General features: G+C 71.2%; 47 protein-coding genes (1 of these 47 only partly in view). 26 read left to right on the forward strand and 21 right to left on the reverse strand.

Annotation, left to right across the window (positions count from 1 at the left end; genetic code table 11):
• From WME83_RS36385 to WME83_RS36395, 3 genes are all read right to left on the reverse strand, one after another.
• Positions 1 to 770 carry the 5' portion of a deoxyhypusine synthase family protein gene (locus WME83_RS36385; RefSeq protein WP_437314299.1) on the reverse strand. 334 nt of this gene lie to the left of the window's left edge, so the window shows 770 of its 1,104 coding nt (coding positions 1–770); it begins with the start codon at positions 768 to 770; the stop codon falls past the left edge of the window.
• Positions 771 to 838: 68 nt separating this feature from the next.
• A complete protein-coding gene (locus WME83_RS36390; RefSeq protein WP_437314300.1) occupies positions 839 to 4,111 on the reverse strand; it encodes a hypothetical protein in 3,273 nt (1,090 codons plus the stop codon).
• A 114-nt stretch (positions 4,112 to 4,225) separates the two neighbouring features.
• Positions 4,226 to 5,299 carry a DUF72 domain-containing protein gene (locus tag WME83_RS36395; RefSeq protein WP_437314301.1) on the reverse strand — a complete coding sequence of 358 codons (1,074 nt, stop codon included), beginning with the start codon at positions 5,297 to 5,299 and terminating at the stop codon, positions 4,226 to 4,228.
• Positions 5,300 to 5,703: 404 nt separating this feature from the next.
• Between WME83_RS36395 and WME83_RS36400 the strand changes: the two genes are divergently transcribed.
• Together WME83_RS36400 and WME83_RS36405 are read left to right on the forward strand one after the other, a co-directional pair.
• The gene (locus tag WME83_RS36400; protein ID WP_148314159.1) at positions 5,704 to 6,108 is read left to right on the forward strand and encodes a hypothetical protein; all 405 of its coding nucleotides are present in this window, start codon (positions 5,704 to 5,706) and stop codon (positions 6,106 to 6,108) included.
• Between the two features lie 598 nt (positions 6,109 to 6,706).
• The gene (locus WME83_RS36405; RefSeq protein ID WP_437314302.1) at positions 6,707 to 7,072 is read left to right on the forward strand and encodes a DUF416 family protein; all 366 of its coding nucleotides are present in this window, start codon (positions 6,707 to 6,709) and stop codon (positions 7,070 to 7,072) included.
• 694 nt (positions 7,073 to 7,766) lie between these two features.
• Here WME83_RS36405 and WME83_RS36410 read toward each other — a convergent pair.
• The 3 genes from WME83_RS36410 to WME83_RS36420 all read right to left on the reverse strand — a co-directional run bounded on the left by WME83_RS36410 (position 7,767) and on the right by WME83_RS36420 (position 8,806).
• A complete protein-coding gene (locus tag WME83_RS36410) occupies positions 7,767 to 8,129 on the reverse strand; it encodes a hypothetical protein (RefSeq protein WP_437314303.1) in 363 nt (120 codons plus the stop codon).
• A complete protein-coding gene (locus tag WME83_RS36415; protein ID WP_020739006.1) occupies positions 8,126 to 8,308 on the reverse strand; it encodes a hypothetical protein in 183 nt (60 codons plus the stop codon). Before WME83_RS36415 ends, WME83_RS36410 begins: the two co-directional genes overlap by 4 nt.
• Before the next feature lie 108 nt (positions 8,309 to 8,416).
• Positions 8,417 to 8,806, reverse strand: coding sequence for an RNA recognition motif domain-containing protein (locus tag WME83_RS36420; RefSeq protein ID WP_437314304.1), 390 nt, complete (start codon positions 8,804 to 8,806; stop codon positions 8,417 to 8,419).
• Between the two features lie 519 nt (positions 8,807 to 9,325).
• On the opposite strand from WME83_RS36420, the gene WME83_RS36425 reads away from it, so the two are divergent.
• Positions 9,326 to 9,610, forward strand: coding sequence for a cupin domain-containing protein (locus tag WME83_RS36425; protein ID WP_437314305.1), 285 nt, complete (start codon positions 9,326 to 9,328; stop codon positions 9,608 to 9,610).
• Here WME83_RS36425 and WME83_RS36430 read toward each other — a convergent pair.
• The 4 genes from WME83_RS36430 to WME83_RS36445 form a co-directional block, all read right to left on the reverse strand.
• Positions 9,592 to 10,521 (reverse strand): undecaprenyl-diphosphate phosphatase, encoded by a 930-nt coding sequence (locus WME83_RS36430; RefSeq protein ID WP_437314306.1) that lies wholly within the window; start codon positions 10,519 to 10,521, stop codon positions 9,592 to 9,594. The genes WME83_RS36425 and WME83_RS36430 overlap by 19 nt on opposite strands.
• 51 nt (positions 10,522 to 10,572) lie before the next feature.
• Entirely contained in the window at positions 10,573 to 11,895 is a 1,323-nt protein-coding gene (locus tag WME83_RS36435) for an esterase/lipase family protein (protein ID WP_437314307.1), read from the reverse strand.
• A 218-nt stretch (positions 11,896 to 12,113) separates the two neighbouring features.
• Positions 12,114 to 12,869, reverse strand: coding sequence for a ferritin-like domain-containing protein (locus WME83_RS36440; protein WP_437314308.1), 756 nt, complete (start codon positions 12,867 to 12,869; stop codon positions 12,114 to 12,116).
• Entirely contained in the window at positions 12,866 to 14,089 is a 1,224-nt protein-coding gene (locus WME83_RS36445; RefSeq protein WP_437314309.1) for a hypothetical protein, read from the reverse strand. Before WME83_RS36445 ends, WME83_RS36440 begins: the two co-directional genes overlap by 4 nt.
• A gap of 798 nt (positions 14,090 to 14,887) precedes the next feature.
• On the opposite strand from WME83_RS36445, the gene WME83_RS36450 reads away from it, so the two are divergent.
• A complete protein-coding gene (locus WME83_RS36450; protein ID WP_437314310.1) occupies positions 14,888 to 15,439 on the forward strand; it encodes a response regulator in 552 nt (183 codons plus the stop codon).
• A 131-nt stretch (positions 15,440 to 15,570) separates the two neighbouring features.
• Here WME83_RS36450 and WME83_RS36455 read toward each other — a convergent pair whose 3' ends face one another.
• Entirely contained in the window at positions 15,571 to 16,038 is a 468-nt protein-coding gene (locus WME83_RS36455; RefSeq protein ID WP_437314311.1) for a VOC family protein, read from the reverse strand.
• A 91-nt stretch (positions 16,039 to 16,129) separates the two neighbouring features.
• Positions 16,130 to 17,005: a helix-turn-helix domain-containing protein gene (locus WME83_RS36460; protein WP_437314312.1), complete on the reverse strand. Its 876-nt coding sequence runs from the start codon at positions 17,003 to 17,005 to the stop codon at positions 16,130 to 16,132.
• Between the two features lie 542 nt (positions 17,006 to 17,547).
• Here WME83_RS36460 and WME83_RS36465 point away from each other — a divergent pair.
• The 4 genes from WME83_RS36465 (at position 17,548) to WME83_RS36480 (ending at position 25,781) form a co-directional block, all read left to right on the forward strand.
• Positions 17,548 to 19,185 carry a DUF1592 domain-containing protein gene (locus WME83_RS36465; protein ID WP_437314313.1) on the forward strand — a complete coding sequence of 546 codons (1,638 nt, stop codon included), beginning with the start codon at positions 17,548 to 17,550 and terminating at the stop codon, positions 19,183 to 19,185.
• Positions 19,186 to 19,190: 5 nt separating this feature from the next.
• Positions 19,191 to 20,612 (forward strand): DUF1552 domain-containing protein, encoded by a 1,422-nt coding sequence (locus WME83_RS36470; protein ID WP_437314314.1) that lies wholly within the window; start codon positions 19,191 to 19,193, stop codon positions 20,610 to 20,612.
• A 289-nt stretch (positions 20,613 to 20,901) separates the two neighbouring features.
• Positions 20,902 to 21,480, forward strand: a complete 579-nt coding sequence (locus WME83_RS36475; RefSeq protein ID WP_437314315.1) for a superoxide dismutase — start codon at positions 20,902 to 20,904, stop codon at positions 21,478 to 21,480.
• 233 nt (positions 21,481 to 21,713) lie between these two features.
• Positions 21,714 to 25,781 carry a protein kinase domain-containing protein gene (locus WME83_RS36480; protein WP_437314316.1) on the forward strand — a complete coding sequence of 1,356 codons (4,068 nt, stop codon included), beginning with the start codon at positions 21,714 to 21,716 and terminating at the stop codon, positions 25,779 to 25,781.
• Positions 25,782 to 25,899: 118 nt separating this feature from the next.
• Here the strand turns inward: WME83_RS36480 and WME83_RS36485 are convergent, their stop codons facing one another.
• The gene (locus WME83_RS36485; protein ID WP_437314317.1) at positions 25,900 to 26,850 is read right to left on the reverse strand and encodes a TauD/TfdA dioxygenase family protein; all 951 of its coding nucleotides are present in this window, start codon (positions 26,848 to 26,850) and stop codon (positions 25,900 to 25,902) included.
• Positions 26,851 to 27,285: 435 nt separating this feature from the next.
• Between WME83_RS36485 and WME83_RS36490 the strand changes: the two genes are divergently transcribed.
• Genes WME83_RS36490 through WME83_RS36500 form a run of 3 tightly spaced genes read left to right on the forward strand, consistent with a single transcriptional unit; the run spans position 27,286 to position 28,617 of the window.
• The gene (locus tag WME83_RS36490) at positions 27,286 to 27,765 is read left to right on the forward strand and encodes a nucleoside deaminase (RefSeq protein WP_437314318.1); all 480 of its coding nucleotides are present in this window, start codon (positions 27,286 to 27,288) and stop codon (positions 27,763 to 27,765) included.
• Between the two features lie 28 nt (positions 27,766 to 27,793).
• Positions 27,794 to 27,943: a hypothetical protein gene (locus WME83_RS36495; RefSeq protein WP_437314319.1), complete on the forward strand. Its 150-nt coding sequence runs from the start codon at positions 27,794 to 27,796 to the stop codon at positions 27,941 to 27,943.
• A complete protein-coding gene (locus WME83_RS36500; RefSeq protein ID WP_437314320.1) occupies positions 27,931 to 28,617 on the forward strand; it encodes a pectate lyase family protein in 687 nt (228 codons plus the stop codon). Before WME83_RS36495 ends, WME83_RS36500 begins: the two co-directional genes overlap by 13 nt.
• A gap of 168 nt (positions 28,618 to 28,785) precedes the next feature.
• Here WME83_RS36500 and WME83_RS36505 read toward each other — a convergent pair whose 3' ends face one another.
• A complete protein-coding gene (locus tag WME83_RS36505; protein ID WP_437314321.1) occupies positions 28,786 to 29,403 on the reverse strand; it encodes an isochorismatase family protein in 618 nt (205 codons plus the stop codon).
• Positions 29,404 to 29,560: 157 nt separating this feature from the next.
• Between WME83_RS36505 and WME83_RS36510 the strand changes: the two genes are divergently transcribed.
• From WME83_RS36510 to WME83_RS36520, 3 genes are all read left to right on the forward strand, one after another.
• Positions 29,561 to 30,472, forward strand: coding sequence for a LysR substrate-binding domain-containing protein (locus tag WME83_RS36510; protein WP_437314322.1), 912 nt, complete (start codon positions 29,561 to 29,563; stop codon positions 30,470 to 30,472).
• Positions 30,473 to 30,578: 106 nt separating this feature from the next.
• Complete coding sequence (locus WME83_RS36515) at positions 30,579 to 31,502, forward strand: alpha/beta hydrolase (RefSeq protein ID WP_437314323.1); 924 nt, start codon at positions 30,579 to 30,581, stop codon at positions 31,500 to 31,502.
• A gap of 30 nt (positions 31,503 to 31,532) precedes the next feature.
• Entirely contained in the window at positions 31,533 to 33,044 is a 1,512-nt protein-coding gene (locus WME83_RS36520) for a GMC family oxidoreductase (RefSeq protein ID WP_437314324.1), read from the forward strand.
• Positions 33,045 to 33,110: 66 nt separating this feature from the next.
• Here the strand turns inward: WME83_RS36520 and WME83_RS36525 are convergent, their stop codons facing one another.
• From WME83_RS36525 to WME83_RS36540, 4 genes are all read right to left on the reverse strand, one after another.
• Positions 33,111 to 34,226 (reverse strand): ADP-ribosylglycohydrolase family protein, encoded by a 1,116-nt coding sequence (locus WME83_RS36525; RefSeq protein WP_437314325.1) that lies wholly within the window; start codon positions 34,224 to 34,226, stop codon positions 33,111 to 33,113.
• Between the two features lie 222 nt (positions 34,227 to 34,448).
• The gene (locus WME83_RS36530; RefSeq protein ID WP_437314326.1) at positions 34,449 to 35,417 is read right to left on the reverse strand and encodes a VWA domain-containing protein; all 969 of its coding nucleotides are present in this window, start codon (positions 35,415 to 35,417) and stop codon (positions 34,449 to 34,451) included.
• Between the two features lie 116 nt (positions 35,418 to 35,533).
• On the reverse strand, positions 35,534 to 38,017 hold the full coding sequence (locus tag WME83_RS36535) for a hypothetical protein (protein ID WP_437322085.1): 2,484 nt from the start codon (positions 38,015 to 38,017) through the stop codon (positions 35,534 to 35,536).
• Between the two features lie 223 nt (positions 38,018 to 38,240).
• Positions 38,241 to 38,486, reverse strand: coding sequence for a hypothetical protein (locus WME83_RS36540; protein WP_437314327.1), 246 nt, complete (start codon positions 38,484 to 38,486; stop codon positions 38,241 to 38,243).
• 183 nt (positions 38,487 to 38,669) lie between these two features.
• Here WME83_RS36540 and WME83_RS36545 point away from each other — a divergent pair, with 183 nt between their 5' ends.
• Together WME83_RS36545 and WME83_RS36550 are read left to right on the forward strand one after the other, a co-directional pair.
• Complete coding sequence (locus tag WME83_RS36545) at positions 38,670 to 38,921, forward strand: hypothetical protein (protein ID WP_437314328.1); 252 nt, start codon at positions 38,670 to 38,672, stop codon at positions 38,919 to 38,921.
• Positions 38,922 to 39,010: 89 nt separating this feature from the next.
• Positions 39,011 to 40,051 carry a DUF1986 domain-containing protein gene (locus tag WME83_RS36550; RefSeq protein WP_437314329.1) on the forward strand — a complete coding sequence of 347 codons (1,041 nt, stop codon included), beginning with the start codon at positions 39,011 to 39,013 and terminating at the stop codon, positions 40,049 to 40,051.
• A 16-nt stretch (positions 40,052 to 40,067) separates the two neighbouring features.
• Here WME83_RS36550 and WME83_RS36555 read toward each other — a convergent pair whose 3' ends face one another.
• Entirely contained in the window at positions 40,068 to 41,186 is a 1,119-nt protein-coding gene (locus WME83_RS36555) for a sterol desaturase family protein (RefSeq protein WP_437314330.1), read from the reverse strand.
• Positions 41,187 to 41,665: 479 nt separating this feature from the next.
• On the opposite strand from WME83_RS36555, the gene WME83_RS36560 reads away from it, so the two are divergent.
• From WME83_RS36560 to WME83_RS36605, 10 genes are all read left to right on the forward strand, one after another.
• Entirely contained in the window at positions 41,666 to 43,333 is a 1,668-nt protein-coding gene (locus tag WME83_RS36560) for a glycoside hydrolase 5 family protein (protein ID WP_437314331.1), read from the forward strand.
• Between the two features lie 81 nt (positions 43,334 to 43,414).
• Positions 43,415 to 44,503 (forward strand): D-xylose ABC transporter substrate-binding protein, encoded by a 1,089-nt coding sequence (gene xylF / locus WME83_RS36565; RefSeq protein WP_437322086.1) that lies wholly within the window; start codon positions 43,415 to 43,417, stop codon positions 44,501 to 44,503.
• A 304-nt stretch (positions 44,504 to 44,807) separates the two neighbouring features.
• The gene (locus tag WME83_RS36570; RefSeq protein WP_437314332.1) at positions 44,808 to 46,751 is read left to right on the forward strand and encodes a multicopper oxidase family protein; all 1,944 of its coding nucleotides are present in this window, start codon (positions 44,808 to 44,810) and stop codon (positions 46,749 to 46,751) included.
• Between the two features lie 294 nt (positions 46,752 to 47,045).
• Positions 47,046 to 49,031 (forward strand): multicopper oxidase family protein, encoded by a 1,986-nt coding sequence (locus tag WME83_RS36575; protein ID WP_437314333.1) that lies wholly within the window; start codon positions 47,046 to 47,048, stop codon positions 49,029 to 49,031.
• A 241-nt stretch (positions 49,032 to 49,272) separates the two neighbouring features.
• Complete coding sequence (locus tag WME83_RS36580) at positions 49,273 to 50,391, forward strand: phosphotransferase (protein WP_437314334.1); 1,119 nt, start codon at positions 49,273 to 49,275, stop codon at positions 50,389 to 50,391.
• Positions 50,388 to 50,921, forward strand: a complete 534-nt coding sequence (locus tag WME83_RS36585; protein ID WP_437314335.1) for an adenylyl-sulfate kinase — start codon at positions 50,388 to 50,390, stop codon at positions 50,919 to 50,921. The genes WME83_RS36580 and WME83_RS36585 overlap by 4 nt, the downstream gene beginning before the upstream one ends.
• 11 nt (positions 50,922 to 50,932) lie before the next feature.
• Positions 50,933 to 52,534, forward strand: coding sequence for a protoglobin domain-containing protein (locus WME83_RS36590; RefSeq protein WP_437314336.1), 1,602 nt, complete (start codon positions 50,933 to 50,935; stop codon positions 52,532 to 52,534).
• Positions 52,535 to 52,602: 68 nt separating this feature from the next.
• The gene (locus WME83_RS36595; RefSeq protein ID WP_437314337.1) at positions 52,603 to 53,058 is read left to right on the forward strand and encodes a response regulator; all 456 of its coding nucleotides are present in this window, start codon (positions 52,603 to 52,605) and stop codon (positions 53,056 to 53,058) included.
• 260 nt (positions 53,059 to 53,318) lie between these two features.
• Positions 53,319 to 53,717: a CBS domain-containing protein gene (locus WME83_RS36600; RefSeq protein WP_437314338.1), complete on the forward strand. Its 399-nt coding sequence runs from the start codon at positions 53,319 to 53,321 to the stop codon at positions 53,715 to 53,717.
• A gap of 190 nt (positions 53,718 to 53,907) precedes the next feature.
• Complete coding sequence (locus tag WME83_RS36605) at positions 53,908 to 55,302, forward strand: sigma-54-dependent transcriptional regulator (RefSeq protein ID WP_437314339.1); 1,395 nt, start codon at positions 53,908 to 53,910, stop codon at positions 55,300 to 55,302.
• An 80-nt stretch (positions 55,303 to 55,382) separates the two neighbouring features.
• Here the strand turns inward: WME83_RS36605 and WME83_RS36610 are convergent, their stop codons facing one another.
• Both WME83_RS36610 and WME83_RS36615 read right to left on the reverse strand, forming a co-directional pair.
• Positions 55,383 to 56,504, reverse strand: a complete 1,122-nt coding sequence (locus WME83_RS36610) for a branched-chain amino acid aminotransferase (RefSeq protein WP_437314340.1) — start codon at positions 56,502 to 56,504, stop codon at positions 55,383 to 55,385.
• Between the two features lie 250 nt (positions 56,505 to 56,754).
• Positions 56,755 to 57,408 carry an MBL fold metallo-hydrolase gene (locus tag WME83_RS36615; RefSeq protein WP_437314341.1) on the reverse strand — a complete coding sequence of 218 codons (654 nt, stop codon included), beginning with the start codon at positions 57,406 to 57,408 and terminating at the stop codon, positions 56,755 to 56,757.
• Between the last annotated feature and the right edge of the window lie 33 nt (positions 57,409 to 57,441).

Consider the following 57,441-nt stretch of genomic DNA (forward strand, 5'->3'; position numbering starts at 1 on the left):
AGGCGGGCGTAGCTCAAAAGGTCGAGGAACGGGTTGTACGGCGGCGGCACCGCCTCGCGCCACACGTCGAAGCCCGGCTTGTCGCCGTGCTGCGCCTTCACCTTGCGCAGCATCCACGTCGCCACGTCGAGGCCCATCTCGCTGTCGGTGAAGGCCGGCACGTAGACGGGGACGTTGCGGAGGTACGCGCTCCGGAGCACGCCGGGCGAGTCGCCCATCTCGGCCAGCGCCTTGCCGAGCTGGCGGCAGATGATCTCGCTCGACCAGGGCGACCCGCTGTCCAGCTTGTCGAGCTCCTTCCGGACGAAGACCTCGATGGCGTTGAGGTTCTTCTCCATCTCGAGCGTGTCGTAGACGCGGTTGTACCCCTTCTCGAAGTACGTCTCGTCCGAGATGGCCGGGTTCGCCTTGTAGTGCGTCAGGCCGACCGCCTCGCTCAGCCCGTGCGCCATGAGCGCCCCGGTGCTGATGATGCAGTCGATCATCCCCGCCTCGATCATCCGGACGATGACGACGCCCATCTTGGCCACCGTCATGGCGCCGGAGAACGTCGCCACGACGAGGCAGTCCTCGTCGCGCACCATCGCCTCGAGCACGTCGGACGCCTCGCCGAGCGCGCGGCCGCTGAAGGCGGTCCGGCTCATCGCGCGGAGCAGGTCGTCGAACGACCCGATCTTCAGCGGGTCGAGCGCCTCGAGCGGGACGAGCTTGTCTTCAACTCCATCACCGAGATGGCGGTGCGAGGAGCGCGGGTGTTTCGAAGAGGACATAGCGCGCGAACATATAGCCGCGCGGGGGGTGGGGCGTCGAGCACGAAGCTCCCCGCGGCAGCGGCGCTTCAGGGCCGGACGGGCAGGGAGCACGCGAGGCGGCGCGTGGTTCCACGTACGGTTCCACGCGCCGTTCCTCCGAGCCTGCCAGCGCCTTCGCCGATCCCACGCTCGCCACCTTCGGCGCGCTGGGCCGCGAGATCGGCGCGCACGAACGCGATCTCGCCCGCGCCGGGGCGGGCGCTCGGCGGGGCTTCGGCCCGGCGATCGGGATCAATCAGCGCGGCGATCTTCGCCACGCAGGCGTCACGCCCCGACACACGAACGTCATAGACAGCCGTGCTCGCGGTCGCGCCGCGGCCGTCGAGGGTCGTGGCGGCGCTCGCGCGGTCCAGCACGAAGCGCGCGCCGCGCGGGCGCGCGGGGCACGCCGGAAGGCGGGTGAGCTCGGCGCGGACGTTCGGGGCGATCTCCCAGCCGTCGAGCGGCAGGAGCGGCGGCGCCTTCGCGGGCGCGCCCGGCGCGGGCGCTCCCGGCGCGGCCGTCTCCGGAGGTGCGCCCGGCGCAGCCGTCTCCGGAGGTGCGCCCGGCGCAGCCTTCTCCGCGGGCGGGATCGGCACCGTGCGGCCGAGGGTCAGGTCGCGGAAGCCGAGCAGCAGCGGCACGCCGGCGGCCGTCGGCTGCCCGAGCGCGCGCGCGCCGCGGCTCGCGAGCGAGGCGATCGGCCGCGGGGCCTCGCCGGATCGCCACGCGATGAGCGACGTGCCGCGGAGCCACGCGATCGGCCCGTCCGGCGCCTCGCCGAAGGCGATCTCCGCCTCGGGCATCAGCTCCTGCGGCGCCTCGACGACCTCGGGGCCGCGGCCGGGCCTCGCCCGGACGAGCAGGTCGCGGCCCGAGGCGCGCACCCCGAAGACGATCCGGTCGCCGGACGCCGCGAACCGCGTGAGGATCGCGTCCCGGCCGACGCCCTCCGGCGCGGGGCCCGTCCACGAGCGAACCCGGGCCCCCAGCTCGGTGGGATCGAGCCAGCGCAGCGTCCACGAGACGCGCGGCGCCGCGGCGCGCCGCCCCGGGCCGGCGCGCCCGGCCGCGCCGTCGGGCGCGGTCGCCTCGAGCACGGCGACGGTGGAGAGCGGGCCCCAGCGCCGGTCGCTCACCGACGAGGCGCGCCGCTGCCCCGCGGGCCCGGGCGTCGCGCCGCCCGCGAGCAGCGCGAGCGCCTCCTGCGCGCTGCTCGGCGGCGGCACGCCCGGCGGCGCGGGCGGCGGCCCCGGCTGCGTCGCGCAGGCGAGCGCGCGCTCCGGGAGCGCCGGCGGCGGGCGGTGCGGCAGGAGCGGCGCGGCGTCGAGCGCCGGCCCGGCGGCGGGCGCCCCGGGCGCGGGCAGCGCCGGGCCCCAGCCGACGCGGAGGTAGGCGTCGATCTTGAGGCCGACCTCGTTGACGGCCATCACCCCGGGCTCCGCGAGCAGATCGCCGAGCTGGGCGGCGGCCTCCAGGGCGCGGGGCGGGGCCTCGATCGGCGCCCACGAGCGGCCGGCGTCGGTCGACGCGAGCACCTTCCCCTCCCCGACCGCGACGCCGCGACCGCCGTGGATCAGCGCGTGCGCGGCGCCGGCCAGACGGACCCGCGACGCCTCGCCGCCGCGGGGCACGACCGCGGCGGTGAGCTCGCCGGCCTCGTCGGCCACCACGAACGACAGGGCGCCGTCGTGCCCCTCCTCGATCGGGCTGACCACGTGGACGTCGCCGCCCGCGCCGCGCAGCCAGCCGAGCGGGATCAGCGGCTCCTCCCGGCCGCGGGCGTCGATGACCGCGACGTGGGCGCCGGCCGCGGCGCCCTCGCGGCCCTGCGCGCCCTCGCGGCCCTGTCCGCCGCGGGGCGCGGGCTCGGCCGCGGGCTCCTCGCGGGGCGCCACGTCGCTGTCCCAGAGGCCGCGCACGATCGCGATCCGGCCGTCGGCGAGCGGGCCCGCGCCGCGCCAGTGGATGTCGGTGCCGGGGCGGACCGTGATCCACGCCCCGCTCGGCTGGCGCACGCACGCGCTGCCCTCCTCGTCCGCGTCGCACGGCGCGAGCAGCATGGCGCCCCCGCTCGGCGACACCCGGAGCTCCGCCTCGCCGCTCCGCAGCAGGACCGGGGGCTCGCGGCCGAGGGGGCCGCCGGCGGCCGCGACGTGGAGCACGCCGAACGGATCGTGGCGCCGGTCCGCCCCCTCCTCGCCGAGCGCGCAGGCCACCCACGCCGAGCGCCCCGCGCGGCCGACGCCGCAGGCGCTCAGCCACCCGTCGCCGCGGGCGAAGCTGGCGATCTCCTGCAGCGCGCCCGAGGCGAGGTCCACGCGGGCGAGGAGGCCGTGGCTCGCCGTGATCGCGGCGCTCCCCCACGTCGCGCCGCTCGCGATCGCGGCCTCGAGCGGGTGGCGCCCGGTCGCGCGGATCCAGCGGAGCAGCGGGGCGTCCGCGCCGGGCTCGGGCGCGTCGCCGGCCGGCGCGAGCCGCGCCTCGGCGACCAGGATCCGCGCCTCGCGCTGCCCCGGCGGCGCGGCCGCGCCCTGCGCGACCGCGAGCAGCTCGTCGCCGCGCAGGCGCAGGGCGGAGACGTGGAGCAGGGCGGCGGCGGGGTCGGTCCCCTGGCCGTCGCCGGGCGGCGCCGGGGCGACGGGGCGCCACGACGCGCCGCCGTCGGCCGTGACCGCGAGCCCGGCCGCCTCGAAGAGCCCGGCGCCTTGCCGGAGGTCCCGGAACGCGACGGCGCGGAGCGGCAGGGCGGGCAGGCCCGGCAGCGCGCGCGGCTGCCCGGTCTCGACGTCGAGGAAGCTCGGGAGATCCGAGGCGGCGTCCCACACCACGACGACGGCGGGCCCGCCGCCGATGCGAAGGAGCTCGGTCTCGGACCGGGCGAGGACGGCGGGCGCGCCGAGCGGATCCTCGAACCGGTAGACGCCGTGGATCCCGCGCCCGACGAGCCGCGGGCCGGCGGCGGAGGGCACGAGCGCGAGCTCGATCAGGGGCTCGGGGCAGGGGGCGGTCTCCGGCCGGGCTGCGCCGTCGCTCCCGACGAGGACGCGCCGGCCGCCGAGCAGGGCCATGGTGCCGCCGGCGACCCGGGGGCCCACCGCGGTCGCGCCGCTCGCGTCGACCCAGCGGGCGCGCAGGAGCTCCGGCGCCGGCGGCGGGGGGTGCGCCGGCGCGGGCGCGCGGCCCTCCTGCGGCGCGGGTCGGGGCGGCGCGCCCCCGCAGCGGGCGAGCGCGAGCGCCGCGAGGAGCGCGGCCGCGCGCCGCGACCAGCGCGGAGGCGCTGCGAGGCGGGGGGCGCCCGCCGCTCTGGACTGCATCATCGCGGCGGAGCCTACCGTGATCCGCGGCCGCGGCGACGCCGGGAGCGCCGGCGCCGGCGCCGCAGGAGGCGCCGGACGCGGGGTGTCCGCGGACGCCGCGAGGGCGACGGGGGCTCAATGGACGGTCGAGGCTGCCTGTTCCGGGGCCGGCTCGCGATCCAGCGACTCGGCCCTTTGGGCGAGCAGGGCCATGAGCCCCTTGGCCCCGATCACGGCGTAATCGGACACGCAGTTGTTGAAGATCGCGTGGACCCGCTCCGCCTCCTGGGAGAGCCGCGCGACGGTCTCGGCCCAGGGGTCGAGCTCCGCGGGATCGTAAACGTACCTGAACTTCTCGTTCACGCTGACCGAGGCGCCCCAGGTCTCCGCGCGGCGGCCGTGAAAGCGCACCACGGCGAGGCGCGGGTCGGCGACGAGCGGGGTGGGAGGCATGCTGTTCTCCTTGCCCTGCGGCTCGTCGACGATGACGTAGAAGGCCTCGAGATCCCGCAGGAAGTCCACGACGCGCTCGATGCGGTCGGGCTCGCCCCAGGACGCGTGACGGAGCTCGACGGCGAGCGGGATCCCCTCCATGCGGACGCGGCAGTCCTCGATGACCCTCACGTTGCCGCGCGTCGCCGTGAACCACGGCGGGAACTGGAACAGCACGTACCCGAGCTTGCGCGCCTGCCGCAGCGGCTCGACGGCTTGCCGGAAGCGGTCCCAGAGCACGTCTCTCGTCTCGGCCGGCAGGTCGCCGGGATAGAGGCGGCGCCTGTCGAGGAGCGCCGGCGGCAGGGCGCGCTGGACGTCCGCGGGGAGGCGGGCGGGCTCCACCGGATGCTGGGTGAGCGGCGCGAACGCCTTCATGTTGAACACGAAGTCGGGCGCCGTCCGCTGGACCCACTGCGCCACCATCGCCGTGGCGGGGAGGGCGTAATAGGTCGAGTTGACCTCGACCACGGGGAACTGGGACGCGTAGAACTTGAGCCGTTGCTCCGGGCTCGACGCGCCCTTCGGATAGAATCGCTGGCTCTTCACCAGGGTGGGGTCGGTCCAGCCGGCGGTGCCGGCGAGGACGTTGCCCCAGCGGGCGGGCACAGGCGCGCACCCCGCGAGAGCGCTGGCGCGCGCGAGCCGATCGTCGTGCTGGTGCGGAGTCTCCTCTGAGGGCGACCGCGGCGGGTCGCGCAGGGCTGCTTCGTGCATATCGAGGGCAACGTAAGGCCTTTTCGCGGCGACGGAAGCGCTCTCCAGGAGATTCGGCCAGAGGCGCTCATCGTATCTCCTGGAGAGCTGCGCTGCTGTCGAGCACGTGTTGCGCACGTACGCTCACGCCCGCTCGCCGCGTTCGGCACATTCCGCTCGACATTGGAATTTTCTCACGCGCTCTGGGGCGCTCCGGGCGTCGCGAGCAGCGGATGTCGATCCGGCGCAGGCGGTCCACCATCACCCCCTCGTCGGGGCCTCCGCCGCGCCTCCTCCAGGTCGCTTCTATCTGCGAGATCGCCGGGTTCCTGGAGAGCCCAGATTGTGCATGCGCCGCCCCGCTGCCTGCGCTATACTGAATAACGGCAGGGGCTTGGTGCATTCCTGCGTGACAGAGGTGGTCGATGTACTCAGCGAACCGTCGCAGGAATATCGAGCGGGAGGAGCGCATGCTGCTCCGCGGGAAGCGGGAGCAGGCAGCTGGCAAGCTCCTTCACAGGGTCCCGGATCTGACGAGCTTGAACCTGGAGATCCGCGAGGCCCGGCCCGACGCGGCCAAGAATGACACGCAGTACATCCGCCGCGTCGTCGTCGAGCACGCGGCAGCGCTGTTCGAGATGCCGTGCTCGTACTCTTCCTGCGACAACGGCGGCTACGACGTGACGCAGGAGGTGCTGAGCGCCCTCGCTTCGCGCACGGCGCGCTTCGAGGGCGAATGCGTGTGTCGGGGGAGCTGTGGCAGCGCGTTCTGCTCCAGGGTCCTCCGGTACGTCGCCACGGCCACGTACCGGTCGAGCCCCCAGGCGTAAGAACCGGGGACGGCGGTCCTCGCCTGAGGCCGCCTCGGACGGCGCGAGCGGATCGAGCCACCGCCAATCATCGAGCAAGCTCGACCGGACGTCGGTCCGCGCGCGACGAGCGCGGCCCGACCGCAAGCACAGCAGCGAGCGAAGCAGGGGCCGCATCCAGGGCGATGGCGGGCGCCGATGTTGATGCACCTCCGATCCGGCTCGCCTGCTGCGCCTCCAGCGCGGACGGCCGAAAGCGTCGTCGACGCAGCGCAGCCCCTGCTGCTGCATGGATGCCAGCCGGCACGGACACGCTGATGAATGTCCTGAGCTCCGCATAGGGAAGGATTATCACTCCCAGATCGGCGCTTGACCCGGGCCGCCGCGCCGCGGCCTCCTCGGTGCGAGGGAGGCAGCAATGGCGCTCGCTCCGACTCGAGACCGTCTTCGGTGACGGGACGGTCCTCCTCGGCGAGGGCGCCGGGGTTGGACAGCGAGGCAGGCGTACACGCCGAGATCAACGGCGTGAACCCGTCCAGAGGTGCCGGTCTCACGCCAGCGGGGGTCGCTCCGAGTCGTCCTGCCTGTCGGGCATGCAGGCAAGCATTGGAGGAGATGGGTGTACCGGTTGTCGATCCGTGATGGCGCCACGGAAGTGTCCGATGAAGAGAGACTGGGAAGGTCGCTGCAGAAGTTGGCACCGTGGAAGCGGATTGCGGTCATGGCGCAGGTCGGGGAGCGAACGCTCCCTAACCACCAGCGCTTCTCCGCGGAGACCGGATTCGGAATTGTCTTGGTTCTCAGGAACGTCCTTGATGCTGCATGGACCTGGATCGAATCTGGGCGGCTGCTTGGCAATTCGAGCAAGCCGACCAGCTCCAGGTCGGAGGCCAGCCTGGCCTACGACGAGCTCGGTGATGTGCCGCAGCCCGTCGACACGGTGCCGGAGCCTACGGGCGCCAGCTCCGTGGTTGGCCAGGGCTAGCTCGGCGCCGCCGAAGGGACGGACGACCTGGCAGCGGGGGTCGCGCGGTCGCTGGCGCTGAACGCGCTGACGCTCGGGATGGGCTCGCCCTCGCGATCGGGGGCAGCGCCGAGCAGGACACGACCGGCTGCGACCTGCACCGACTGGAATTACGGACCACGACCGGCACCGGCAATGGATTTTTCCGGGCCGCGGCGACACGCCCCGCCCGCGCTGGCGGGCGCCGGAGGCCTCGAGGTTTGCCGGACGGGTCGATCACCCGTTCCGGGAGGCCTCCCGGCCTCTCCAGCAGGTCGACGACCTCCGGAGAGAGCCCAATCGGCCTGCACAAGCACGACGGCGACCCGTTCCGGGAAGCCCCGGGGCATCTCCGAGCGTGCCGGCGACCCGTTCCGGGAAGCCCCGGGGCATCTCCGAGCGTGCCGGCGACCCGTCGAGCGACCCCCGGGGCATCTCCCCGCCTCCCGGCGACCCGTCGAGCGACCCGCGGGCTATCTCCCCGCCTGCCGGCGACCCTCCGAGCAATCCCCGGAGCGGGGGCCCACGCCCCGAAGCGCGGTGCTCTGGGAAGCGCAAAGGCGCCAAGGGCGCAAAGAAATCTCAACAATCTGGCGCCCATGGCGGTTCGATCCGCTGCGGCGCTGCCTGCGGTAAGTACCGCGCCACCCCGTGTCGAGCGCGGGAGACCGCCGCTCTACGGCGCCTCGGGCTCGAGATGTCTGCGCCACTCGTCCCGCGCGCTCGCGTACGCGGTCCGGGCGGCGAGCTCGCGCTCCACGCCGGTGATGGCGGGCATCTTGCGGCGCAGCAGCTCGCCCGGGAGGGCGATCTCCACCTGAGTCCGCGCCTCGCGCAGCGTGCCGGGCCATCCGCCCGCGGTGGGGCGGCCTTCGCGATGTAGGTCTTGACGCCACCGCTCGGCCCACGCCTGGCCCACGGCGGTCGCGCTCTGCTCGATGAACTGCTGCCGTTCGGTCGGCTGCGCAGCGCTGTCCCGATCGGTCGCCGGCTCGGGCAGGGCGCCCTCGGCGCCCCGGCTGGGCGCGGCGCGTTTCACTCCACGACCGGAGGCTGAGGCCCCGGGATGATCCCCGCGATGTCCGGATCCTCTCCCGGTGCGCCGTCGCTGCCGGGGCCCTTTTCTTTGCGGCGCGCGAGGCGGTTCGCGTCTTTCTCGCGCTGCTTCTCTTGCCGTGCGCGTTCCTTTTGCCGCTTCAATGCTCCCTGCTTCTGCATGCGGAACCAGGCCTTTCGGCGCCCTCCGGCGCGTTCTTCAGCGCCCTCGGGCGCGCTCTGAAAGCGCAAGCGCGGCGGAGCGTGAGCTCCGCCGCGCCGCGCCGGTGATCAGTACCGGTCCCGACCGCCGCCGCGGCCACCGCGGCCGCCGCCACCGCCGCCGCCGTAGCCGCCACCGCCGCCGCCGTAGCCACCACCGCCGCCGTAGCCACCACCGCCGCCGCCGCCGAAGCCGCCGCCGCCGCGCGCCGGGCGCTCCTGCGCCTCGTTCACCTTGAGCGGGCGGCCGTCCAGGAGGGCGCCGTTCAGCTGCGAGATCGCGCTGTTCGCGGCCTGGACAGAGCCCATGGTCACGAACGCGAAGCCGCGCGGCTGCCCGGTCTCACGATCGGTCGGCATCGCGATCTCGCGGACCTCGCCGGCGGCGGCAAACGCGGACTCGAGCGTCTCGCGGGTGGTGCTGAACGAAAGATTTCCTACGTAGAGACGATTTCCCATGTCATCCTGCTTTTACGGCTTTCTGATGCGCCATGAGGCGCTCTCGGCCTGCCATCCGACGAAGCCGTAACGGATCGAACGGAGACGTGCCGCGCGGAACTCCCGCGCGGTCACACGGTGCGTCGTCCAGTCGTCCGAGCGAGCTGCAGTCTCCCTCGCGAGAGGGAAGAGGGAAAGCGTCGTGTCGAGGGCCAGGGACGTTCGTGAGGAGGAGCATCCTAGCCCGACGTGACCTCGTCCGCAAGCAGGCCGTTCCGTCTTCCGTCGCTCTTCCGTCGCCTCCACCGTCGAGGCTGTCTCCGCTGTTTATTGAAGAGGTCGCGCGTCCAGCCGCGCAGGCGCGTCGGCACAGGCGCCGACGCGCTCGCAGGCGCCGTCGCTCGTCCAGGGCGCTCGCAGGGGCAGGGGCGCTCGCAGGGGCGCTCGAAGGCAGGGGCGCTCGACCGACGTCCGTCCCGACGGGGATCCGACGTCGAAGAAGCGGGCAGAGTCCCCTGCGCCTCGGGCAAACTAGCGCGCATGGACACGGCGACTCGCGATGAGGTGTTGAAGCGCTGGCGCGCGCGCGGCTTCCACGGCGGGCTCTGGACCGATCCGCCCGGCCGGGTGTGGGAGGACTTCGTTCACGACGACGACGAGCTCTTGATGGTGCTCGAAGGCGAGCTCGAGCTCACGCTCGCGGGAACGACGCTCGTGCCCCGCATCGGAGAGGAAATCGAGATCCCGGCCGGCGTGGTGCACACCGTGCGCAACCGGGGGGCGACGACGGCCCGCTGGTTGTACGCCTACGGGCGGCTCGGGTGATCGCCGGCGCGGGCGAGGGCGTCCGCTGACGCCGCGACGTCCCCGCGCGGCGCGGGCTCGGCCGCGGCGCCGGCGTCGACCGGCGCGGCCGGGGCGGTGCGGCTCGCGAACCACAGCCACAGGACGACGGCGCCGAGCGCGATGCGGTACCAGCCGAACGGCGCGAGGCCGTAGCGCTTGAGGTAGCGCAGGAAGACCGCGATCACGAGCAGGGCGACCACGAACGAGACGGCGAGGCCGACGGCGAGCGCGGCGGCGCCGCCGGGCGCGTCGAGGAGGGCGCGGCCGTTCTTGGCGAGGTCGAAGACGGTCGCGGCGCCGAGCGTCGGGATGGCGAGCAGGAACGAGAACTCGGCGGCGGCGGCGGTGCTGAGGCCCGAGAGCTGCCCGCCGACGATGGTGGCCATCGAGCGCGACGCGCCGGGCCAGAGCGAGAAGCACTGGGCGACGCCGATCGCGAGCGCGCGCTGCAGCGTCACGTCCTCGACGCGGGGCGCGCCCTGGTCCGGCCGGCGCCGGCGGGCGGACTCGACGCCGATCATCAGGAAGCCGCCGGCGATGAGCGCGACCGCGACGGGGCCGGGGCCGAAGAGGTACGCCTTGATGACCTTGTGGAAGAGCAGGCCGACGAGGGCGGCCGGGAAGAAGGCGAACGCGAGGGCGAGCGCGAGGCGGAGGCTGTCCGGATCGCGCCGGAAGATGCCGCGCACGGTGACGGCGAGCCGCTCGCGGAAGTAGACGACGACGGCGAGCACCGCGCCGAGCTGGATCACGATGTCGAGCGTCTTCGCCGCCTCGCTCTCATGGCCGAGCCACGCGCCGAGCAGGATGAGATGACCGGTGGACGAGACGGGGAGGAACTCGGTCAGGCCCTCGAGGACCCCGAGCAGGACGGCATCGAACCAGAACATTGCGCGGAGTCTAGCCGCACGCGGGCCGCGGGTGGTGATCGAGAGAGCGGCTCAGCCCTCCGGCGGCGGCGGGGCGCTCGGCGCGGCCGGCCGCGCGCGGTCCGCGCGGTCCGCTGGAGGCGCGCTCGACCGCGCGGCGCCCGCCGTCATCGCGGGGAGGAGCTCGTCGGCGATGGCCGCGTACAGCTCGAAGAACTGCTCGTCCCGGAACCGCGAGCCGCTGCGGAAGAGACCCCGCTTGAACCGCGACCAGCGGACCTCGTCGCCCGGGCGCGCGGCGCGCAGCTCCCAGCGGTCGTAATGCCCGATGACGTCGGCGTGATCGGCGACCACGATCGCCGCGAGCTCGTCCGGCGACCCCGGATCCACGAGCTGATGGGCGGTGTTGACGACACCATCGTTGCTCGACGGAGCGATGGGCCCAGCGGGGCTGTCCGGGAACTTGATGACGCGGCACGGCCGCGGCGCCCCCCCTTGCGCGTGCAGCCGCAGCTCGTCATCGAGGCGCCGGATGGCCTCGGCCGCGACCCGGCTCGGCGCGCCGGACGCCGTGTTCGCGGCCCGCTTGTGGAGGTCGATGAAGAAAGGATCGGAGTCGTCGCTCGCGTTCGCCACGGTCACGAAGCTCCGCAGGCGGGCCGGATGCCGCGGCCCGGCGCTCCTGTCCCTGTCCCGCACCTCGGCCATGCTCTCCGGCGTGAGGGCGTCGATGAGCTTCCGGTTGTTGCCCACGTCGAGGAAGAACCCCCACAGCTCCGTGACCGTCGCGAAGGTGAGATCGAACGCCGAGAGCGCCGATTCGACCACCGTCAGGCGAAGCAGGTTGAAGAGCGGCGGAATGGCCGTCACCGACCCCGGCTCGACGCCGGAGCCGACCAGCCGTGCCAGATCGGAGTGGGCGAGGTACGTCCCCCAGTGCGGCGCGCAGAGGGAGATGACCGACCGGATCCTCGGACGCCACCCGCTCACCGGATCGAGGTCCTCCGCGTCCCAGCGGTCCTTGCCCTGAGGTAGGGCGCTGGTGAGCAGCTGGGCGTGCACGCCGCCGGTGCTGTGGCCGACCAGGTGGAGATTGGCGCTCGGGAACTGCTGGACGACCTTTTTGAGAAAGACGATCAACGAAGCCTGGCACTCGGCGAGGGACGCCGTGGGCCGCGACGTGACAGGGATCACCGGGACGAGGCCGGGGCGGCCGAGCTTCACCTCGAGCGCGCCGCGCAGCGCGCCGCAGACGCGGTCGGCGAAGTAGAAGAAGCCGCCGAAGTGGTCGAAGCCGAGGAATCCGGGGACGAGGACCACGACGTCCCTCACCTCGGGAGCCAGCTTGGGCTCCTCGTGTCGACCGCCGAGCTGCAAACGAAGCTGTTCCAGCATGAAGAGCACCCCCAGAGCGCCGTCGCGCGCGGCCCCATCGCGGGCCGGCGCACGCCATCCTAGCGGATCGGGCGCGCTCTGGTCGAGCCGGTGCGTCGGTCGCAGGGCCGCGGCTCGCCCACGAAACGCGCGCGGGCGAAGGTCCAGCCGGCTCCTCCAAGGACCGGCCGTCCCCTCGCCCGCGGGCCTTCGTCAGGCGTCTGCTCTCGCGGCGCGGCTCAGCTCGCCGTCCTGCTGCTCGGCGCGTCGTCCCCCTGGGCCCGGGCGAGCACCGACGCCTTGACCCAGGAGCGCACCATCGTGAGGTGCCGCGCCTCGGCGGCGCGCGCCGCCTGGAACTGCGACAGGACCTCATCGCTCATGCCCTGGCACATGTCGATGAGCACGTCCCACGCGTCGTTGTCCGTGAGCTCGGCGATCAACATCGCCTCCAGCGCGTCGGCCAGGTTGGTCCTCGGATCCGTGACGACCTTGATCAGGCCGCACGAGGCGACCCCGTGGACGTCGGCCAGCGGCGTCTCGGCCGTGGGATCGGCGCCCAGCGTCCGGATCACGGAGGCGACCAGGAGGAAGTGCTCGGCCTCCTCCCTGTAGATCTGCTCGATCTCCGCGCGCGTCGGCCCGCCCTCGAACGACCCGAGCGCGTCGAACTTCGCGAGCACCCCTTTCCATAGCCGGCTCCCCGCCCGCTCGAAGGCGAGGCGCTCGCCGAGCTTGTCGAGCAGGACGAGCGGCGCCTCGCCCTTCAGCAGCTGAAGGGCCGACTTCACGGCGCCCTTGAGCGTGCCGGGAGGAGGCATGGTGCCGACCCGCTCCTCCCGCCGCGCGTAGTGGGCGACGACGTTGGCGATGGCCGAATCGTCGCCCACGCTGCTCGGCGGCATGATCCTCGCCCCGACGATGACCTCCTTCGAGTCCATCGGAGACATGTCCATCCCGGTGCGGTTCATCCCCGCGGTCGTCTCGGTCTTCATGCGGACCTCACTTGGTACACCCTGGCGCCGTTGCCGTTCGCTTCCTTGCCGTGGACCGCCTGCGCCGCGAGCTCCGTCCCGGGGACCCACACGTACCCCGCGGCCACCGCCTCGGACGGCGATCCGCTCATGTTGATCCGCTCGCGGTAGGCGAGCGTCTGCGGGGACTCCGGGATCTGCGTGGGATCCACGATGTTCTTGCCGACCGCGCGCAGGTGCACCTCGCCCTGCAGGACGCGGCGCACGAACTCGCGGTGGCTCCGGAACTCGATGGGATCGGGCAGCTTGGCCGGCAGGAGCTCCGCCGAGTCTCTGCCCTCGATCTGCTCGAAGAGGCGGCGCACGTGGTGCAGCTGCCCGAGCTCGTAGTCGACGAACCGCTCCCAGATGGCCTTGATCCGCGGGTTCGACTCGGACTTCGCACAGCTGTAGTAGTTGTAGACCTCGGTCGCCTCGTGCAGCAGCCACTTCTCGAGCCAGCTCTCGTTGGGATCGATGATCGACTCGTACTGCGTGACGTGCTGCTCCTCGATGGAGGCGATCTCCGCGTAGAGCTGCCGGGCCATGGGGTCGGCGAACGTCGGGCCGACGTTCATGTAGTAGTCGTGCGTCTGGTGCTCGGACGCCATGATCGTGAGCGCGTGCAGCTTGGAGAGCGGCGCCGCGGTCCTCCGATCGTACGGGGCCCGCAGGTCGTCGTCGGGGTGACGGTGCTCGACGCTCGTGGGCCTGCCGGGGCAGATGTCCGTGTAGCACTGCAGGATGTTGTTCGCGTCCTTGCCGTGCACCCGGTCCATCAGCGCCGAGTAGCGGTACAGGTGATCGAAGTCCTCGAGCATCCCGAACCGATAGACCTGGGCCAGGTACTCGTCGGGCTCGTTCATCGCGACCGACGCGGTGACCTCGATGGCCACCTGCTCGAACCCGATGGTGGTCTCGAGCACCGACAGGTCCCCCGGGAGGAGCCAGTTCACCATCGTCTGCTGGTGATGCTCGACCCGACGGATGCGGGCGAGCTCCTGCTGGAGCGCGCCGTTCATGCGAGCGCAGGCGTGCGAGAAGCGCACGGCCTCCGACTCGATGCCGTTCATCAAGATGATCCGGACGCGGGTGAACGCGTCATCGTTCAGCTTGCTGGACGGGATGCTGACCAGCTCCCGCCAATCGAACTGCTGTTTGTCGAGCGGTGTTCCCGGCTCGTTCAACAAATCAAGTGCCACCTTGACCTCCAGTCCCCGGTGTGTGTGCAAGAGGCGCTCCACGCGGGCGCCTGCTCTGTCGACGACAGCCGGGAGCCGCGATGGGGCGCTTGGTCACAGCTGTCGCAAAATCGCCCGCGCGCGGCTCGCCTCCGGCGCTCATGACGCGCGCGTAGCATGTATTGATGAGGTCGGAGATCGCCGCGGCTCCTAGCAGGAACGAGGCCGCCCGCCCGACGCGCGGAGACAGCGCGACTGGCAGGCTCAGCGGAGCCCCGCCGGAGCGCGCGACTGGCAGGCTCAGCGGGGTCCCTGGCGTGCGCCAGTGTGAAGATTCGAACATCACACCCTCGTTCATCATCATGCACCCGTGTGAAGATTCGAACATCGCGCATTGTTAATTATCATGCATCGCGCCCGCAGCAGCGATGCTCCGGTTCGTTCACGTCACACCCTCGACGTCCGGACCACCTGAAATACGCCAATCACGCAGGTCGAACGGATCTCGAGATCTGCTGTTCGACCCGCCGAGAGGGCGTTTTGCGGCGTTGACTCCGACAAACGTGGTCGTGTAGCTTCCAAGGAAGAGGCCGTCGGCGCGGGGGGCGCCGGGCAGGCGCTCGAACACAGGCAAGCGCGCTCGCGCACCTCCGCGGCAACGCGGCACGGGGCGCGGACCCGCGATCGTCGCAGGAGGCAGCCACCGTGTCATCGACCGTAAGAGCCCATCGCACCTCTTCGCAGGGTCAACACAGAGGCGCCGTCAGCTCATCGTGCCGGCGAAGGTACTGCGTCCTCGTGGTCGAGGATGACGAGCAGATGCTGAGCAGCATCTCAGCGGTCCTCTCCACGGAGGTCGACGTCGTGGAGTGTACGTCGGCGGAGCACGCGCTCGCACTGCTCGAAACGAGGGAGTTCCACCTGGTCTGTTCGGATCTGATCATGCCTGGCATGAGGGGTGACGAGCTCCTCCGGAAGGTCTCGAGCATGCCCGTTTACACGAGCTGTCTCTTGATCACCGGGGCCGAGGAGTACGCGCGCTCGAAGGAGGCGGCGTATCACCACGTCTTGCTCAAGCCGTTCCATCCGGATCGGCTGGTGGCGATCGTCCTGCAGCTGACGCGCCTCACCGAGATGAAGCGCTCGGTCCACTCGATGGCGGACTCGCTCACGCCCACGGACCCCGGGGGCGAGCTCGTGTCCTGCGACTGGACCGAGCCTTCGGCGCTGCCGGAGTCGTCGCGGGCGCCGAGATCCACGAGGTTCGCGGCCTGCGTGACGTGCGGCCCCGCGCCGCTCGAGCTGCAGGAGCTGCAGCCGGCGAGCTCCGTCGCGCCCTCGCCCCGCGCACGCAGGCGGCGGGCGCGGTGAGCCTCGGGCCGCGGCGCGCGAGCGCGCGGGCGGCGCCCGGCGAGACGGCGGCGGAGCGACGCTGGCAGACGGCGGCGGAGCGACGCCGGCAGACGGCGCGCGGCTCGGGCGCCGCGCGGGCCCTTCTCTCCCTACCCTCTCGCCATGCGCGCCTGCATCTCCTCGACGGAGACGTCCTCGATGACGGCCGACAGCTTCCACTGGTGCCCGAACGGGTCCTCGATCCTGCCCTCGCGCCGGCCGTAGAGCTGGTCGTCGATGGGATAGATGATCTTGGCCCCTGCCTCGATGGCGCGCGCGGCGACGGCGTCGGGGTCCTCGACGTTCAGCGTGATGACGATGGGCGAGCCGCCGAGCGCCTTCGGGCCGCGGGCGTTCCACCGCGGGGCTTCGTCCGCGATGGTGATCACGGAGTCGCCGATGACGAGCTCGGCGGAGACGATGGCGCCGCCCCGCTTCGGGTCGGCGACGCGCAGCTTCTCGGTCGCGCCGAACGCCTTCTTGTAGAACGCGATGGCGTCCGAGGCGCCGGCCACGACGAGGTGCGGCACGACGGTGTGGTACGGGGGCGGGGCGATGGGGTGAGGTCGCGTGGTCATGGGCGGAGCATGTCCGCGCGGCCGGACCGGGTATTGTAAAAACGTGCCCGCGGGGTCGGCCGGCGACGGCGGCCGAGCCGCGGGCGATCGCTCAGCCGCCCTGCGGGACGTGGTTCCGCTCGCGCCGCCGCGCGACGTACTCGGTCGGGGTGAGGCCGGCGAACGCGCGGAAGTCGTGGATGAAGTGCGCCTGGTCGTAGTAGCCGCACGCGGCGGCGACGCCCGCCCACGAGACGCGCTCGCCGCGCTCGATCTCCGCGATCGCCTGCTGGAAGCGCTGGACGCGGCAGTAGCGCTTGGGGGTGAGGCCGACCTGCTCGGTGAAGGTGCGGATGAAGCGCTTCGAGCTCATCCCGAGCTGCCCGGTCACGTCGGCCACGGTGTACGCGCGGGAGGGGTCGGCGAACGCGGCGAGCGCGAAGTCGACCGCGGGGTCGCGCGCGAGCGGCGCGCGCGGTCGGGCGAGCCGCGCGGCGAGCGCGGCCTCGAGCGCGCGGAGCTTCTCGTCGGGGGTCCGCGCCTCGAGGACGCGCTCGCGGACGAGGGCGGCCTCGCGGCCCCAGAGCGCGTCGAGCGAGACGTGGGTGCCGCTGAGCGCCTCGGTGGCCGGGCCGAAGAACGGGAGGGCGCCGCCGGGGGTGAACTCGGCGCCCACGATCGCGCGCTGCTCGGCCGTGTCGATCGCGAAGTGCTCGGCGTGGGCGCCGCAGACGGCGATGCCGGAGAGGCGGTGGCAGCGGGCGGGGGCGGCGGCGGGAGGGGCGGCAGCGGGCGCGGCAGCGGCGGCCGCGGCGGGGACGGGGTCGTACCAGCGCAGCTCGTCCTCGGCGAGGTTGATGAGGAGGCTCATGGCGCCGCTGGGGAGCACGCGCTCGAGCAGGTCGGGGAGCTCGGGGGCGGCGTAGTACCAGAGCTGGCCGACGAAGCGGCCGAGGGGCGGAGGCGGGGCGTACGTGACGAAGCGCATGGGGGCGGCCCGTGCGCGACAGCATGCCACGAGATGAGCGGCGAACGGGCGGCGAGGACGGCGCTCCGGGCGGATTCCCTCGGAGAGCGCCGCCGGCCGCCGGTTCCACCCGCAGGAATCCGGCCAGAGATCCGGAGAGAGAGCGCGCGACGAAGGCGCAAAGGCGCAAAAAGAACAATGTTTAATGTACTTAATTATAAGTCTTTACACTCCAAAGCTCGCCGTTCGTCGCGCGTGTGCCCGAGCGCCGCGGGACCGCGAGTATGCCACTCCTGGATTTCTTTACTGATTTGGTGCGCAAATCTATTTGATCGTGTTAACCGGTTCAGTTAACCTTCCTTTTGCAACGACCGCGCGGCGAACCGCAGCCATCCCGACGTCGCCCCCGACGACGCGTCGCGATGGACGGCGCGGGCTTGCGCGTGGCATCAATGTCTTATGCCGCACAAGGAGTTGACATGAACTTGTGGGTAAGCCGACCGAAACAGAGACCATGGGGCGGAATCGCGGGCCTATGCGGTGCGATGCTGCTCCCTGGATGTATGGGACAGATTGGCGGCGGGGACGACGTCGGCAGCCAGGAGTCCGAAGTCCCGACGCTCCCGAACGACCCCTCCGCGATCGACGCCGCCTGCGAGGCGAACGACGGTGTTCTTCACGTGGGCCTGACCCGGCTCCGCCGCCTCACGCGCGACCAGCTGAACAACGCCATACGCGATCTGCTCGGCGCCCGGGGGCGCCCCGCCGACGCGCTCGCGCCGGACGAGCGCATGGGGCCGTTCCACAGCAACGCCATCGCTCCGATCACGGAGCTCCTCGTCCTGCAGGCGGCGGAGCTCGCGGCGCGGGTGGCCTCGGAGGCCGAGGGGCGCATGGAGCTGATCGCGCCGTGCAGCCTCGCGGACGACGAGGGGACCTCGTGCGCGACCGAGCTCGTCGAGCGGCTCGGGCGGCGCGCGTACCGCCGCCCCCTGGAAGCGGACGAGCTCCAGGGGCTCGTCTCGCTGTACGAGCTCGGCCGGCGATCGGGCGGGGCGTCGCGCGGCTTTCGCCTGATGATCGAGGGGCTGCTGCAGTCGCCGTCGTTCCTGTACCACGCCGATGTCGGCGAGTCCGGCGTCCCCTCCGCGAGCCCCGAGCCGATGGATGGCTACGGCCTCGCCTCGCGGCTCTCGTTCTTCTTGTGGAACTCGATCCCGGACGCCGAGCTGGTCGATCTCGCCGAAGGCGGCAGCCTGCTCGAGCGCGACGTGCTCGAAGGTCAGGTCGACCGCATGCTGCAGGACCCGAGGGCGGGCGCCACGATCGCGCTGTTCCACGAGCAGTGGCTCGGGCTCTCGGAGCTGCCCAAGGCGCAGAAGGACCAGGAGCTGTTCCCGGCGTATGGCGAGGAGATGGCGAACGCCATGCTGAACGAGAGCGCCCGCTTCACGGATCACGTCGTGCGGCAGGGCGACGGCCTGCTCCGCACGCTGCTCAGCGCGGACTACACGTTCCCGGAGGGCCCCCTGTTCGACCTTTACGAGATCGAGCCACCGGACGGGTTCGAACCGGGGGACCCGGTGCCGCTCGATCCGAGCCGCCGCGCCGGGATCCTGACGCAGGCGGCGTTCCTCGCGCGCTGGTCTCACCACAACCAGACCTCCCCCATCCACCGCGGCATCGTCGTCCGTGAGAACCTCATGTGCCAGCCGCTCAGCCCCCCGCCGGCGAACGTCAACAACGTCCCCCCGCCGGTGGACGACGTGACCTCCACGCGCGAGCGCTTCGCCCAGCACGTGGCGGACCCCGGCTGCGCGGGCTGCCACCAGTTCATCGATCCGATCGGCCTCGGCTTCGAGCATTACGACGCCATCGGCAAGTACCGCGCGACGGACGGCCTCGGCGAGGTGAACGCGGCGGGCGAGATCACGAGCGCGCGCGAGGACCTCGCCGGTCCGTACTACGGCGGCGTGGAGCTCGCGAAGAAGCTCGCGGGGAGCTCGGAGGTGGCCGACTGCGTCGCGAACCAGTGGTTTCGCTTCGCCCTGGGCCGGATCGAGAGCACGGACGACGCTTGCTCGATCCAGACCATCCACGAGGGGTTCAAGGCGTCGGGCGGGAACATTCGGACCCTTTTGTCTCAGGTGGCGCTGAGCGACGCCTTCCGCCACGTGCGGCTCACCGCCAGCGAGGAGTGACCGTGATGAACCGACGAACGCAACTCGGAGTTTCACGCCGCCGCATGCTCCAGGCCCTCGGCCTCGGCGCCGGGGCGGCGGCGATGGGATCGCTGCTTCCGCTGATGAACGCCTCCGGGCAGGAGAAGGTACGCCCGAAGCGCCTCCTGCTCATCTTCCAGCCCGACGGCGCGCCGGCGCGGGACTGGAACAACGTGATCGACTGGAGGCCGCAGGGCTCGGAGCACAGCTTCTCGCTCCACGCCATTCACGCGCCGCTCGATCCCTGGAAGTCGAAGCTGGTGATCCCGTGGGGGCTCAAGATGACGGCCGGCGGGGCCGGCGAGGCCCACGCCTTCGGCATGGCGGGGCTCTGGACGGCATCGACGCTGAACGGCCCGTCCTCCGGCGCGAACTTCGATGGCGGCAACGGAAACCGCACGGGCTGGGGGAGCGGCGCGTCCATCGACCAGATCATCGCCCGCGCCCACGGCAGCGGCATGCCGTACGAGCGCGCTCCCGACGACCCCGTGCAGGAGACGCCGTATCGCACGGTCGAGCTCGGTGTCCAGTGCCTGAATCCGAACAGCCTGAACCGGATGATCTACGCCGGCGAGAACTCCCCGATTCACCCCGAGACGAACCCCAGGGCCGCGTTCAACCGGCTGTTCGCCGGGGTGACGTCGGCCGGCGAGGCGCCCGCGAGCGATCCGGGGGCGGAGCAGGAGCGGGCGGAGCGCAAGGCGATCGTCGACTTGCTCAAGAACGATCTCAGCAGGATCCGCAGGCGGGTGGGCAAGGAGGACTACCACAAGCTCGACGCGCACCTCGAGGGGCTGCTGGCCATGGAGCGCAGGCTGAGCCAGGCGGCGGAGCCTGCCGACCCGGCGCTGAGCTGCACGGTCCCGGAGGCGCCGGAGCAGACCAGCGGCCGCGGCTCGGAGTATCCGACGGAGATCAGGGACATGATGGACATCGCGGTGGCCGCGTTCTCCTGCGACATCACGCGCGTCATGAGCCTCCAGCTCAGCTACGCCTTCAGCCATATCCTGCACTCGTGGCTCGGGCACACCAGCGATCACCACACGATGTCCCACGACGGGCAGGATCGACGCCGGGAGCTCCAGGAGATCGACGCCTGGTACTCGGAGCAGATCGCCTACCTGCTCGGGAGGCTCGACGCCGTGAGCGAGGGTGACGGCACGCTGCTCGACAACACGCTCGTCGTGGTGGGCAGGGAGCTCGGCAGCACGGCGCACCGCATGGAGCGTGTTCCCTTCGTGATGGCGGGAGGCGCGCGCGGGGCCCTGAAGACCGGGCGAACCCTCGATGTCGACGGGCAGGACCACGCCAAGCTCCTGGTCTCCATCGCCCAGCTCATGGGCCTCGAGACCAGCAGCATCGGGAACCGCAAGCCCGATTCCGGCCCGCTCTCCGGCCTCGTCTGATCCGCCGGACGCCGAGGGCCCGCCGAGCTCCGCCGCTGGCTTGCCCGCTGGTCGGGAGGCCGTCCCTCCAAATGGATGGAAAACTGCCAACTCGTTGGCAAGGCGCCACGGGAACCCGCCGGGGGCTGCTACGTTGTCGCCGGACCCGGCGACGTGGAGCGGCTTGTTCGGCCGCGAAGCGTGGACGTTCGATCCGTGGCCGGAGCGCCACCCGAAGGTCTTCGCCGAGCTACTCACAACGGACTGCGACGAGCGCTAGCCGTCGACACGCAAGACGAGGAACAGAACCATGGCCTTCACCCTTCCCGAGCTCCCCTACTCCAGAGACGCGCTGGTCCCCCACATCTCGGCCGAGACGCTCGATTTCCACCACGGCAAGCACCACAACGCCTACGTGACGAAGCTGAACGAGCTCGTGGCAGCGGACCCGGCGCTCGCGGGCAAGAGCCTCGAGGATCTGGTCCGCACGACGTCCGGCGCGGTCTTCAACCAGGCAGCTCAGGTGTGGAACCACACGTTCTACTGGCACAGCATGAAGCCGCAGGGCGGCGGCGAGCCTCCCGCCGCGCTCCGCGCGGCGATCGAGGCGGCGTTCGGAAGCGTGTCGTCGTTCAAGGAGAAGTTCAGCGCCGCGGCCGTCGGTCAGTTCGGCTCGGGCTGGGCTTGGCTGGTGAAGAACGGCTCCGGCAAGCTGGAGATCGTGCAGACGGGCAACGCCGGGAACCCGCTCACGGAGGGCAAGACGCCGCTGCTCACGTGCGACGTGTGGGAGCACGCGTATTACATCGACTACCGCAATGCCCGGCCGAAGTACGTCGAGGCATGGTGGAACCTGGTGAACTGGGACCACGCCGCCTCGAAGCTGTGACCCACGCGCTCCCCCGGTCCGTGCCTCACGCGCCCAGCTTGCGACCGCGGCGTGCTGCCGACGCTCCGAGGGTTCGAGTCCACGTCGGCTGAACGAAGATCACGGGCGGCGGGTCGCCGCCTATCTCGTTCTGCGGATCGCCCAGGCTGAAGAGAGCGCCTCCGGCCGAGGTCGTGAATGGGCGAATGAAAGCGTCGCGATCGTAGCGCAAGAGCCGCTAGGATCCGCGCGATATGACCGCTCCGATCGACGAAGGCATGACCGGCGACGCGTCGGCGGTCGATTCGTCCCCGCGCGAGGTCCCCCGCGTCGACGACGCTCCCCTGCCCTGCGCTGCGGCCGACCAGGCCGGGCCTTTCCGCCTGGGTGCCCGCATCGGCGAGGGGGGGATGGGCGTCGTGTACGCGGCGCACGATCCCGGCCGCGGCAGCAAGGTCGCCGTGAAGATCCTCCCGGCGGCGCTCGGGCGCGATCCGGCGCGGGTGCGCCGCTTCGAGGCCGAGGCGGAGGTGCTCGCCGCCCTCGATCACCCCGCGATCGTGCGGTACCTCGCGCACGGGACCACGCCCGCCGGAGAGCCCTTCCTCGCCATGGAATGGCTCGACGGAGAAGACCTCGCCCAGAGGCTGCGGCGAGGGCGGCTGAGCGCGGCCGAGAGCGTGGCGCTGGCGCGCCGCGTGGCCGAAGCGCTCGCCGAGGCGCACGCCCGCGGCGTCGTGCACCGCGACATCAAGCCGAGCAACATCTTCCTGGTCGGCGGCGAGGTCGAGAAGAGCAAGGTGATCGACTTCGGGGTCGCGCGCGTCGCCCACGGCGCGCGGCCCCGCACGGCCTCCGGCCTCGTGATCGGGACCCCCGGCTACATGGCTCCGGAGCAGGCGCGCGGCGCCCCGAACGTCGACGCGCGCGCCGACGTGTTCGCCCTCGGCGCGGTCCTGTTCGAGTGCCTGACCGGCGCGCCGGCGTTCCACGGCGAGAACCTGATGGCGATCCTGACGAAGATCTTGTTCGCCGAGGTGCCCCGGGTGACCGAGCTCCGCCCCCACCTCTCCCGGGAGCTCGCCGAGCTCACGGCGCGCATGCTCGCGAAGGCGCCGGAGGAGCGCCCCCGCGACGGGGCGGCGGTGGCCGCGGCGCTCGATGCGCTCGCGGCCCTCGAGGCGACGGTCGTGACCCTCCAGGCGCCCGTCGCGCTCGAGACCGTCGGCTCGATCCCCGCCCTCCCGCCGAGCGGCGCGTCCCCCGCGGCGCTGACCGGCGGGGAGCGGCGGCTCTTGTCGGTGATCTTGATCGGCGAGGAGCGGGCCGATCCCGCGGCGCGGACCGTCGCGCGCACCGAGGCCGAGGACGGCCTCGCGGTCCTGCGGAGCGCGGCCGCGGCGAACGGGGGCCGCGCCGAGCGCCTGGTCGACGGCTCGATCGTCGTGAGCATCGAGGGCGCGGGGAGCGCCACCGACCGAGCGGCGCTGGCCGCCCGCTGCGCCCTTTCGCTGCGGCCGCTCGCCGGGCGGCGGCCGATGGCGCTCGCGCTCGGGCGAGCGGAGCGCACCGGGCGGCTCGGCATGGGGGACGCGATCGACACGGCCGCGCGGCTGATCGTGAGCAGCGGCGCCCCGCCCTCGCGGCCCGAGGGCGACGAGGAGGCGCAGGCGGTCGCGATCGACGAGGTGACGGCGCGCCTGCTCGACGCCCGGTTCGTCGTGAAGGAGAGCGCGCCGGGGCTCGCCCTGCTGGGCGAGCGCGCGCTCGCCGGAGAGGCGCGGACGCTGCTCGGCAGGGCGACGCCGTGCGTGGGCCGAGACCGCGAGCTCGCCGCGCTGGAAGGCCTCTTTCGCGCGTGCGTCGAGGAGCGGACGGCGCAGGCCGCGATCGTCCTGGCGCCGCCCGGGATCGGCAAGTCGCGCGTCGCCCACGAGCTCCTGCGAGCGCTGCGCGGCGGCGCCGAGCCGCCGTCGATCTGGATCGGCCACGGCGATCCCCTCCGGGCGGGCTCGGCGTACGGCCTGCTCGGACAGGCGCTCCGCGGCGCGCTCGATCTCCACGAGGGCGAGCCGCTCGACGCCCGGCGGCAGAAGCTGAGGGCCGCGGCGGCGACGCGCGCGTCGCTCGACGCCGCGGCGGCAACGTGCGCGTCGCTCGACGCCGCGGCGCGCATGGCCGCTTTCCTCGGTGAGCTCGTGGGGACGCCGTTCCCCGACGACGAGAGCGCGCCTCTGCGAGCTGCGCGCCAGGACCCGCGCCTCATGAGCGAGCACGTGCAGCGGGCCTGGGTCGACTTCCTCCGGGCCGAGGCCAGGGCGCGCCCGGTCCTCCTGGTGCTGGAGGATCTGCACTGGGGCGACCTGCCCACGGTGCGCGCCGTCGACAGGGCGCTGCGCGATGTGAAGGAGGAGCCCTGGATGGTGCTGGCGCTGGCGCGGCCCGAGGTGCGCGATGTCTTCCCGAGGCTCTGGCAGGAGCGAGCCGTCCAGGAGATCCGCCTCCGGGAGCTCTCGAAGAAGGCGAGCGAGCGGCTGGCGCGGCTCTCGCTCGGCGACGAGGTGGACAGCGCCACGGTCGATCGCCTGGTGAGCCAGGCCGACGGCAACGCATTCTATCTGGAGGAGCTGATCCGGGCGGTGGCCGAGGGCAAGGGCGCCGCGCTGCCGGAGACCGTGCTGGCGATGGTGCAGTCGCGGCTCGAGGGGCTCGGCGCCGGCGAGCGGCGGGTGTTGCGGGCGGCGAGCGTGTTCGGCGAGGTGTGCTGGGAAGGGGGCGTCGCGGCGCTGTCCGGCGACGCGACGCAGGCCGCCGAGGTGCGCGAGCGGCTCGCCGCGCTGGTCGAGCGCGAGATCCTGGTCCGGCGTCAGGAGAGCCGGCTCCCGGGCGAGCCGGAGCTCGCGTTCCGGCATGCCCTGCTCCGCGACGGCGCCTACGCGATGCTGACCGACGCCGACCGGACGCTCGGCCACCGGCTGGCAGGCGAGTGGCTGGAGCGGCACGGTGAGGGCGACGCGCTGGTGCTCGCGGAGCACTTCGAACGCGGAGGGGAGCGCCCGCGCGCGGCGCTCCACTACCGCGCCGCCGCCCGCCAGGCGCAGCTCGGCAGCGATCTCCGCGCGGCGATCGCCCACGCCGAGCGGGGCCTCTCGTGCGACGTGACCGGGGAGCACCGGCTCGCGTTCCTCGAGATCTTTGTGTATCTGCGATGGCTCACCGGAGATATGGCGAGCGCGGAGACCTGCGCGGAGGAGCTGTTGCTTCGCGCGCCCAAGAGCAGCCCAGCCTTCTCCTCCGCGCTCCTCATCATGGCGGTGATGACGCTCCAACGGGGCCAGATCGACGCCTTGCTCCGCATCGTCGAGATGCTCACCGATGTCCCTCCGTCGGCCGATAACGCCAATCAACTGCTCACTGCCTACTACATCGCCCTCCTCTTCTTTATGGTCGCGGGCTTGCCCGATCTCTGGCGGAGCCACATCGATCGCGTGGAGGTGATCGCCCAGGCGGCGTCGCCGCACGACCTCCAGGCGCAGGGAGCAATCGCCTCGATACGAGGCCATACGGCGCTGTATCTTCAGGGTGAGCTCCAGCATAGCGCCGAGCTCCAGAGCCGGGCGAGCGCCTGCTTCGAAGCCACCGACAACGCCGATTGGACCACGATGGCGCATGCCACCGCCGCCATGATCTACGAGGTGCTCGGCGCATATCATCAGGCGGAGGAAGAGGCCCGGCGCGCGCTCTCGTCAACCAACGCCGGGGTGTTCTGTCGATCGGTGGCGCGGATTACGCTGGCGTGGACGCTCGCAAACCGGGGCGAGCTCGACGACGCGACAGCCGAGTCGGAGCTCGCCCTTCGCGAGGGCGTGAGCCACGGCGACCGCGCGATAGAAGGCTGGGCCCGCGCGACGTATGCCCTCGTGCTCCGGCTCCGCGGGGACCTCGACGCGGCCGCGCGCGAGGCGGAGGCTTCGCTTGCCCTGCCCGCGTTCCTGCCCCTTCAGCGCGCAGAGACGCTGGCTTCCTTCGCGGCTGTCCGCCTCGCGCAGGGCCGCGCCGCCGAGGCGCTCGACCACGCGCGCGATGCGATGGATCTCCTGCGGTCGAGCCCCACACGCCCTCCTCGCGAGCCGTTCATTCGATTCATCCATATCGAGACGTTGATCGCCGCGGGCGAGCACGACGCCGCCCGCGAGGCGCTGGCGGTCGCCCGCGAGCGCTTGCTCGCGACGGCCGCGAAGGTCAGCGATCCGGAGCTCCGAAGGAGCTTCCTCGAGGACGTGGCTTACAACGCGCGCACGCTCGCGCTGGCCTGCCCTTGAGAATCGAGCCCGATCGCCTTGAGGTGCGGCATCGTCATGCTCGGGGCCACGCTTCCGGGACGTCGGGGCGAGGTGACCCGTCCATCGAGGGATCCCGAGGCGCCGCAGGGCCGCGGCGTCAGCCGATCACGCCGAACAGCTCGCCCTCCAGCGGCCGCGAGCGGAAGCCGTCTGGCCCCTCCGGCAGCTCCCCGGCGACGGTGATGCGGCGGACCACGCGCGGCAGATCGAAGTGGGCGTAGTCGATCGGGCCGGCGTGGGCGGTGGCCTGGTTGTCCCACACGGCGATCGCGTTGGGCGTCCAGTGAAAGCGCACCGTGTACTCGGGCCGCGTCACCTCGTCGGCGAGCAGATCGAGCAACGCCTGGCTCTCGCGCTCTCGCAGGCCGACGATATGGCTCGTCGTCCCCGGATTGACGAACAGCGATCTACGTCCGGTCCGCGGGTGCACGCGCACGAGCGGATGGAGCGCGGCGAACGGGCCGGCGGCCCTGCGGCCCGGCCTGGGATCTCCGCTGTCGTAGCTGCTCGTGCGATGAACGGCCTTGAGCCCTTCACAGAGCGCCTTGATGGTCGGCGACAGGTCGTCGTAGGCGCACTCGAGGTTGCTCCACAACGTGTCGCCGCCGTACGGCGGGATCCGGACGCCGCGCAGGATGGAGTACTTGTTCGGATTGGCCACGAACGTGATGTCGATGTGCCAGCCCTTGTAGTCGCGCGGCGGCTTGGCGGTGGGGATAGACAGGTCCTGCCGGTGGTTCTGACGGTACTCGCCGGCTTCGCGCTCCCAGATCTCCGGGTGGTCGGGGAGCCCCAGCGCGATCGGGTGGGCCGGCGTCAGCGGGCCGAAAGCGCGGCCGAAGGCGAGCAGCTGCTCGTTGCTGAGGTCCTGATCGCGGAAGAAGATCACCTTCCACTGCACCAGCGCTTGCTCGATCGCCTGCGCCGCGGCGGCGTCCAAGGGCTTGCGCAGATCGACGCCGCGGATCTCCGCCCCGATCACGGGCGTCAGCGGTCGTATCTCCAGCCGCACAGGGCTGGTCTGTCGTTCGATGATGAGGTCGGACATGGCACTCTCCCGGCAGTCCTGAGCGCGCCCGGACGGCGGCCCGATCGCCGCACCAAGCACGCCCCGTTCCAGCCATTGCCGAGGCCATCGTGGTCCACGAGCACCGCGGGCCAAGGCCCCTGACGGGATGCGGGACGGAAGACGGAGGCTTCCGTCTGCCCGTCTCCCCGGGCAGCTGAGCTGCTGAACCGCTGCTGCTCAGGCAGCAACGTCGCGCCGCGTTGACGGCGATCGCGCCCCCCACGCGCGCGTCTCTCCGACTGACACGTCCCGTGTCCAGATCGGTCATCCAGTACAACCCCTCGTTCAGGTCGTCCCGGCGGCGTTCGTGCTACCGTACACGCTGGCTCGCCGACGGCTCTGGAGCGGTCCCTTTCTTGCGAGGGCCCTCCAGCGCGAACGAAGCCGTGCTCCCGTGCCCCCAAGGAGACGACCATGCCGAGCAATATCGAGATGAGACACCTGCGCCGCTGCGTCGAGCTCGCAGCGCTGGCGCTGGAGACTGGCAACGAACCGTTTGGGTCCGTGCTGGTCGCGGCGGACGGGACGGTCCTCGCCGAGGATCACAACCGCGTGGGCGGCGGCGATCCGACCTGCCATCCGGAGCTCGCGCTGGCGCGCTGGGCGGCTGCGCACCTCACCCCCGACGAGCGAGCCGCGGCGACGGTCTTCACGTCGACCGAACACTGTCCCATGTGCGCCGCGGCCCACGGCTGGGTCCGGCTCGGCCGCATCGTGTACGCGAGCTCTTCGGCACAGCTGGTCGGCTGGCTCGCCGAGTTGGGCCTTCCGGCTCCTCCGGTGCGAGGCCTGCCGATCCACGATATCGTTCCAGGACTGCCCGTGGAAGGTCCCATCCAGAGCCTCGCGGAAGAGGTTCGTCAGCTGTTCCGGCGCTTCCACTCCGCCCGCTGACGCGCGGCCGTACCCGCGGGAGGCGCCCATGGAAGGGTTCTTTGGTTTTTCCAAGCCCTTCTGGCAGATCGCCCTGCGCACGACGCTCGTCTATCTCGCCCTCGTCATCCTGACGCTCCGCGGCGGATACCCGAACGTGCGCTTGAACGCATGGGCGAAGGCGCTTTGCGAACTATAGCCGACCTCGGCCGCCACGGACACGATCACCGACGAGGCGACGCGGAGCGCGATCCGGTCGACCGCCGACGGCATCGCGATCCCGGCGGACTCCAGGCCTGGGACAACATCAGCATCGAGGGCAACTCCAAGAACATCTGGGTCGACCACGCCGAGTTCTGGGACGGGCAAGATGGCAATGCCGACGTCGTCAAGGGGTCCGACAACGTGACGTTCACGTGGAGCATCTTCGGCTACAGCAAAAACGGCGATCACAACCTGTCGAACCTGATTGCATCCTCGGACAACGAGCCCGTGAGCGAGGGCAAGCTCAACATCACCTTCATGTTCAATTGGTGGACGGGGGTCGCAGAACGCCAACCCCGCTGCCGCTACGGGTGGATCCACGTCGTCAACAACCTCTACACGGAGGACACCTCGGTAGGCCCTTCGAGGCTCGGCGTGTCGAACGGCTTGTCCGCCACGCGGTTCTGTTCGCCGCGGAGGGACGGCTCCGTGCAAGAGGCGACGGGCAACCTGTTCGAGGGCTGCTCCGGAAATCAAACGGGCAGCGGCGACGCCTTCGACCCTCCCTACGAATACAAGTCGTTCATGGTGCCGGCCTCCCAAGTGAAGGAGCTGGTGCAAGAGTATGCGGGGGCCACGCTCTCCAGCCCGACGGCTTGCTCGCCGTAGAAGTGGTCTTCAAGACCTGCTGCGGGCCTGGTTGACGATGGAGGCGCCGACGGCACGGAGCCCGAGTTTGTGCGCTCCAGCCTCGGCTCTCCGACGATCGGCGCCGATCTCGGGCGTCGGTCGGTTCGGCCTCCGCCCGCCGCGAAGGTCGAACCGACGCCGCGTCGCTCACTTGCGCAGAGCGCTGGCGACCTGGCCGACGAGCGTGGCCCAGGGCATGTCGAGCGCGGCGTAGACGGCGCCCGCCTCCGGACGGCCGTTGTCCTTGAGGATCTCGACCATCAGGGTCGCGTGGTCGGACAGGATGACGCCGGCCTGCTGCATGCGGAACAGATTCACGTCGTGCTTGGTCTCGCTGAACGTTCCGGAGGCGTCGACGGCGACGTACGCGTCCAGTCCGCGCGCGACGGCCGTCATCGCCGGGAAGCCCGCGCACACCTCCAGCGAGACGCCGGCGAAGATCAGCTTCTTGCGGCCGGTCGCCTCGATGGCCTTGGCGACGCGCGGGTCGTCGTAGGCGTTCACGGTCGAGCGATCGATGATCTCGACGCCGGGCAAGGCGTCGACGAGCTCGGGGAAGGTCGGCCCCCACATGCTGTCGCGCGCCGTCGTGGTGACGACGATCGGCAGCTTGAGCGCCTTGGCGGCCTTCGCCAGGGCGACGACGTTGTGCTTCAACTCGCCGGTCGAGTAGTCGCGGACGCCGGTCATGAGGCCGACCTGGTGGTCGACGAGGATGACGGCGGCGTTGTCCTGGGTGAGCGGCTCGTACGTGCGAATGGTCATCGGGTCCTCCTGAGCGCGTCTCCGGATCCGGCTGGGCCCGGAGCTCCGGGGTCACGACCGTTTGCCGTGACGACGCGAGGACTATCCGCTGGACGGACAACCCAGAAGACGTCAAACTTCGGACCCAGCGTCCGATAGGTTGGACGATGGGTGGAACATGCTGGATCTGAACGATTTCTTCCTGTTCGTGCAGGTGGTCGACCGGGGCGGGTTCACGGCCGCGAGCCGCACGCTGCGGACCCCGAAGTCGACGCTCAGCTACCGCATGCAGCAGCTCGAGAACAACCTCGGGGTCCGGCTCCTCAACCGCACGTCGCGCAAGTTCGGGATGACGGACGCGGGCGAAGATTTCTATCGGCACGCGGTCAGCATGCTCCACGAAGCCGAGCTGGCCGAGGCCACGATCCGCCAGCGCCTGGGCGAGCCGAGCGGCACGATACGCTGCACCGGCGGCGTGGCGACGATGCAGTTCGCGATGTCCGACATCGTCGCGGATTTCCTGGTGCAGTACCCGAAGGTCAACGTCGTCGTGCATGCGGTCGACCGCGCCGTCGACATCGTCGGGGAGAACTTCGACGTCGCCGTCAGAGCGCACTCCGCTCCGCTGCCGGATTCGAATCTGGTCCAGCGGACGCTCGCGCCCGCCCCCTGGTACCTGTTCGCGGGCTCCGACTACCTCGACGAGAAAGGCGAGCCGCAGAGACCCCAGGACCTGCGGGAGCACCCATCGCTGTTCATGATGCGGACCGGGGTCGATCCGGTCTGGCGGCTGCGCCACGCGCGTCAGGCGAAGAACGAGGCCGTGGTGCCGCTCTCGCCGCGGCTGTCGAGCGACGATATGGTCGGCCTGCAGCAGGCGGCGATCCGAGGTCTCGGGATCGTCGCCCTGCCCGGCTACATCTGCCGGGCGGCGGTGAAGTCCGGCAAGCTGCGCCGGGTGCTGCCGAGCTGGATCGCGGGCGACTCCACGATCACCGCGCTCATCCCCTACAGGCAGGGGCTGCTTCCATCGGTGCGCGTCTTCCTTGATCACCTGGCGGCCGAGCTCCCGAAAGCCGTGCTGATGTAGATCGTCCAACCCGTTGGACGCTACGTCTCAAACACGGCGTCTTTCCGGTCGGCGTCTCCCGCGCCTAGATTGGCCTCCAAGGACGCAAATGTCTGGAGGACGATCGATGACCAGGAGCAAAACGGAGTTCATCAAGCTCTCGTCCGAGGAGCGGCAGCGCGAAATCGCGCTGCGCGAGCGGTTCGCCAGCTTCTGGGCGACGGCGACGGGAGACCAGAGGACCGTCTACGATGCTTTCATCTCCGGCTCTCCTTTGACCAGCGACGTCACGCTCGAAGCTGTCGACGAGGCGGGCGTGCGGGGCTTCTTCATCCGCCCGCGGCAGGCCGAGCCGAAGCGCGCGCTCCTCTATCTGCACGGCGGCGGCTACGTCCTCGGCTCGGCGAAGGCGTACCGCGGGTTCGTCAGCCAGATCGTCAGCCGCACGAAGGTCCCGGCGCTCGTCATCGATTATCCCCTGGCGCCCGAAGCTTCGCTGCCGGCCGCTCCGGACGCGGCGCGGACCGCAACCCTGTTTCTGGTCGAGAAGGGCTTCGACCGCGTCGCGATCGTCGGCGACTCCGCGGGCGGCGGCCTCACGCTCGTGACGCTGGCGGGTTTGACCGGGAAGCCCGCTGGTCCGGCGCCGGTCGCGGGCGTCGTGTTCTCGCCATGGGCAGATCTCTCCTTCACCGGCGCATCGATGACGGATCCGCGCATCGTCGATCCGTTGATCGGCTACGACTACCTGCAGGACTGCGCCCGCAAATATGTGGGCGCCTATCGCTCCTCCGATCCGCTCGCCTCGCCGCTGTTCGGCGACCTGAGAGGCCTGCCGCCGCTCCTCATCCAGGTCGGCACCGACGAGCGCCTGCTCGACGATTCAACACAGTACGCCGATCGCGCGGCGAAGGCCGGAGTCCCCGTCGAGCTCCAGATCTTCGAGGGCATGCACCACGTCTTCCAGCTCGACGTCGCGCACCTCGAGACCAGCAGGGACGCGCTCGATCGCGCCGGCCGCTTCCTCCGCGACGCCTTCGAGCGCGGCTGAAAAGAACCCGTCGGACAAGGAGGAATCCCAATGGGCAACGAGACCCAGACATTCGACGTCGTCATCGTCGGCGGCGGCTCCGCAGGCGCCGTGCTCGCGAACCGCCTGAGCGAGCACCGGGACCGTCGGGTTCTTTTGCTGGAAGCTGGCCAGGCCTACGCGCCGGCGAGCTATCCGGACGTCATCGCGGACGCGAACCGCGTGGGCGGCGATCGCGATCACGACTGGGGCTACCACACCCAGGATCACCTCGGGCTCGGTCACGACGTGAAGGCGATTCGCGGCAAGGTGCTGGGCGGCAGCTCGGGCGTGAACGCAGCGGTCGCGATCCGCGCCAGGCCGTCCGACTTCGCGCGATGGGCAGCGCACGGCGTCGAAGGCTGGTCGTTCGAGGACGTGCTGCCGATCTTCAAGGCGATGGAGAACACGCCGACCGGCGACGACGCCTGGCACGGGCGCACCGGCCCCTTCCCGATCCGGCAGCGGACGATGGAGGAGAACACCCCGTCGATGCGCGCGTTCGTGCTCGCCGCGGAGAGGTGCGGCCTCGCGCGCGTCACCGACTTCAACGGCGCCGAGCAGCACGGGGTGTCGCCCTACCCGTTGAACGTCGTCGACGGCAAGCGGATCAACACCGGCATGGCCTACCTCACGGAAGACGTGCGCCGCCGGCCGAACCTGACGATCCGAGGATGCGTCGACGTCGACAGCGTCGTGTTCGAAGGTTGCCGCGCGACCGGCGTGCGCCTCGTCGGCGGCGAAACCATCGCGGCCGGCCAGGTGATCCTGTCGGCCGGCGCGTACGGCAGCCCCGCGATCCTGATGCGTTCGGGCGTCGGCCCGTCGTCGCACCTGAAGGAGCTCGGCATCCCCGTCATCGTCGACGCGCCGGTCGGCCAGCGGCTGAAGGAGCACCCGTTCTACTACAACGTCTATGCGCTGAAGCCCGAGGCCAAATCGATGACGCCGGTCGCCGGCGCGATCCTCTGGACCCGGTCCAGCGAGGCTGGCGCGGACGAGCTCGACCTGCACGTCTCCGGCACGCACATCTTCGATCCGGCCCAGAGCCCGACCGGAGGGGCGATCGTGCTGGCCTGTTCGGTGACGCTGCCGAAGTCGAAGGGATCGATCCGCCTGGCGAGCCGCGATCCCCGTGCGATGCCGCTGATCCGCTTCAACTTCTTCGACGACCGCAGCGACCTGCGGCGGATGATGGAAGCTGTGCGCCTGTCGCGCAAGATCGGCAAGACCGCGCCGTTCAGCGACATGGTCGAGCTGGAGATGACCCCCGGCGAGGACGTGCAGGACGACGCCGCGCTGGAGGAGGCGATCATCGCGCAGGTCGACGGCTACTCCCACCCGACATCCTCCGTCCCGATGGGCGGACCGAACGATCCGGGCGCCGTCGTCGATGCAGGGGGCGCGGTCCGCGGCGTCGACGGCCTGCACGTCGTCGATGCGTCGATCATGCCGGACATCATCTCGGCGCCGACGAACGTGACGACGATCATGATCGCCGAAGCCATCAGCCGGAAGCTCTGAGGCGCGCGCCTCCCGCCCCTGTCGCTGCGTCGTGCTGCGCACGCGCGTGCTCGGCCGCGGGCCCCCTCAATAAGGCGGCAGCATCCTCCGGAACCCGTGCCCCAGCGCCAGCGCCAGGAAGATCAGGTTCCGCACCGGCAATGCCGGCCAGAAGAGGCCGAGCGGCCCTTCCCCACCGGAGGCGCGCTTCCCCGCCGCGGCGCCCTCGCCCTCGCCGCGGAACGCCCGCGCGAGCCGGGCGCCGAGGCGCCGCATCCACGCGATCGATCGCGGGAAGTCGGCGATCCCATCCAGCCACGCTCCGGGGATCCCTTTCGCCCCCAGCGTCGCGCCCGCGAGGCCGCCGACGATCGCGCCCGTGCTGTCGGCGTCGCCGCCGAGCAGGATGACGTCCTCCACCGCGCGCCGGAAATCGCCCGGATGCGCGAGCCAGCAGAACAGGGCCGCCGGCGCCGTGTCGACGATGAACCCGCTCACGCCGCCTCGGAGCCCGATCGCCCCGGCGAAATCCTCCGCAGAGGCGCGCCGCCCGAGCAGCTCCGCCGCGCAGTCGAGCCGGCGGCGGAGCTCCGGATCCGCGACGCGCTCGCGGAGCATCGGCAAGAGCTCGGCCGGATTCACCTGCTCCGGCGCGCGCACCGCGGCATACGCGGCGGCGAGGGCGATGATCCGCGCGCCCTCCTCGGCCCGCGGATCGGTGTGCGTGAGGCGCGTGGACGCGCGCACCATCGGCTCGATGCGCGAGGGCGCGAGGGCGAGCGCCGCGCCCAGGATCGGCGCGCGCATCGCGGCGCCGTTGCCGGCCGAGAAGACGCCGCTCCGCTCCGGAGAGAACCCGATCCAGAGCTTGAGGATCGCCCGCAACGTGGCGTATCCGACGCCCGCCGGCAGCGAGGCGAGCCAGCCGCGGAGCTGCCACCCGAGCGATCGCGCGAACCGCGCCGCGTCCGCCGGCGCAGCCAGCAAGGCCTGCGCCGTCATGCACGCGTGCTCGGCGTCGTCGCTGATCATCCCGCGGCCGAGCACGAAGCGATGCTCGAGCGGCGCCGCGCCGAAGAGGCGGGCGGCGCGGCGGCGCGACAGGCCTTCACGCGGCAGGCCGAGCGCGTCGCCGACCGCCGTGCCGAGGAGGACGCCGGCGAGCCGGTCCTCGCGATCGATGGATGTCGTCTCGATGGACATGCGAGCGCATGTATCCACGCTTCATGCCGGGAGAGCGCAGCGGAGATCCGCGCCCGGGAAGCCCTCCGCCCGAGCGGCCAGCCTGCCAGGATGGCAGCGCCTGCCAGCGCATCAGACATCGTGGCGCGCCGCGCTCCACCCGGCGGTCGTTAGGCGTCGCGGAGCGGACGCCCTCGGGGCCGGCGAGGCTGCCTCGTCCGAGCCCCGAGGGGACACGTCATCTCACGGGGTGCACCCGCTGCCGTAATTCTGCAGGACCGTGTTGTAGTCGTAGATGTTCACGATCCCGTCACGATTGAAGTCCGTGGACGCGCCCGGGGCCACGGTCTGGCCGAACTGGCTCAGCACCAGCGAGCGGTCCAACACATTGACGCACCCGTCCAGGCTGGCATCGCCCGGGCGGGGCGCGGCCTGCGCAGGCGGCGTGGACGGCGTGACGCTCACATACCTGCCGCCGGTCTCGCTGGACAGCCCGCTGAAGAACGTGGCATCGCTCGCGAACGACGCGAAGCCACGGGGAGTCCGGGTCCGCTCGAGCGAGGGCCTGGCCGCGAACGAGATGTTGTCGAAGAGGTGATCGATGTCGACGAGGAGCGTCGGCATGCCGGGGCTTCCGCACAGGGCCGGGCTGTTCGCGTCGCCCGTGCACGCCTTGTTGCGCACCTTCCACTGCCAGCTCCCGACGTCGAGGTTGGGGTAATTCGTCGCGCTGGGGGGGCCATAGCACTGGTCCGTGGAGAGGGTGTTGTTCTCCTCGCCGTCGGTCGCCAGGTATAGGCGCTTCGTGTGGAACTCGCTGGGCAGGTAGTTGATGAGCTCGTCGATCGCCGCGCACGCCGAGTGGGCCAGCGGCGTCACCCCGCCCAGCGTCACGGCGTCCACCTCGAGCTCCACCTGAGCCGCCGACCTGTTCTGGGAAAAGTTGATGATGGACGAGTAGGTCGCGTCGTCGAAGGTCCAGAACGCATAGCGCCGCGGCTGACTGGGCGCGCTCTTCAGGAAGGTCTTGATACGTTCCTTGGCCACGTCGAGGCGCGTCTTTCCAGGGACGGACGTGGCGCCCATGCTGCCGGTCCGATCCAGCAGGATCAGCACATGCTCGTCCGCGCTCGCCGCGCTCGAAAAGAGGCCCACCGCGCAAGCAAGGCCGATCGCGGCCCGGGAAACCACACGCTGAGAGACGTTCTTCATGGGAAAGATCTCCTGTTGTTGATCGATCACTGCGATTGCGTGATGTCACGCTGGGCGCCGCGGCCACGGACAGCCCTGCCCACGGCTCTGGCGAAGTTCGTGCCGCTCGTCGAGCGCTACTGGCCCATCTCCGGATCAGGACCCGCGGGGGACGGGCCGGCCGCGCGACGCGCGCTCCGGCTCGCGTCGCACACCGGCGCTGCGACGGTGATGGCCTCGTTCATCCCGAGGACGAGCCGCTCCCCGGCGAGCGCGAGGGACCGCACGGGGCTCGGCGTGAGATAGCGCGCGAGCTCGGTCCCGTCGTCCGCCAGCAGCGCGACGGCGCCGACGGACGGCGAGGCGATGGCCAACCAGGCCACGGATCCGTCGAAGGAGAGGATCTGCGAGACCTGCATCGGGCTCGGTACCTGCGACAGGTCGACGTGGTTGTGGACGACGATGTCCTCCCCGTCGCGCCGCAGCACATAAACGTGCTGGCGATTCTCGATGACCAGGGCGCGGTCGCCGGCGAGGGCCACGGCCGTGAGGTCCCCGGTGCCGGACAGCGTACCGGTGGCCGTCGGTCCAGCGCCCGTCCAGGAGAACCAGCTCAGCGATATCTCGGCCACCAGGTCCTCGTAATAGAGCTGGCCCAGCAGCACCTCGGAGCGCTCGCCGTCCACGGCGAGGGCCTGGGCCATGCGCGGCGCGCTGGAGACCTGCGGCGCGATGATCTGCTCGGACGCGGGCCTGAGGAGCTCCCCGGCGCAGCGCGCGGGCAGCGCGAAGCGCCGCAGCCGCAAGGCCCCCCCGTCGAGCGGCGCCGCCTGGAAGAGCTGGCCTGGCGCGGACGCCAGCGCCGCCGGACCGCCCTCGACCCGCAGCTGGCCAGACGGCTCGAGGAGCCCACCTTCGCCCGGCCCGAGGCAGCTCAGCACGGCCGTGCCGTCTTCCTGGTGCACGTTGGGCTCGCTCGACGGCAACGTCAACAGCTCGAGCGCGCCGGCCCGGGACGGCGCGGGGGCGAGCCGCAGCCGCTGCATGTCCGGCGGAAACACCATCCCTCCCGCCGTGAGGACGGGCGCCTTCGGATCTCCCAGATCCACGCTGTGCACGCCGAAGGGCGCCACCGCCAGGACCGCGCCGTCCTCTCCAGCCCAGACGCGCTCCAGCGAGCCATGGTGGAGCCCCGTCCGGAATCGCATCGCGGCCGAGCCCTCCAGCGCGACGACGCGGCGCCAGGGATGCAAGGCGGCGAGTCGCCCCCGGGCCGCGAGCCGGAGCGGAGAGGGCAGGAGGCCCGCCTCGTCGCTCTCGCGCACGAGGAGGCTGCCCAGCGCGGACGAGACGCCCGCCGTGCTCAGGGCGTGGCGGTCCACGACGTAGGAGCGGGTGGCGCCGCTCACGCGGAACCACTCGACCAGCAGGTCGTCCTCGAGGAGCGCGAACCCCAGGGGGCGGTTCCAGAAATCGGCCCCCTCGTCCGGCGCGAAGGACTTCAGCGGAGCCGGCTCTTCCGCGCCGTCCAGGTCCGCCACGCGGAACACGTGGATGCTGCCCAGATCCCCGTAGCGGAGCAGCTCTTGCGCGACGAGATACGTGTCGTTCAGCTGCACGTGAAAGAACGCCTGGTCGGCAAAGAGCGCGGGCTTGATGACCGGCCCGTCCGGCGATGACACGTCCACGGGCACGAGGCCGTGCGAGGTCACGACCCACAGGACGGCTCCGTCCGCGGAGAGGGCGAGCGAGCGGCATGTCCCTGCCAGGAGCTGGAAGGTGTGCGCCGTCTCCTCGACGAGCGCGTCGTCGGCGCCGACGCGCCACGCGCTCACCCACGATCCTGCGCACGTCCAGAAGCGGTCGCCGCGCCCGGCGCCCCCCACGATGCTGTCGCTGCGCGGATCCAGCGCGTGCTGGGACAGCGTCGTGATGCGGTCGCCCTCCAGCCCCAGGAGCTCCAGCCGCTGCCGCGTCCCGACGACGACGACACGGTCCGGCCCCAGGGGGAGCAACGAGGTGAGGAGCCCGTCGGACCAGTCCCAGCTGCCGAAGTAATGCTCGACGTCGATGTCCAGCGTGCGCTGGCCGAGCCGCTGCAACCCGCTGTCGTCCACCCGGACGAGGGACAGCGACAGGCCGTTCCCACCGAGCCGCTCGCCGAACAGGATCCGGTCGTTCGACAGGAACTCCGCCATGCCTTCCAGCGGGAAGTTCGGGCCTTCGGCCGGCGCCGCGCCGTAGCTCCACACGGTGCCGTAGATCTCCGCGGGCATCGAGACGGGCACTTCCTTGCACGCGCCGCTCACGCAATGGTCGCCGGCCGTGCAGACGTCGCCACGGCCGCAGGGCGTTCCATCCGGGGCCGCCGGGTAGATGCATTGACCGGACTCATCCAGGCGCTCGGCCGTGCACGGGTCGTCGTCGACGCACCCCCCGGCCCCTCCTGCCGCCCCCTCACCGCCGGCGCCGCCAGCCCCGCCGCCGCCGTCGTTCGCGCCCGCCCCGCCGGAAGGGCGCGGCTCGTCCTCCGGGCGGACATTCGAGGAACATCCTGGTGCACCCGCGAGGACGACGGCGCTCAGAAGGAGCGCCCACGACCACGGCCATTGCGGAGTCATCACGTCGCAACTCTCCCTGGAACCCGGTTCATGACGTTTTCCCGAGCGCGATTCTCAGCGAAATCGTCACTCGGCCAGCCCCACCCGAGGCGGCGTCGACATTTGCGCCGGCGCGAAGAAGAGCAAACCGCCCCTGAGCTGTCAATACACTCCTCTCGCCCCGAGACGAATGGATCTGGGGTATGCGATTTCGCCATGGATCTCAAGCGCATGCCGGCGGCATTCACGCACGCCGCGCGCGCGCGAGCACGAAATCGACAATGTCGACGGTCCGCCGCCCCCGACGCGGCGGGCGCGGCTCGAGCGTTCGCTGGGCGTCGTCACGTAGGCTGGCCGGCCAGCGCAGGCTGGCCGGCCGGCCAGGCGGCCAGTCGGCCAGGTCGAGAGCTCTCGACAGATTGCTGACGAGCGTGTCACTGTCGGGCGCTGCCGCTGCGCCCAACGATCCCGCGATCGTGACATCGGGCATTCCTCACAGCACACGCCGCTCTCTCTATAAGGAGTGAGGCAGACACGCGTACGAAATGAGACTCGAGCATCCTGGACGGACCGCGCAGCCGAGATCCCTTGGGAGCTCCCTCGGCGCGGGCTGAAGACCGGGCGACGCGCCAACACCCCACCGGCGCGTGCGCAGCTTTACGACGCGCTGTTCATGCGTGAGGTCATGGGCCCGCCTATCGCGGATGCCGGCCACCGCGCAGGCATCATGCCCGAGTCGAATAAATGGCACTTGCATTTAGAAAACAAAAGAGTTAGCCGTAACTGGACGATTGCTTCCAAGATCACATTCCAATCGGCGGTGCATCCTGCGCCAGGCGAGATCCCTCCCCCTTCTTTCTTCATGGGAGCAGCGACCTTGCCCGGCGTGCATCAGCTGACGGGGAGCAAGACGCCTTTCTTCTGAGCCGATCTGTATCGAATCATGCAGACAGCCGATCCTGTCGCGCGGAGGCGCGCCGCGGCGATCGGCAATGAATGATGAGGGGACACCATATGGCTATTGAGTCGCTTGAATCGGCCGGCCAGCACGGGCGGCTGAAGGGCATTCTCTTCGGATTCATCCTGATGGCGCCGCAGCTGGGCTGCGCGGCGCTCGGGCCGACGGAGCCGCCCGACGAGGAGATCTCCGAATCGGGTCTGGAGATCATCGGCGGCAGCGAGGCGCTCGTCGGCGAGTTTCCATGGCAGGTCCAGCTGTCGATCCCTGGATATCCTCACTGGTGCGGCGGCTCGGTCGTGGACAACGACTGGGTCCTCACCGCCTCTCACTGCGTCGACGGGCTCAGCGCGAGCGACTTCACCGTGCGCGCGGGGCTCCACCAGATCTCGGCCCCCGGCGGGTCCGTCCAGACGCGGAGCGTCCAGCAGATCGTCATGCACCCCGACTACGACTCCTGGACGATCGAGAACGACATCGCGCTCCTCCGCCTCGCCACGCCTCTCACGTACACGGTCCGCGTCCAGCCAGTCGCGCTGCGCTCCACGGATCCGCCGGCGCTGACGAGCGCGCGCGTCAGCGGCTGGGGGAACACGTTCCCCGGCAGCGGAGCCTCGGACGTCCTGATGAAGGCCACCCTGCCGGTGCAGACCAACGCCACGTGCAACAACGCCGGCACCCTGCCGCTCCTGGTGCGGGACAGCATGATCTGCGCGGGCTACGTGAGCGGGACCTCCGGAGGTTGTCACGGAGACAGCGGCGGGCCGCTCGTGGTCCCGAGCGCTCAGTTCAGCGGCGGCTGGGAGCAGATCGGCGTGGTCAGCTGGGGCGTCGGGGGATCGTGCAGCAGCTACACGGTCTTCGGTCGCGTGAGCGCGTTCGTCCCGTGGATCCACGGCTACACGGGCGCGGTCAACGTGTTCGGGGACGTCAACGGCAGCGGCTGCGTGGACACGAGCGACGAGCAGGCCATCATCGCGTCGTTCGGGCAGACGGTCCCGCCGGCCTCGCCCGCGCTCGACCTGACGCAGGACGGGGTCATCAACATCCAGGACCGGCTCATCGTCCTCCAGAACTTCGGTCAAGGCTGCCCGTAGCCCGGGCGGCGCGGGCTCAGCCCGGCGAGACCGGCAGCCCCTTCGGCGAGCTCGCGGCCGCCTCCGCGCCCCGCGCCTCCCGAGAGCTCGGCCCGTCGAGCAGCGCTCCGACCGCGGCGAGCGCGGCGACGACGGCGGCCGCCCCCGCCAACAGCGAGCCTCGGGCGAGGCCCGGCGACGCGTACAGGAACGCGATCGCGCCGAGCAGCGCCGCGAGGAACAGCGCCGCCGCCAGCGCGCGCACCGCGGGGGAGCGCTCGACGTCGTGGAGGACGTAGCCCGGATCGGTGCGCAGCGGGCCCTCCTCGGGCGGGGCCGCCGCGGAGCGGAAGTCCGGCGGCCGGAGCCAGACGAGCAGCTTGCCGGCGAGGCGCGGCTCCGCCGCCGCCATGCGCGCGAGCTTCCGCCACGGGTCGACGTTCGCGCGCAGCGCGCTGAAGCTCGCGAGCGGCTGGACCACGCCGTACCGCGGCGGCGCCGCCTCCGCGCGGAAGGTGCCGAACAGCCGATCCCACACGATGAGCACGCCGCCGTGGTTCCTGTCGAGATACTCGGGATCGACGCCGTGGTGCACCCGGTGATGAGACGGCGTGTTCAGCACCCACTCCAGCGGACCGAGGCGGCCGACGAGCTGCGTGTGGATCCAGAACTGATAGAGGATGTTCAGCGTATAGGTCGTGACGACCATCGCGGGCGGGAAGCCGAGGAAGGCGAGCGGCCAGAAGAACGGCCAGAAGAACGCCCGCTGGACCCAGCTCTGGCGCAGCGCGACCGAGAGGTTGTAGTCCTCGCTCTGGTGGTGGACCGCGTGCGCCGCCCACAGGAAGTTCACCCGGTGGCTCGCGCGGTGCGCCCAGTAATAGCAGAAGTCGACCGCGACGAAGCAGGCCAGCCAGCTCGACGCCGCGCCCGGCGGCAGCCGCACGAGCGCGGCGCGCTCGAAGAGGAAGAGATAGACGAGCACCCCGCCGCTCACGACGGAGACGAGCGCCTGCTGGCCGACCCCGCACGAGAGGTTGGCGAGCGCGTCCGAGAAGCGGTAATCGCGCCGCCCGCGGCGGCGGCAAAGCCAGAGCTCGACGCCGATGAGCGCGAAAAAAGCCGGCACCGCCAACAGGATCAAGCTCTGCGACATGCCCCGTCCTCCGCGGAGCCGAGCGCCCAGCGGCTCGGCCCACGCTCGCCCATTCTAGCCTGAACACCGCCGCCACGCCCGGTGGCGCACCTCACCGGCCGACCTCGGCCGGCGCGCCCCGGGCGCGCTCTCTCGCGACATCCGCGACATCTCCGCCGCATCCCGCCCGCCCGTCCGGCTCCACCGCTCGTTCCGAGCGCCGCGCCCGCGCCGGAGCGGCGCCGCTCGGCGCGACTTCGCTGTTGACGCTGAACCGATTAAGTGGTCTGCCATGAACCGCGCCGGTGCGACGACGACACCCTGAGCGGAGATTTGCATCGGCGCGGGACCGGGGAGCTCGCTGTGGCCACGGCAACACGATCACCACGACGGCGGCGCGCCAGCCCGGCGCGCCGCCGCGAGCGGGCCGTGTGCTTGCGGCGGCAGCGCTCAGCCACGCTTGAGGAACGACACTCGAACCAGGTAAGGAACGACCGACGATGAAGAAGACCTTGTTGCTCGCTTTGGGTTTGCTCTCCCTCGCCGCGTGCACGTCCGACACGACCGACCCCGCGGCCTCCGGCACCGGGGGCGCCGGGGGCGACGGCGGCGACGCGACCAGCGGCGGCGGCGACGGCGGGGGCGGGGGCGGGGACGGCGGCAACGACGCCGCCGGGGGCGGCGGCAGCGACGCCACCGGGGGCGGCGGGGACGGAACCGGGGGCGGCGAGGCGCTCGAGTGCGCCGAGCAACCCGAAAAGTGCTACGTCCGCGCGGAAGGTAGTATGCTCACGCTCGACGGGAAACCGTACAAGTACATGGGCACGAACTTCTGGTCGGCTCCCTTCATCCCCCTCGAGCGCCTGCGCACGGAGCTCGACATCCTCGACGCCCACGGCGTTCGGAACCTCCGTCTCATGGCGCTCAGCGAGGGCGACATCCCCGCGTCGCAGCAGAACGATCAGCAGTACGGCCCGCAGCGGATCTTCCCTGCGTCGTCCGACGAGCCGTGCGCCGACCCGAAGCTCGAGGAGTTCGCCGACCACCTGGTGACGGTGCTCGACGAGATCCACAGCCGCGGCATGAAGGCGGTCATGACGCTGAACGACTTCTGGCACTGGTCCGGCGGGATGCCCCAGTACATGAAGTGGGCCCACGAGGAGCCCGACACCTCCTGCGGGGAGGACTTCGGCGCCTACCAGGTCGGCCTGACCGACCCCGAGACGAACGCGCCCCTGCTCGCGGCCGGCTACGACGTGCCGTTCAACGGCTCGATCCGGTTCCGGGAGGGCACCGGCGAGGACTGCCAGGCCGTGGCCATCGACGCGTGGGCGATCCCCCACTCGGGCACGCTCGACCCGAACACGAACCCCTGGCCCGACCAGATGGATCTCTCCAGCCTGTTCTTTTGCAACAAGAAGGCACAGGAGTTCTACTTCAGCCGGGCCAAGGTCGTCATCGAGAAGCTCAAGGACCACCCGGGGATCATGGCGTGGCAGCTCGGCAACGAGCCGCGCTCCTTCAAGGGCTGGGGCGCGCTGTTCAAGCTCTGGGTCGAGCGGAACGCGAAGTTCATCAAGGACATCGATAAGAACCACCTCGTCTCCATCGGCTCGGAGGGCGACCTCTCGTACAACTGGGGCGACTACGCCAACAGCGACTACCGGGACTTCCACGACGTGGCCGGCATCGATTACCTCACCTTCCACGTCTGGCCGGAGAACTGGGAGTGGTACGACCCGTCGCTGCCGGCCGACAGCACCGCCGCCAGGTCCCTCCAGGCGGCCATCACCAAGAGCAACGGGTACATCGATCTGCAGATCGAGCACGCCAAGGCGCTGAACAAGCCGATCGTCGTCGAGGAGTTCGGGCTCGCGCGGGACGACAAGTCCGAGCCCGTCGCGTCGACGGTCGAGAAGCGGAACGAGTACTACTCGACCGTCTTCGACGCCGTCGTCAACAACCCGGAGCTCGCGGGCGTGAACTTCTGGGCCTGGGCCGGCACCGGGAGGCCGTCGGACGACGGCAACGACTACTGGCTCCTCGGGAACGATTACATCGGCGATCCGCCCCACGAGCTGCAGGGGTGGTACTCGGTGTACGACGACGATACGGAAACGCTCAACATCATCATGAGCTACGCGGACAACATCAACACAATCGAGTAGCCACTGGCACTGGCCCGAGCGCGGGCCCCTATCCATTCATCTGACTCGGAGGTCACCTTGATTCGTCGCTCCACCTTTCTGATGGCCATGATCTCGCTCGCGTTCTCGACCGGCTGCTCGAAGCCGGCCTCCGAGGGCGAGACGAACGCGGGCAAGGCCGAGGACAAAGCCCCGAAGACCGCGGACGCCAAGGGTACGGACAAGAAGAAGATCACGATCGGCTTCTCGATGGATACCCTGAAGGAAGAGCGGTGGCAGCGCGACCGCGACCTGTTCAAGGCGAAGGCCGAGCAGCTCGGGGCGCAGGTGCTCGTGCAGTCCGCGAACAGCGACGACGCCCTGCAGAACTCGCAGGCGGAGAACCTGCTCACGCAGGGCGTCGACGTGCTCGTGGTCGTGCCCCACAACGCCAAGACGACCGCCACCATCGTCGAGTCGGCGCACAAGCAGGGCGTGCCGGTCATGGCCTACGACCGGCTGATCCTCGACTCCGACGTCGACCTCTACGTGTCCTTCGACAACGTCCGCGTGGGCGAGCTCCAGGCCGAGGCGCTCGTGAAGCAGGCCGCGAAGGGGAACTACCTCCTCATCGGCGGCTCCCCGACCGACAACAACGCGAAGCTCTTCCGCGAAGGGCAGATGAACATCCTGAAGCCGCTCATCGACAAGGGCGACATCAAGGTCGTGGCGGACCAGTGGGCCAAGGACTGGCAGCCGGTCGAGGCGCTCAAGATCACCGAGAACGCCCTCACCAAGAACAACAACAACGTCACGGCCGTCGTGGCCTCGAACGACGGGCTCGCGGGCGCGGCGGTCCAGGCGCTCGGCGAGCAGAAGCTCGCCGGCAAGGTCGTCGTCTCGGGGCAGGACGCCGAGCTCGCCGCCTGCCAGCGGATCGCGGCCGGCACCCAGAGCATGACCGTCTACAAGCCGATCAAGTCCCTCGCCGAGAAGGCCGCCGAGCTCGCCATCAAGATGGCGAAGAAGGAGCAGCTCGGCGAGAAGACGCAGACGGTCAACAACGGGAAGAAGGACGTCCCGAGCGTGCTCATCGCGCCGATCGCCGTGGACAAGAGCAACCTCGCGTCCACGGTCATCGCCGACGGGTTCCACAAGGTCGAGGACGTCTACAAGGACCTCCCGAAGGATCAGTGGCCGGCGGCCAAGTAGCCGACGGACGAAACCCGCTCCGACGCCGCGAGCGACCTCGCCGACGAGAGGTCGCTCGCGGTTCCGCCGCTTGATGATCGATGACACGCATCATGTCATCGGACCTCCCTTGAGCCGTGCGCCTCGACCGAGGCGGATTCCAGCTGCACGAACAGCGCTCGATCGCAGCGCATCGATGGTGATTCGGGACCTGCTCGTGAACGCGCAGGAACCCTAAATCCGGAGCTTCCTGGATGGCTCGGATCCGCGCGGCCGTCATGATGGTCGCGCGCTCGCGTCGCCGATTGCGGCGCAAGGAGATCCGATGTCTTCACTGAATCGACGACTGTTCTTGAAGTACGGTCTGACCGCGACGGGCGGGCTCCTTATGTTCCCCCGCGAGGGCGTCGCGCTCGCGAGCGTCGGCGAATGCGCCTTCGTCCCGGAGTCGGCGCCGACGCTGCACGGCCGCGATATCCCCAAGTACAGGCTGCCGCTGCTCATTCCGCCCGTCATGCCCGAGGCGCGGGGGCGCATCGGCCACGACGCTCCCGTCGATGATTACGAGATCGCCGTCCGGCAGATCAAGCAGCGCGTCTTGCCGCCGGATTTCCCCCTCACGACGGTGTGGGCGTACGGCTCCGCCCGGCATCCGGAGACGTTCTCGTATCCCGGGTGGACCATCGAGGCCAGGTGGCGGAAGCCGGTGCGCGTGACGTGGATCAACGACCTCACCCACCCGCGGACGGGCCGCTTCCTCCCGCACCTGTTCACCGTCGACCCGACCCTCCACTGGGCCAACCCGCCCGGCGGGGTGGACGGCCGCGACACGGCCCCCAGGTTCAGCGGCCCTTGCCCGCCGGATCCTTACCGGGGCCCGGTGCCGATCGTCACCCACCTCCACGGGGTGACCCCGGTCGAGCAGGAGAGCGACGGCCACCCGGAAGCGTGGGTTCTGCCGAAGGCGGAGAACATCCCGCGCGGCTTCGCGAGGACCGGGACCTTCTACGACGTCTTCCGGAGGACATCACGGCTCGGGCGCCTGTGGGAGCCAGGGACGGCCGTCTTCGAGTACTTGAACCGCCAGCGGCCGACGACGCTCTGGTACCACGATCACACGCTCGGCATCACCCGGCTCAACGTGTACGCCGGGCTCGCCGGCTTCTACCTGATCCGCGGCGGTCCCGACGATCTGCCGAAGGGGGTGCTGCCCGGACCCGCGCCGAGGCCGGGCGACCGTCCAGGCGCCGAGGTGTTCGAGATCCCGCTCGTGATCCAGGACCGCTCGTTCAACGCCGACGGCTCGCTCTTCTACCCGAAGAGCCGCGGGCTTCCGCCTGAGCTCGCCGAGGATCTGTACAAGCCGAACGGCCCCGTGGCGCCGTTCTGGGTTCCCGAGTTCCTCGGGAACGCGATGCTGGTCAACGGACGGACGTGGCCTTTCCTCGAGGTCGAGCAGCGCCGCTACCGGTTCCGCATCCTGAACGGCAGCAACACGAGGCTCTTGATCCTGAGGCTGAGCAACGGGCTCCCGTTCTGGGTGATCGGCTCCGACGAAGGCTTCCTCCCCAGGCCCGTGCAGGTCAACGAGCTCTTCGTGGGAAATGCCGAGCGCTGGGACGTCATCGTCGATTTCAGCCGCGTCCCGGTCGGCACCGAGCTCCTCCTCCTCAACGTCGGACCTGAGGCGCACGGCGGCATGCCGGGTATGTCCGCCGTGGCCGACCCGAACACCACGGGCCAGGTCATGCAGTTCCGGGTGAAGAAGGCGACGAGCAGGGACACGAGCACGCCTCCGGAGAAGCTCGCGCTGCCGGCGTTCCATCCGCTCGGAGACGAGGAGGCGATACGCCGCGTGTCCCTGAACGAGGAGACGCTGGAGGACGTGGGCACGATCCGGAACCTCCTCGGCATCGTCGACGCCTCGGGCGGGCCGGTGCCGCTCCACTGGGACGAGCCCATCACGGAGAAGCCCGATGTGGACGAGATCGAGCTCTGGGAGATCCACAACTTCACCGGGGACGATCACCCGATCCACCTCCACAACGCGCGGTTCCAGGTCGTCAACCGCCAGGTGCTCGACCAGTCCGCGCTGCCCGAGCTCCCGTTTCCCGGGGAGGAGGGCTTCAAGGACACGGTCGGCGCGCTGGCCGGTCAGATCACGCGCATCAAGGTGAAGTTCGGCAACCCCGGGCTGTTCGTGTGGCATTGCCACATCCTCGAGCACGAGGACCACGAGATGATGCGGCCTCTCCTCATCAAGCGTTGATGACGTGATCGCCCGCGCGGGTGATCCTCGGCCTCGAGGGCCGCTGGATTGCCTGACAGATCGGGCGCGCCGCGGCGCACGGCGCCCCGACCAAGGCGAACCCGGTCAGGAAAACAGCGCCTGAGCGCCGCCCTCTGCGTGCCATCTCAGGACCCGTTCATGAGGGGCCAGCAACCCCAATCCGGTACCTCCTGGGTGCTTGGACCTACATCCACGCCATCCTACTCCTGCGCACGCACATCACCGACGGCGGCGCAAGGAGGTCCCATGTCCTCATTGAAGCGACGATTGCTCTTGAAGTACGGTTTATCCGCGGCCGGCGGCCTCGTGGTGCTCCGGCGCCCTGGGCTCGCGAGCGCTGCCCCCGGCGCGACGCGCGCTCTCCCTCGCCACGCGCCGACGCTCCACGCCGGGGACATCCCCAGGTTCACGCAGCCGCTCATCATCCCGCAGGTCATGCCGCGGTCGGGCAAGCACTTCGGCCCTGGCGCGTTGGTCGACTATTACGAGATCGCGGTCCGGCAGTTCCAGCAGCACATCTTGCCGCCGGAGCTCGGCCTGCCGCCCACGACGGTGTGGGGCTACGGGTCCATCCATCACCCGGAGACGTTCGCGTATCCCTCGTTCACCATCGAGGCCGAGTGGCGGAGGCCGGTGCGCGTGAAGTGGATCAACGATCTCAAAGATCCCCAGACCGGCCGCTTCCTCCCGCACCTGCTCCCCGTCGACCCGACCCTCCACTGGGCGAACCCGCCCGGCGGGCTGAAGGACCGCGACGCGTCCTGCAAGCACACGCGCCACTGCCCCGAAGGGCCTTACCGGGGTCCGGTGCCGATCGTGACCCACCTCCACGGGATCGCCCCGGTGGCCCAGGAGTTCGACGGCCACCCGGAGGCCTGGTATCTCCCCGCGGCGTCCGATATTCCCCCGAACTACGCGAGGACCGGCACCTACTTCGATTATTTCAAGAAGAATCAGTCGTCGCTCGCGAGCCTGTGGGAGCCAGGGGCTGCCGTGTACGAGTACCCGAACGATCAGCGGGCGGCGACGCTCTGGTATCACGACCACACGCTCGGCATCACCCGCGTCAACGTGTACGCGGGCCCGGCCGGCTTCTACCTGATCCGCGGCGGCCCCGACGACCTGCCGCCGGGCGTGCTGCCAGGCCCCCCGCCGAGGCTGGGCGACGCGCCAGGCACAAGGGTGTACGAGATCCCGCTCGTGATCCAGGATCGCACGTTCAAGGACGACGGCTCGCTCTACTACCCGGAGAAAAACGGGCACGACGCCCCCGCCTTCGGGATGGCCCCCGCGCACGACGAGCCGCCGCCGATCTGGGTGCCGGCCTTCGTGGGCAACGCCATGGTCGTCAACGGCCGGACGTGGCCGCACCTGGAGGTCGAGCAGCGTCGTTACCGCTTCCGCGTCCTGAACGCCTGCAACACGCGGTACGTGGGCCTGCGGCTGAGCGACGGGGCCAAGGTCCACAGGTTCTGGGTGATAGGCACGGACGCGGGGGGCTTCCTCCCCGCTCCGGTCGAGGTCGACACGCTCTCGCTCGGTCCGTCCGAGCGCGCGGACCTCATCGTCGATTTCACGAACATGCCTGTCGGCACGGAGATCCTCCTCCTCAACGTATCGGAGAGCGGGCCCACGCAGGCTCACCTGGCCCACATGGCAGCGCTCGTGGCGGAAGAGGAACGGAACTACACGACCGAGGTGATGCTGTTCCGGGTGGTGCCGGCGACGAGCGTGGACACGAGCACGCCGCCGGACCGCCTCACGCTGCCCTGCTTCACCCCGCACGGACCGGAGCGCCTGACACGTCCCCTGCTCCTGACGGAGAAGAGCGCGCATGACCGCCCGATCCTGCTCTTGCAAGGGATCATCGATCTTCAGACCGGGCAGCGGCTGGGCCTCAAATTCCACGACCGCATCACGGAGGACCCGGACCCCGGGGACACGGAGATCTGGGAGCTCCACAATGACACGTACATGCCGCACCCGATCCATGTCCACAACGTGGAGTTCCAGGTCCTCAATCGGGAGGACATGTACTCCCACGCGATTAGCCCGCCAGAGCCCTGGGAGACGGGCTTCAAGGACACGGTGAACGCGACGCCGCACGCGATCACGCGCATCAAGATGAAGTTCCGCCACGAGGGCGCGTTCATATGGCATTGCCACATCCTCGAGCACGAGGACAACGAGATGATGCGGCCCTACCACGTCGGGCCGATCCCGCTCGACCTCCCGCATTTCGGCCGCCCGGACCACTGATCCGCAACCTCCCTCGACGCCGCGCACGCCTCGCGCGCGGGCGCACGTCCTGCGAGCGCGGCTGCCCCCCTCGGCCCGCCGCCGCGCGCGCCGCCCCGCCCGGATCGAGGTCGGCATCTCGCCACAACCCGCCCGGCAGCGCGACCAGGCTCATCCGGCACGCGGCCTGTTTTTTGCTGGTTCAGTGGTCCTCGATGGCCACGTCAGCACGTCACCACGCCCACGCGCCCGAGGAGACGCCATGAGCGCCAAGACGGTATTGCCTGCCGAGCCCGATCCCTCACGCCAGCTCCGCGAGATCGTCGAGGCGGCCTTGCCGGGTGCCCGGGTGGTGGAGATCACCCCCCTCGGGCCGGACGGCGGCCCCGGCCACGACCTGACCGAGAAGGCCGCCGGGTACGGCGTCCCCCGCCGGATCACCGTGGTGAGGCGCGATGGATCGAGGCAGCGGCTGGTGCTGCACACGTCGACCGCGAACGCGTTCGGGCACGACCGGCGGGCGGATCGCGCGGCGGAGATGCTGCTCGCCTTCGACACCTTCGGGTCGATCCCGGCGCACGTCGAGGTGGTGGACGTCGGCTCGCTGACCCGCGACGGGCGCTCCCTGTCCCTGCGGGACGCGGGCGAGTTCTACCTCCTGACCACCTACGCCGAGGGCGACGTCTACGCCGCGGATCTGCGGCGGATCGCGAGGGAGCGCCGCGCGCGCCCGGAGGATCTCGCGCGCTGCGAGGCGCTCGCCAGGTACCTCATCGCGCTCCACGGCGAGCAGGGCGCGCAGCCGGGCAGCTACCGCCGCGCGGTGCGCGATCTCGTGGGCCACGGCGAGGGCGTCTTCGGCATCGTCGACGGCTATCCGGACGACGTGCCGGGCGCGCCGCCCGCGCGCCTCCAGGACATCGAGCGGCGCTGCGTCGAGTGGCGGTGGAAGCTCCGCGGGAAGGACCACCGGCTCGCGCGCACGCACGGCGATTTCCACCCCTTCAACATCGTGTTCGACGGCGCGTCGCGGCTCACGCTGCTCGACACGAGCCGCGGGTCCCAGGGCGATCCCGCGGATGACGTCACCTGCCTCGCCATCAACTACGTGTTCTTCGCGCTGGACGCGCCCGGCGCATGGCAGGGCGGCCTCGGCGCGCTGTGGCGGCGGTTCTGGGAGGTCTACCTCGGCTGGAGCGGCGCGGCGGGCGTGCTCGACGCGGCGGCGCCGTTCCTCGCGTGGCGCGCGCTCGTGCTGGCCAACCCCGGCTGGTACCCCGCGGTCACGCCGCGCGCGAGGGGCGCGCTGCTCACCCTCGTGGAGCGCGCCCTCGACGTCCCGCGCTTCGATCCGGCCGACGCCGAGGGGCTGTTCGCGTGAGCGGCGGGGTCGTCTGGATCACGGGGCTCCCCGCGTCGGGCAAGTCCACCCTGGCCGCGCGGGCGCACGGCGCGCTGCTCGGCGAGGGCCGGGCGAGCTGCCTGCTCGACGGCGACGAGGTGCGCGACGCGCTCGTCCCGCGGCCCGGCTACACGCCGCGGGAGCGCGACGATTTCTACGAGACGCTCGCGCGGCTCGCGGCGCTGATCGCGCGGCAGGGGCCGATCGCGGTCGTGGCCGCGACCGCGCACCGCCGCGCCTACCGCGACCGCGCCCGCGCGCTCGCGCCGCGGCTCGTCGAGGTCTACATGGATGTCGCTCCCGAGGTCTGCCGCGAGCGCGATCCGAAGGGGCTCTACCGGGCGGCCGGCGCCGGCGAGATCGGCGCGCTCCCCGGCGCGGGCTCCGCGTACGAGGCGCCGCCCTCGCCGGAGATCGTCGCGCGCGGCGGCGAGGACGCGGCGGCGCTCGAGGCGATCCTGGAGCGCGCGAGATCGTGGTCCGCCTCCGCGAACGTGTGCTCATGGTAGGCTCCGGCGCAGTGCCCGCGCGAGAGACGCTCTTCGACGAGATCAAGCGATACGTTCGCTTCGACGAGGAGGACGCAGGCCGGCTGGCCGCGTTTCACGCGCACGCGGCGCCGCACTTCCCCCGCATCGCGGGCGAGTTCTACGACCGCATCCGCGAGCACGAGGGCGCGCACGACGTCTTCACCGGCGAAGATCAGGTGGAGCGGCTCAAGCGATCGCTCGTCCGCTGGATGACGCGGATCTGCACGGGGCCGTACGACGAGGCGTACTTCGACGAGGCCGCGAAGATCGGGCGGATCCACGTCCGGGTCGGCCTGCCGCAGCGGTACATGTTCACGGCGATGACGCTCATCCGGCTCGCGTTCGACGAGATCGCCGAGGGCGCGCCCTTCGCGCAGGCGATCGCGGTCCGATCCGCGGTGAGCAAGGTGCTCGATCTCGAGCTCGCCATCATGCTGGAGACGTACCGGGACGACTTCCTCGCGCGCGCGCAGCGCGCCGAGCGCCTCGACCGCGAGCAGGTCGGCCGCACGCTCGCGCGCACCGAGCACCGGTACAAGAGCGCGGTCGAGCTGGCCCGCGTCCTCGTCGTCGGCCTCGACGCGCACGCGGTCGTGCGGCTCTTCAACCGGGAGGCCGAGCGGATCACCGGGTTCGCGCGCGAGGACATCCTCGGCATGCCGTTCGTCGAGGCGCTCCTCCCCGAGGAGCTCCGCGCCGATCACGGCGCGCTCGTGAAGGACGTCGCCGCGGGACGCCGCCCCGGCGCCGATCTGCTGGAGAGCAGCCTCCGCGCGCGCTCCGGCAAGATCCGCGACGTGCGCTGGCAGCTCGCGTACGCCCCCTCCTCGGCGGACGACGAGGTGGTGCTGTTCGCCATCGGGCAGGACACGACCGACGAGAAGGCGCTCGCCGCGCGCGTCCGCCAGAGCGAGAAGCTCGCCGCGGTCGGGACGCTCGCGGCCGGCCTCGCGCACGAGATCAGGAACCCGCTCAACGGCGCGCAGCTCCACGTGACCTTCCTCGAGCGGGGGCTCGCGCGCGCCGGCATGAAGGATCCGGACACGCTGGAGGCGATCCAGGTCGTCCGCGACGAGATCCGCCGCCTGTCGGAGCTGGTGAGCGAGTTCCTCGACTTCGCCCGGCCGAAGCCGCTGGTCGTGAAGCCCACGTCGCTCCTCTCGCTCTGCGAGCGGGCGGCGCGCGTCGCGCCGTCCTCGGACGGCGGCGGCGCGCGCGCCGAGGTGACGGTCGATCTGCCCTCGACCGACGTCGTGCTCGACCTCGATCCCGCGAAGATCGAGCAGGTCCTCCTGAACCTCCTCCGCAACGCGCTCGAGGCGGTGGGCGCGGCCGGCGGCGGCGCCGTCACCCTCCGCGCGCGCCGGCAGCCGCGCCACGCCATCGTCGAGGTGGAGGACGACGGCCCCGGGATCGCGAGCCCGGACGCGCCGATCTTCGACCCGTTCTACTCGACGAAGCCGAACGGCACCGGGCTCGGCCTGGCCATCGCCCACCGCATCATCACCGATCACGAGGGGGCCATCGAGTTCCAGAGCCGCCCGGGGAAGACGCTGTTCCGCGTGACGCTGCCGATCCGCCTCTCCGGCTGAGCTCCCCGCCGCCGCGGCGCGCGCGGGCCGCCCCCGGCGCTGGCACGCAAGTTGGTAGATCGCCCGGCGTGGAACCACGCAGCCTCGAACAGCCGCTGATCCTCCTCGTGGACGACGACGTCCGCACCGCTCGCCTGCTCGCGCGCCTGCTCGAAGACGACGGCTTCCGGGTGGAGCTGGCCACCGACGGCGCCCTCGCGCTCGCGCGGCTCGCCCGGACGCCGGCCCCGGACGTCCTTTTGACCGACTTCCGCATGCCGCACGCCGACGGCCTCGCGGTCGCGCGCTTCGCGCGGTCGCTCCGGCCCGATCTCCCGCTCTTCGTGCTCACCGGCTACCCCGAGCTCGTGGCGCGGCTCGGGCGAGGGCTCGAGCCCGAGGCGGTGGTGCACACGAAGCCGCTGGACTACGCCGCCCTGAGCGCCGAGCTCCGCTCCAGCGTGGAGGCCGTGTCCTCTCGCGCCGCCGGCGCGCAGCCGAGCGCCTCGCCCCCTGCGCCGCGCCCCTCCCCCACCCCGGCCTGAGCCCCGGCCCTCGCCGGCGGGCGCCCGGCCCGGCGAACGGCTTGCGCCCCCGTGCAACCGCTGCGACCCGCCCCCCCGCCGCGCGCGGCGCCCCTCCGCCGCGAGGCCTCCCGCCGCCATGAATGCCGCGGATCCGGGCCCGCGGCGCGCCCGCGGGCCAGGGCGCGCGACGCCGGGCACGGAGCGCCGGGCTCGGCCGCCGTGGCGCGCGTCATGCAACGGGTCCGGGCATGTGCCTCAGCCGCTTCGAGCATGGCGCCGTGAGCGCCGACCTCACCGAGACCGCAACCGACGTCGCGCGCCGGATGCGCGACTTCCGCGTGGGCTGCGTCGTCGTCACGCAGGGCGCGCGCGCCATTGGCATCCTCACCGATCGCGATCTCGTGATGCGGGTGATGGCCGACGCGCGCGAGCCCGAGAAGACGCTGGTGTCCGAGATCGTCACGTACGACCCCACGACGCTCCAGCAGTCCGACAGCATCGAGACGGCGCTCCGCCTGATGCGCGAGCGCGGCGTCCGGCGGCTGCCGATCGTCCGCCACGACGGCAAGGTGACCGGCATCGTCACCGCCGATGATCTCACCGTGATGCTCGCCGCGGAGCTCGCCGACCTCGGCGCGGGCATCCGCGACAACGTCGACGCGACCGAGAGCCGCTGACGGCGCCTCGTCGCTTCCGGGAGGCCGCGCGGGGCGCCTCCGTCGACGACGGCGACGGCGCGGCCCTCGCGCCGGGCCTCGGGGCGGCGCTCGCCCGGGCGCCGTCGTCGGCGGAGGCGCCCCGCGCCAGAAGGAGGATCGCGACGCCCGAGAGGCGCGGTATCCTCTGGCGGCCTTCGGAAGGGACGACATGAACGCTGAGAAGAGACAGGGCGCGCGGGTGCTCGTCGTGGACGACGAGGCGAGCGCGCGCTCGGGGCTGGAGAAGCTCCTGCGACAGGAGGGCTATGCCGTGGACGCGGCGGCCGACGGCGCCGCGGCGCTCGAGGTCGCGGCGGAGCGGCCGCCGGACGTCGTGGTCACCGATCTGAAGATGCCCAGGATGGACGGGGTGACGCTGCTCGGGAAGCTCCGCGAGCAGGATCCGGCGCTGCCGGTGATCGTCGTCACCGCGTTCGGCGACGTGAGCTCCGCGGTGCAGGCGATGCGGGCCGGGGCCGAGGATTACCTGACGAAGCCGGTCGACTTCGACGCGCTCCTCGTCTCCCTCGAGCGCGCCCTCGAGCGGAGCGCGCTCCGGGCCGAGGCGGAGAACCTGCGCCGGCAGCTGCGCGAGCGCGAGGGCGAGGGCGTCGAGGGGCTCATCGGGGCGAGCCCGGCGATGCAGAAGGTCTACCGGATGGCGCGGCAGGTGGCGGGCGCGCGGGCGACGGTGCTCATCACCGGCGAGAGCGGCACCGGCAAGGGGGAGCTCGCGCGCGCCATCCACGCGAAGGGCCCGCGCGCCAGGGCGCCCTTCGTGACGCTGCATTGCGCGGCGCTCGCGGAGTCGCTGCTCGAGAGCGAGCTGTTCGGCCACGAGCGGGGCGCCTTCACCGGCGCCGACAAGCGGCGCATCGGGCGGTTCGAGCAGGCGCACGGCGGGACGCTCTTCCTCGACGAGGTCGGCGAGATCGCGCCCTCGACGCAGGTGAAGCTGCTCCGGGTGCTCCAGGAGAGGACGTTCGAGCGCGTCGGCGGCAACGACACCGTGTCCGTCGACGTGCGCCTCATCGCGGCCACGAACCGCGACCTCGCGGCGGCCGTGCAGGAGGGCCGCTTCCGGGAGGACCTCTACTACCGGCTCAACGTCGTCCACATCGACATGCCCCCGCTGCGCGTCCGCGACACCGACGTGCTGCTCCTCGCGAACCACTTCCTCCGCCGGTTCGCGGCGGAGAACCATCGCAAGATCGAGGGGTTCACCGACGAGGCGCGGGCGAAGCTCGTCGCGCACCGGTGGCCGGGGAACGTGCGCGAGCTCGAGAACGCGATCGAGCGGGCCGTCGTGCTGTGCGACGAGACGCGCATCGACGCGGAGCACCTCCCCATCGACGCGGCGCCGGTCGCCAAGGGCGCCCTGCGCATCCCGGGCGCCACCATGGCGGAGATCGAGCGCTATGCCATCCTGTCGACGCTCGAGGCGACGAACGGCTCGACGACGCGCGCGGCCGAGCTCCTCGACATCAGCATTCGCACCATCCAGTACCGCCTGCACGAATACGGCATGACGGCGAAATCGAAGAAATCGCAGGCTGCGGAGTAGGCGCGCGCCCGCGCGCCGCGCGGCTCACGAGGCCGGCGCGGCGGCCGCTCGAGGGCCGCGCGCGGCGCGCGGCCTCCTCGTCAGACCACGTCGTGCATCCAGCCGTACCGGTCGGGGGCGAGGCCGTGCTGGATGTTGAGCAGCGCCTCGCGGAAGCGCGCCGCCACCGGCCCCGTCTCGTTGTTGTGGATGGCGAAGGTCCCCTCGCGGGATTTCACCGCGCCGATCGGCGTGATGACCGCGGCCGTGCCGCACGCGAACGCCTCGGTCATGCGGCCCTCGCGCACCGCCGCGCGCCACTCGTCGAAGGTGACCTTGCGCTCCTCCGCGCCATAGCCGAAATCGCGGGCGAGCTGGATGATGCTGTCGCGGGTGATGCCCGGGAGGAGCGTGCCTGTCAGCTCGGGCGTCACGAGCACGGTGCGGCCGCCCTCCTGGTAGACGAAGAAGATGTTCATTCCTCCCATCTCCTCGACATACCGGCGGTGGACCGCGTCGAGCCAGACCACCTGCGCGCAGCCCTCCGCCGCCGCGTTCATCTGCGCGAGCAGGCTCGCGGCGTAGTTGCCGGCGAACTTTGCCGCGCCCGTGCCGCCCGGCGCCGCCCTGACGAAATCCTCCGAGATCCAGACCGTCACCGGCTTCACGCCCTGGGGGAAATACGCGCCCGCGGGAGACGCGATCACCAGGAAATCGTACTCGCGTGACGACCTCACCCCGAGCGCCGCCTCGGTCGCGAACATCAACGGTCGGAGATACAGGCTCTCGCCCACCGCCGCGGGCACCCACGCGCGATCCTGGCGGATCAGGGCGTCGACGGAGCCGACGAACAATTCGACCGGCATCTCCGGCATCGCCAGGCGCCGGGCAGAGCTGTTGAAGCGCTGCGCGTTCGCCTCCGGCCGGAACGTCTTGATGCGCCCGTCCGGCTGGCGGTAGGCCTTGAACCCCTCGAAGATCGCCTGACCGTAGTGCAGCACCATCGCCGCGGGATCCATCGTGATGGGCGCGTACGGCTTGAGCTGCCCCCGCAGCCAGCCGCCCCTGTCCGCCGCGTACGGGATCACGACCATGTGCTCCGTGAACACGCGCCCGAAGCCGGGGTTCTGCATGCGCTGCGCGCGCTCCGCGTCGCCGAGGGGGTGCTGCGTGGGGAGGATCTCGAGATCGGCCTTCGTGGCGGGCGCGCTATCGGTGCTCATCGTGCTCGACTTCCGCGACGGACGGCGGTCGACCCCGCTCCAGCGGGCGCGGCGCGCGCTCTCGTCGTGCGGCATTTTTCAGAAGAATCCTGGCAGGATGCAAGCACTTTCTCGCCGGAAAGCGGCGCCCGCGCGCGGGGCGTCCGAGGCGGGAAGGCGGAGAGATCGGCGCGAATTTTCTCCCCGCTTTCCCGCCTTCGCGCCCCTGCGATCGCGCGGCAGCGCGGCGCCGCGACCGACCCGCGGCGGATCACGCGCGCAGATAAGGGTTTCTGTCGCGTTCCTCACCGATGGTCGTCGAGGGGCCGTGTCCGGTCACCACGCGGGTCGATGGATCGAGCGTGATCAGCTTGCTCCTGATGGATCGGAAGATCGCCTCCGAGTCGCCGCCCCACAGGTCGGTCCTGCCGATGCCGCGCCGGAACAGGGTGTCCCCCGTGAACGCGACCGCGCCCGTCGTGGAGAGGGCCAGGAACGACACGCTGCCGGGCGTGTGCCCCGGCGTGTGGAGCACGTGCAGCTCGAGCCCGCCGGCCTTCACCACCGCGCCGTCGTCGAGGTCGCCGTCGAGCTCGCAGCGCTCCGGCGCCGCGATGCCGAGGAACGCCGCCTGCACCGGGAGCATGTCGTAGAGGAAGCGGTCGGCCTCGTGGATGCGCGCCGCGGCGCCCGACCAGCGCTGGAGAGGCGCGGTGGCGCCGACGTGATCGATATGGGTGTGCGTGTGCACGATGGCCGCGACCGTCGCCCCGGCCTGCTCGAGGCGCGCGCGGATCTCGTCGAAATCGCCCCCCGGGTCGATGACGACCGCGGCCTTGCTGGCCGGGTCGACGACGATCGAGCAGTTGCACCCCAGCGGGCCGACGGCAAACGTCTCGAGCAGCACGGGGCGAGCTTGTAGCACGCCGCGCCCCTGCCTCCACGCGCGACGAGGCCG

This window comes from Sorangium sp. So ce385 (assembly GCF_051474135.1).
In the GTDB taxonomy this organism is placed as follows: Bacteria; Myxococcota_A; Polyangia; order Polyangiales; family Polyangiaceae; genus Sorangium; species Sorangium cellulosum_D.

What these genes read in the sequence shown, in the direction of transcription:
- WME83_RS36475 (WP_437314315.1), top strand. Translation starts at nt 20,902, where the DNA reads ATGGCCTTCACCCTTCCCGAGCTCCCCTACTCCAGAGACGCGCTGGTC.
- WME83_RS36420 (WP_437314304.1), bottom strand. Translation starts at nt 8,806, where the DNA reads ATGGGAAATCGTCTCTACGTAGGAAATCTTTCGTTCAGCACCACCCGC.
- WME83_RS36430 (WP_437314306.1), bottom strand. Translation starts at nt 10,521, where the DNA reads ATGTTCTGGTTCGATGCCGTCCTGCTCGGGGTCCTCGAGGGCCTGACC.
- WME83_RS36470 (WP_437314314.1), top strand. Translation starts at nt 19,191, where the DNA reads ATGAACCGACGAACGCAACTCGGAGTTTCACGCCGCCGCATGCTCCAG.
- WME83_RS36515 (WP_437314323.1), top strand. Translation starts at nt 30,579, where the DNA reads ATGACCAGGAGCAAAACGGAGTTCATCAAGCTCTCGTCCGAGGAGCGG.
- WME83_RS36455 (WP_437314311.1), bottom strand. Translation starts at nt 16,038, where the DNA reads ATGACCACGCGACCTCACCCCATCGCCCCGCCCCCGTACCACACCGTC.
- WME83_RS36605 (WP_437314339.1), top strand. Translation starts at nt 53,908, where the DNA reads ATGAACGCTGAGAAGAGACAGGGCGCGCGGGTGCTCGTCGTGGACGAC.
- WME83_RS36610 (WP_437314340.1), bottom strand. Translation starts at nt 56,504, where the DNA reads ATGAGCACCGATAGCGCGCCCGCCACGAAGGCCGATCTCGAGATCCTC.
- WME83_RS36580 (WP_437314334.1), top strand. Translation starts at nt 49,273, where the DNA reads ATGAGCGCCAAGACGGTATTGCCTGCCGAGCCCGATCCCTCACGCCAG.
- WME83_RS36465 (WP_437314313.1), top strand. Translation starts at nt 17,548, where the DNA reads ATGGGACAGATTGGCGGCGGGGACGACGTCGGCAGCCAGGAGTCCGAA.
- WME83_RS36490 (WP_437314318.1), top strand. Translation starts at nt 27,286, where the DNA reads ATGCCGAGCAATATCGAGATGAGACACCTGCGCCGCTGCGTCGAGCTC.
- WME83_RS36510 (WP_437314322.1), top strand. Translation starts at nt 29,561, where the DNA reads ATGCTGGATCTGAACGATTTCTTCCTGTTCGTGCAGGTGGTCGACCGG.
- WME83_RS36425 (WP_437314305.1), top strand. Translation starts at nt 9,326, where the DNA reads ATGGACACGGCGACTCGCGATGAGGTGTTGAAGCGCTGGCGCGCGCGC.
- WME83_RS36535 (WP_437322085.1), bottom strand. Translation starts at nt 38,017, where the DNA reads ATGACTCCGCAATGGCCGTGGTCGTGGGCGCTCCTTCTGAGCGCCGTC.
- WME83_RS36495 (WP_437314319.1), top strand. Translation starts at nt 27,794, where the DNA reads ATGGAAGGGTTCTTTGGTTTTTCCAAGCCCTTCTGGCAGATCGCCCTG.
- WME83_RS36560 (WP_437314331.1), top strand. Translation starts at nt 41,666, where the DNA reads ATGAAGAAGACCTTGTTGCTCGCTTTGGGTTTGCTCTCCCTCGCCGCG.
- WME83_RS36440 (WP_437314308.1), bottom strand. Translation starts at nt 12,869, where the DNA reads ATGAAGACCGAGACGACCGCGGGGATGAACCGCACCGGGATGGACATG.
- WME83_RS36395 (WP_437314301.1), bottom strand. Translation starts at nt 5,299, where the DNA reads ATGCACGAAGCAGCCCTGCGCGACCCGCCGCGGTCGCCCTCAGAGGAG.
- xylF (WP_437322086.1), top strand. Translation starts at nt 43,415, where the DNA reads ATGGCCATGATCTCGCTCGCGTTCTCGACCGGCTGCTCGAAGCCGGCC.
- WME83_RS36555 (WP_437314330.1), bottom strand. Translation starts at nt 41,186, where the DNA reads ATGTCGCAGAGCTTGATCCTGTTGGCGGTGCCGGCTTTTTTCGCGCTC.
- WME83_RS36460 (WP_437314312.1), bottom strand. Translation starts at nt 17,005, where the DNA reads ATGCGCTTCGTCACGTACGCCCCGCCTCCGCCCCTCGGCCGCTTCGTC.
- WME83_RS36545 (WP_437314328.1), top strand. Translation starts at nt 38,670, where the DNA reads ATGCGTGAGGTCATGGGCCCGCCTATCGCGGATGCCGGCCACCGCGCA.
- WME83_RS36505 (WP_437314321.1), bottom strand. Translation starts at nt 29,403, where the DNA reads ATGACCATTCGCACGTACGAGCCGCTCACCCAGGACAACGCCGCCGTC.
- WME83_RS36390 (WP_437314300.1), bottom strand. Translation starts at nt 4,111, where the DNA reads ATGATGCAGTCCAGAGCGGCGGGCGCCCCCCGCCTCGCAGCGCCTCCG.
- WME83_RS36570 (WP_437314332.1), top strand. Translation starts at nt 44,808, where the DNA reads ATGTCTTCACTGAATCGACGACTGTTCTTGAAGTACGGTCTGACCGCG.
- WME83_RS36520 (WP_437314324.1), top strand. Translation starts at nt 31,533, where the DNA reads ATGGGCAACGAGACCCAGACATTCGACGTCGTCATCGTCGGCGGCGGC.
- WME83_RS36485 (WP_437314317.1), bottom strand. Translation starts at nt 26,850, where the DNA reads ATGTCCGACCTCATCATCGAACGACAGACCAGCCCTGTGCGGCTGGAG.
- WME83_RS36525 (WP_437314325.1), bottom strand. Translation starts at nt 34,226, where the DNA reads ATGTCCATCGAGACGACATCCATCGATCGCGAGGACCGGCTCGCCGGC.
- WME83_RS36450 (WP_437314310.1), top strand. Translation starts at nt 14,888, where the DNA reads ATGCTGAGCAGCATCTCAGCGGTCCTCTCCACGGAGGTCGACGTCGTG.
- WME83_RS36480 (WP_437314316.1), top strand. Translation starts at nt 21,714, where the DNA reads ATGACCGCTCCGATCGACGAAGGCATGACCGGCGACGCGTCGGCGGTC.
- WME83_RS36400 (WP_148314159.1), top strand. Translation starts at nt 5,704, where the DNA reads ATGTACTCAGCGAACCGTCGCAGGAATATCGAGCGGGAGGAGCGCATG.
- WME83_RS36550 (WP_437314329.1), top strand. Translation starts at nt 39,011, where the DNA reads ATGGCTATTGAGTCGCTTGAATCGGCCGGCCAGCACGGGCGGCTGAAG.
- WME83_RS36540 (WP_437314327.1), bottom strand. Translation starts at nt 38,486, where the DNA reads ATGCCCGATGTCACGATCGCGGGATCGTTGGGCGCAGCGGCAGCGCCC.
- WME83_RS36415 (WP_020739006.1), bottom strand. Translation starts at nt 8,308, where the DNA reads ATGCAGAAGCAGGGAGCATTGAAGCGGCAAAAGGAACGCGCACGGCAA.
- WME83_RS36435 (WP_437314307.1), bottom strand. Translation starts at nt 11,895, where the DNA reads ATGCTGGAACAGCTTCGTTTGCAGCTCGGCGGTCGACACGAGGAGCCC.
- WME83_RS36530 (WP_437314326.1), bottom strand. Translation starts at nt 35,417, where the DNA reads ATGAAGAACGTCTCTCAGCGTGTGGTTTCCCGGGCCGCGATCGGCCTT.